Raw genomic sequence first — 57,671 nt, 5'->3', positions numbered from 1 at the left:
GCACCGCCACGAAGGCCAGGATCTTGGCCACCTGCTCGGCGGCGATGCCGAAGCCCTCGCCCACCAGCGTATCGCGCACGTAATCGGCGCCGCGCTTGTCGATCTTGTCGACCTCGCGCAGCACCGCCAGCTGCAGCTCGCCCTCGGCCACGCCCAGGCTTTCGAAAAAGCCGCGCAGCAGCTTGCGGTTGTTCAACTGCACCTTGAACTCGCCAATGCCCAGCTCGGCGAACACCGCGTGGATCACCGCCAGCACTTCGGCGTCGTAGCGGATGCTCAACGCATCCTTGCCGATCACGTCGATATCGCACTGGTAGAACTCGCGGAAGCGCCCGCGCTGGGCACGCTCACCGCGGTACACGCGCTGCATCTGATAGCGGCGGAACGGGAAGCTCAACTCGTGCTCGTGCTCGGCCACATAGCGCGCCAGCGGCACGGTGAGGTCGAAGCGCAGCGCCAGCTCCGGCAGGCCGCCGCTCTCGGCGCCCTCGTCGGCGGCGGCAGCCGCATTGGCCAGCGCGCCGGTGGACTGCACGAAGTACACCTGGCGCTCGGTCTCGCCGCCGGATTTGGTCAACAACACATCGGACAGTTCGAACACCGGGGTTTCGACCGGCAGGAACCCGAACCGCTCGTAATTGCGGCGGATGACGTCCAGCATGCGCTGGAACGCGATCTGCTCGCGCGGCAGCAATTCCATGATGCCGGGCGGCGTACGGGGCTTGATCACGAGCGAAACTCCTGCAGGGCAATGTGGCGAACGCGCAATTCTACCGGCTGGCGGCCGCGCTGACCGCATGGCGTATCATTGCAGCGCCTCTTGGCAATGCGTGGCCCATGTACCGGCAGCTTTCAGATCCCAGCACGAACTGTGCGGTGCCAAGCGCCGTATCAGGCAGCGACGCGCGCCATTCCGAATGCGCGCAGTGTGCGGTGCGCGGCCGGGCCATCTGCGCGGCGCTGTCGCCACAGGAAATGGAAGCACTGGATCAGGCCACCCACGCCCAGACCTATGCGCCCGGCAGCACCCTGGTGCGCGCGGGCGAGAGCCGCCATCACGTCTACACCGTCACCTCCGGCGCGCTGCGGCTGGTACGCACGTTGGCCGACGGGCGCCGCCAGATCACCGGGTTCGTGTTGCCCGGCGACTACGTCGGGCTGACCGAAACGCCGCAGCACCGCCACGATATCGAAGCCATCATCGACAGCCGGGTCTGCCGCACGCCGATCACACAGATGCGCCAGTTGCGCGATCGCTACCCGCAGCTGGAACGCAAGCTGCTGCAGCGCGCCAGCATGGAACTGGCGACCGCGCAGGACACCGGCCTGCTGCTGGCGCGCCTGCAACCCAGCGAACGGCTGGCGCATTTCCTGCTGCGGCTGGCGGCGCGCTCCACCCAGCCCGGCGCCAGCGGCGACACCGTGGCGCTGCCGATGAGCCGCAGCGATATCGCCGACCATCTCGGGCTGACCGTGGAGACGGTGAGCCGCACCTTTACCAAGCTCAGGCAACAGCAACTGATTGCGCTGCCGCAACTGCATCTGGTGCAGATCCTGGATTACGCGGCGCTGCGCAGCCTGGCCGGCGATACGGTTTGAGGTGTGGCGGTTCTGGTTAGACCGGTTCGTTTAGCTAATGCGCGCGCACCCAACAGGCGCGGCCGGCAGCACCAAACACATAACTTCTGCACGCCTGCCCGCACCGGATCACTGAAGACCGCTGCCGACGCGTTGCAGGTTGCTCCGGTAACCCCATCGCCGAGTGACCGACGCGCCAGTTTGAAAGCACTGTCAGCGTTGCGGGCCGATCGCGCTGGTGACAGCCCCGCGACGCAGACGCTAAGGAATCAGCGCCCGCCCACGTTCGCACTCGCCACCGATGCGCCACATCCGCCACTCAGCAACCGCGATTGGCGCAGCCAGGCACGGTCCGGGTAGTAGGCGAACACGAAGGCGCCTTCACGCAAGGTGTCGATCAACTGTTTGGCCACCGCCGGTCGCACGGCCGGGCAGCCCAGGCTGCGCCCGAGCCGGCCCTGGGAGCGGATCACCGCCTCGCTGACGTAGGGCGCGCCGTGGATCACGATCGCCCGGTCGCGCGCATGGTCGTTGAACCCGGGCTCCAGGCCTTTCAGCCGTAACGAATAGCCGTTGTGGCCGGTATACGACTCCTGCGCTGTGAAAGCGCCCAGGCTGGACTGGAAACTGCCGTCGTCGTTGGAAAACTTCGCCGCCAGGTTGTTGCCGGTGTTGCGCCCGTGCGCCACCCATTCCTGAAACAGCAGCCGCTGCCGCTGCAGATCGAACACCCACAGCCGGCGCTCGGTCGATGGCCGGCTGTAGTCGATAACGCTGAGCACGCGCTCGGCACCCACCTGCTGGCGCTGCCGCGCGCATTGCAGCGCCTCGGCAGCCAAGGCCAGCACCTGGCGGTCCAGCGACGGCGCCTGCCGTGCCAGGGCATCCACCAACCCCATGCTGGGTGTCCCCAACGATGCCAATGGGGCGGCAGAAATGGCATCGGCCGCACTGGCTGTTCCAGCCGCTGCCCAACCGCATAAGGCGATGGCAGCGGCGATCACTCGATAAGACATGCAACAACCCACAGCGGACGCGGCGCCACGCCGGGCCCGCACCCGATAGAGATAGCCTCATGTGCGGAACTTTCCAACCCCTGGCGCCTGAACGCGTTGGGTCAGGCCGCATCCGCAAGCAGACGCTGCCGGAAGGCGGCGTAGTCCGGCGCAAGTGCTTCGGCGTGTGCGGGACGCTGCAACAGCGCGGCCAGCGCCGGTGGAATCTCGACTTCACGGCCGATCAGCGGCTCCACCACACCCTCGAACTTGGCCGGGTGCGCGGTGGCCGCCACCGCCCAGTCCCCCGTTCCGCCTTCGGCCCCTTCTGCGCGCAGTTGTTCGAGCACGTGCACGGCGGTGGCGGTGTGCGGGCAGTGCACTTCGCCGTAGCGCGCAAAGCGCTGCTGCACGGTGTGGCGGATCGCCGCATCGTCCACCGACAACGCACGGAATGCCTCGCGCAACGCGGCATCGTCGCCCTGGTAGAGCCAACGCAGGCGTTCGAAATTGCTCGGCGCACCCACGTCCATCGCATTGGCCAGTGTCGCCACGCTGGGCTGCGGCGCGTAATCGTCGCCGGCAAAATAATCCGGCAACACGTGATTGGCATTGGACGCCAGCGCGATGCGGCCCAGCGGCACACCGAGCGCACGCGCCAGGATCGCCGCCAGCCCGTTGCCCAGATTGCCGGTGGGCACCACCAGATTCAGCGCTGCGCCCGCGCCTGCATAGTGTTGCAGAGCGGCATGCGCGTAGTAGCTCATCTGCGGCAGCAAGCGCCCCAGGCTGATGCTGTTGGCCGAACTCAGCGGCACCTGTGCCTGCAGCGCGGCATCGCTCAAGGCCTGCTTGACCATCGCCTGGCAGTCGTCGAACGAGCCGGCCACGCGCAAGGCCTGGATGTTGTCGCCCAAGCAGCCCAGCTGATGCGCCTGGCGCGGCGACACGCGGCCATCCGGATACAGCACCACCACGCGCAAGCCCGGCTGGCGATGGAATGCCGCAGCCACCGCAGCCCCGGTATCGCCGGAAGTGGCGACCAGAATGGTGAGCGGGCGGTCTTCGGCGCGGCGCAGGCGGGTCAGGCAGGCGGCAAGAAAGCGCGCGCCGAAATCCTTGAATGCGGCGGTCGGCCCATGGAACAGCTCCAGCGCGTAATCGCCGGGCGTAGCCAGCGCCACCAACGGCGCCGGGAAGTCGAACGCTTCGGCGCAGATGGCCGGCAGCTCTTTTGCCAGCGCATCGCCTTCGAAGAAAGGCTGCAGCAACGTAGCGGCGGTGTCGGCCAGATCGGCGCCGGCAGCGAGCGTGCGTGCCGGCGGCAGGATCTGCGGCACGTACAGGCCGCCATCGGGCGCCAGGCCGGCGGCGATCGCCTGACTCAGGCTTGCGGCAGGCGCGCCGCCACGGGTGGAGATGAAGTTCATGGTGACTCCAGACAAAGCGAGAACGAGGTGGGCAACGCGGCATTGACCGAGAACGCGGAGACCGGGATGGGCGGTTGGGCCGATGTCGGTGCACTGGCCGCACCGAGCCAGATGGGCATCCACCGCTGGCGCCGCGGCGCTATGCTGCGGGCACCTTTCCGTGGAGCAGGCAGATGATCAAGGTCAGCGTGATGTACCCGTACCGCGACGGCGCCCGCTTCGACCACGCTTACTACCGCGACACCCACATGCCGCTGGTGAGCGCACGGATGGGCGCGGCCTGCCTCAGCTACACGGTGGATAAAGGCATCAGTAGTGGCGAGCCGGGCAGCACCCCGCCATACATCGGCATGTGCCACATCTTCTGCGAATCGGTGGAGGCCTTCGGCGCCAGTTTCGGGCCGCATGCCGAGGAAATCCTGGGCGACATTCCCAACTACACCGATCTTGCGCCGGTGATGCAGATCAGCGAGGTGGTGGTCGGTTGAATGCTGCGTCGCAGGTTGCACGGCATGCGTGCACTGCAAGCGTGGTTGGTCGAGTACTGCATGCGCGCGCCGACTCATGCCAGCAACCGCGCTGCCGGGCCGGCGATCGGAGACACCCAGTGCTGGCTGTCCAGGCCGGCGCCTGCGAATGCGGCCTTCACCGATGCGGCCGCAGCGTCGGCGGCCGCGCGCGATTCGAACCAGGCGAACACACTGGGGCCGGCGCCGGAAATACTGGCACCCAGTGCATCGTGATCCAGCGCAGCTTGCTTGGCAGCCGCGAACCCGGCGATCAACGGCGCGCGGCGTGGCTCGATCAGCACATCGCGCAAGCCCGCACGGACCAGGCCCGCATCGCCGGCATGGCAGCCAGCCAGCACCAATGCCAGGTTGGTGCTCTGCGCGACGAACTCGCGCAATTGATAGTCGCCGGCCAGGGCTTCGCGCGCGCGGCGGGTTTCCAACACCGCGTCCGGATGCACCAGCAGGCTATGCCACGCGGCCGGCACGCTGATCGGCACCAGCCGCTCCAACGTGCACAACACCAGGCCGCCTAAAAACAGTGGCCCCAGGTTGTCGCCATGGCGGCTACCACTGGCCACCGCCTCGCCATCGAGTGCGTACTGGTAGAGCTGCTCGTTGCCCAGCGGCGCGTCCAGCAGCGCATTGGCAGCAACCAATGCCGCCACGCACGAGGCCGCCGAGCCGCCCATGCCCGAACTCAAGGCGATGCCTTTGTCGATCTCGATTTCAAAACCGAATGGCAGCGCCAATGCCGCACGCAACGAGATCAACGCCGCGCCCGCCGTGTTGCGTTCGGCATCCAGCGGCAAGGCCACGGTGGTGCCGCGGATGGCAGCGATACGCACCAGTGGCGCATCGATGCGTCGCACCGTCACCGTATCGCCGACGCCATCGATCGGATAACCGAGCAGATCGAATCCTACTGCCACATTCGCCACCGAAGCCGGTGCGAAGGCGCGTGCTTCGTGCAGGCCCTGCGTCGCGGTCGCCACGTGATCCGCTTCGGTTGTCTGATTTAGCGCCGTTTGATTTACAGCCGCCTGGTTTGCAACCGCCTGATTCACAACCGCGCCCCCTCGCCTGCCGCCACCCGCAGCAGATCGGCAAACACACCTGCCGCAGTGACTTCCGGCCCCGCGCCAGGCCCCTGCACCACCAGCGGGTTCTCGCAATAACGGCGCGTGGTGAATTGCACCACGTTGTCGGTCAGACGCAGATTGGCGAACGCGTGATCGGCCGGCAGCTCGACCAGACCAACGCTGGGCGCACGATCCGGCGGCAGCTGCGCGACGTAACGCAGCACATTGCCGCGTGCACGCGCATCGGCCAGGCGCTGCGCGAACGTCGCATCCACTTCATGCAGCCGCGCCATGAAATCGTCGACGCTGGCCTGGCGCAACGCTTCGGGCACCAGGCTCTCGACCTGCACGTCCTCCAGGCTGATCTCGCGCCCGGCTTCGCGCGCCAGGATCACCAGCTTGCGCGCCACATCCACGCCGGACAGATCGTCGCGCGGATCCGGTTCGGTATAGCCCATGCCGCGCGCCTGCGTCACCAATTCGGCGAACGGCACGCTGCCATCGTATTTGTTGAACAACCAGGCCAGCGTGCCCGAAAAGATGCCTTCGATCGAGGTCACCGCATCGCCGGTATCGACCAGATCGCGCAGCGTGGTGATCACCGGCAGCCCCGCGCCCACGGTGGCTTCGTAACGGAAGCGCGCACCGCTGGCATCGGCCGCCGCACGGATGGCCTGATAGCGCTGCAATGGGCCGGAGCCTGCCTGCTTGTTCGGCGTCACCACGTGGATGCCGGCAGCCAGCCACTGCGCGTAACGATCGGCCACTTCGGCGCTGCCGCTGCAATCGATGATCACCGTATGCGGCAGATGTGCAGACAGCAGATGCGTGGTGAACTGCTCCAGATCGGTGGCAGTAGCTGCGGAGGCAAACGCATCACGCCAATTGCCGACCAGGCCGCGCTCGTCGAGCAACATGCGGCCGCGGGAGACCACTGCGCGCAGGCGCAGATCGATGTTGGCCTTGCCCAGCAATTGCGGCTGCGCAATGCGCAGTTGATCCAGCAACGCCGCGCCCACATTGCCCGGCCCGATCACGCCCACCGAGAAGGTTTGCGGCGACAACCAGAAGCCCGCATGCGCCGCACGCAAGGCCTTGGTCGCATGCGCCGCATCGATGGCCACCGAGATATTGCGCTCGGACGAGCCCTGCGCGATCGCCAGGATATTGACCTGCGCACGCCCCAACGACTCGAACAACCGCGCCGCCACACCCGGTTGCCCAGCCATGCCATCGCCTACCGCGGCCAGCACACTGATGCCGGTGGTCAGCTGCACGCGCTGCACCTGACCGACCGTGAGTTCGTGCGCAAACGCTTGCAGCAAGGCATTACGCGCGCGCTCGGATTCGTGCTGTTTGACCACGCAACAGATCGAATGCTCCGACGAGCCCTGCGAGATCATCACCACCGACACCTGCGCCACACGCAGCGCCGCAAACACCCGCTCGGCCGTGCCCGGCACACCGATCAGGCCGGTGCCCTCCAGATTGAGTACCGCCAGATCCGGGCTCAAGGTCAGCCCCTTGATCGGCCCGCTGACCTTGCTGCTGGCGGTGATGCGCGTGCCTGGATGTTCGGGCTGAAAGGTATTGCGGATGATGATCGGCAGCCCGCGCTCGATCGCCGGCGACATCGTCTGCGGATGCACCACCTTGGCGCCGAAATACGCCAGCTCGCAGGCCTCGTCGTAGCTCAGTGTTTCCAGCTGTACCGCTTCCGGCACCACGCGTGGATCAGCCGAGAGCACGCCATCAACATCGGTCCAGATATGCAGCTCATCGGCATCGAACAAGGCCGCGAAGATCGCACCGGAATAATCGCTGCCGTTGCGCCCCAAGGTGGTGATGCGATCGGCGCGGTCGCGTGCCACAAAGCCGGTGACCACCACGCGCTTCTGCGGATGCACCTGGCGCCAGGTCTGCAAGCGCTGCGCGCTGACGTCCCAATCCACATCCACGCCGAGTTCGCCGCGATTGACCACCAGCACATCGCGTGCATCCAGCACCGCGCAATCCTCACCAAGCGCGCGGAAATGATCGCCGAGCAATTGTGCCGAATACACCTCGCCCAGGCCTTGCACGCGGTCGAGCACCTCGCGTGGCAGCTCGCCGATCACCGCCAGCGCGCCGAGGATTTGCGATAGATGCTCGAAGCGCTCGTCCAGCCACTCTACCGTTGGCCCGGAATGTTCGCCCAGCAACGCCACTGCGGCACCGCGATGGCGCGCCCGCGTTTCATGCCAGCGATCGCGCCACTCGGGGCGGTCTTGCGCCGCCAGTTCGGCCAATTCGATCAACGCGTCGGTCACGCCCTTCATCGCCGACACCACGGTGACCTGCACCGTCTCCTCGCGTGCAAGCAACAGCTGCGCCACATGCCGGTAGCGCTCGGCATCGGCCACCGAGGTGCCGCCAAATTTGTGCACAACGGTGCGCGCAGCGGGCGCGGGAACAGCAGCGGGTTCGAACGAAACGACAGGCGATGACATCGACAGACCTCGTTGGGGAGGCCCCGTCCGCTTCAGGTGAGAGAGGGAGACCCCCGCATCCTGATCCGGGTGCGGGGCCGTTGTTTTCGGAAATTACGCGAAGACGACGGACCGCACCGGGCGAATGGTGGCGGTGGTAATGGTGGTGCTAATGCCGGCCACGCCCGCACCCTGCCGCAGCTGCGGCTGACAGGTAAGCGAAGCGGTGGCGAAAGCATTAGGCATGTGTGCAAAAGACATCACCGGGCCGAAGGCTGTCAAGCACCGCGTATTACGTTAGCCATGCGCGACCGCGCACCTATACAGAAAGCCTTGCAGGACAAAGATTTAAGCGACGCAGCCCCAAACGATTGATTGCTATGGAAACTTTTAATGCGCCAGGCCAAGCGGTGCTTGCGCAGCATCCTGTAGCGGAGACCTGGTGCCAGACGAGGTCGGATTCGGCTGATTCCGCCTAGCGGCCGCGCTCCCATCTTGCGCCGAACGCAAAGTGCATCAGCCACTTTTGATCCATACAGCCCTTAGCCAAGCACCTGCGGATTGAGCTGCCACACCGAATAGTTCAACGCCGCCGCAAAACTCACCCACAGCAGATACGGAACCAACAACCACGCAGCAACCCGCTGCCACTTGGCGAACGCCACGATCGTCAGCACCAACGCCACCCACAGCGCCACGATATCGACAAACGCCCAGGCGCCCATGTGCCAGGCAAAGAACAACCAGCTCCACAACCCGTTCAACCCCAACTGCAGCACGAACAGACTCAGCGCACCACGCGCACTGCTCCACCCACCGCGCCGCCAGACCAACCACGCCGACACCGCCATCATTCCGTACAACGTGGTCCACACCGGCCCGAACAACCACCCGGGCGGCGCCCACGCCGGCCGCTGCAACTCAGCGTAGAAGCTCGCCGCTTTGATCGATGCCGCCGCTCCCAGGGCGGCTACTGCGTAGCAAAGTACCAGCCAGCACATCAAACCAAGTCGCTGCATTTTTTTGATCATTTTACTCACTCGATTGGGCGCCAATTCGCGGTCAATTCACACTCAGAATGACGAAATTTTCTAGAGAAATTTCCAATAAACGATAAAAATGGCATTCGAAATAACGCTCCTTGCCTAAGCGAAGTCGGCGCTTGGCTGTTAGATAGCTACACGTGATCTCTCAAACCAAACCAGGCTTTTTTGTGACAAAAATCACAAACTATAGCGAACACAACCGATGAAGATCCCGTTAGCTCCGTGACGACATAGGCTTTACATGGGCATACGCAGTATCGCCAGTCGTCATACGCCTGGAACGCTAATGAACACCCTTTCTCTCCTGCCTACGCAACCACGTGCGTCGCGGCTGTCCTGACCGCAAAGGCGCACTCACTCCCCTGCTCAGCCTCGCTTTGATTGCCGCATGTGTGCCTCAGGCGCACAGCGGTGAAGTGCGGCCGACAGAAGTGACTGGCGCCTCCATTGCCCACACTCCCATGCAGCAGGCTGAGCAGTTACGCGGCCAGCGGCGCTATGCAGATGCGCTCGCCATCTACGAACGTGTACTACGCCAAGACCCACGCGACCGCGGTGCCTACACCATGCGTGCGATCACGCTGACCGACCTCGGCAGCGCGCAGCTTGCGGCGGAGGCCGTTTGGCGGCATCCGGACTGGTTCTCGCAGCAAGAGCGCGAGCGCATCGAAAACGATCGCGTCGCCCGCATGATCGGTTGGGCCAGTGCCGAACCGATCGATGCCGCGCATCGCTATGCAGAAACCGATCAGGCCCTGGTCAATGTCGCCCGCATCGAGCGCGAAGCACCGCCGAAGGTGACATGGGAAGCCACGCGGTTGCGCGTCGACTCCTTGGTTGCACTCAACCAGCGTCAGCACCATCGCGATGTGGTGGCCAACTATCAGGCATTAAAAGCCGAAGGCATCGATGTTCCCGCGTATGTGTTGCCAACGGTCGGCGATTCGCTGATGGGCCTGCGTCGCCCGGCCGAAGCCGAAGCCGTGCTTCGGCAAGCCTTGCAGCACAACCCGAACGACTTCAATACCCAGCTCCTGCTCGGCTACGCATTGCTGGAGCAGGAACGCTTCGATCTGGCGATGCCACTGTTCGAAAAACTCTCGACCACACAAGCGCCGTGGCCGCGTCGCAAGGGTGCGGCCAGCGGTTACGAAAACTGGGATCGCTTCAGTGCAGATATCGCACTGGCCACTGCACGCTCTGCAGCGAACGACAACCGCGACGCAGACGCCTTGCTGCGCGAGCGCGTGGCCATCGGTCCCGACAATGCAGAGCTACAGGCCGCACTGGCCTCGATCGAGTTTCGTCGCGGGCAACCCACCAAAGCGTTGCAACGTAATGCGGTTGCGCTGACGCTGGATCCGCATCAGAAACAGGCCCGCAGTGGCGTGGTGGAAGCGCAGCGCGTTCTGGATCGTCTGGATCTGGCCGATGCCACGTTTGCGTCGCTTCGCAACGAATACCCGGACGATGCCGGCCTGCAACGGCTTGGCGCTTCGCTGGAACGGCAACGCGGCTGGCAGGTACATCTCAGCCATGCGCGCGGACGCAGCGACAACGACACCCTGACCAACAGCACCTCGCCGCTCGGCAACGACTTCGGCAGTACGTTGCTGGAAGCCGAATCGCCGTTTCTCGGCGAGGGCTGGCGTGTGGGCTTGCGCGCACGCGACGATTGGGCCGATTTTCAGAACACGCGCGTGCGCTATCGCAGCTTCTGGCTGGGCACGCACTACCACTACGACCGGCTGGATCTCAGCGCTTACGGCGGACGTGCGCTCGATGCATTCGATCGCGACGGCACCGCCTGGGCGCTGGATGCCGGCTGGCGTTTTTCCGATGCCTGGTATGGCAGCGTCGCCTGGCGCACGCGTGATCCAGAAGCTTCATTGCAGGCACGCCGCTTCGGCATCACCGGCGACAGCATCGGTGCCGCCGTGCGCTGGACACCCAACGACGAAAGCCGCTGGGAATTGCAGGCACGCCAGTTGCGCTACAGCGATGGCAATCGGCGCGACCAGCTGGATCTTTCGGGAAGCCAACGCCTGTGGGCCAGCCCGCATGTGCTGCTCGACGGCCTGTTCGCCGCCTCGGCAGGACGCGCCGAAGACGAGCGCGCAGTCAATTACTTCAATCCACGCCGCAGCTCTGCGGTGGCCGCCGGCGTGCGCATCGATCAGATCGGTTGGCGCCGCTACGACTACGCCTTTCGGCAGCGGCTGGAAGTCACTGCCGGTCCGACTTATCAATCCGGCTTCGGCAGCCAGTGGGTGCCCAGCGCGGCCTATCGGCACCTGTGGTCGCTGGGCGACGGCAGTGCGCTGAGCTACGGCGTGAGCTGGTCGCGCCCCGTCTACGACGGCCAGCGCGAACAACAACTTGGATTCGACCTGGATTTCCGATGGGGAGGTACGCCTTGATCCGCCTGCCGCTGTTGCTGGTCGCCTTGCTGCTGATGACGTTCGCGTCGTCGGCGCAGGCGGGCCTGCTGGTGCTCAGCTACCACGATATTCGCGACGATGTCGCCGCCAAGGGCGATCCCGATCGTTATGCGGTGTCCACCAGCAACTTCGCCGCGCATCTGGATTGGCTGCGCTCGCATGCCTATCACCCGGTGAGCGTGCAGCAAGTGCTGGACGCACGTGCCGGCAAGCGTGCCCTGCCCTCCAGGCCGGTGCTACTCACCTTCGACGACGGCTTGCGCAGCGTCTACACGCGTGTGTTCCCGTTATTGCAGGCCTATGGTTATCCCGCGCTGGTCGCCCCCGTCACCAGCTGGGTCGAATTGCCGGTTGGCCAAGTGGTGCCCTACGGCCATCGCGATTTCACTCACGATGATTTCGTCACCTGGGCGCAACTGCGCGAGATGCAGGACAGCGGCCTGATCGAAATCGGCTCGCATAGCGATGACTTGCACAAAGGCATCGCCGGCAATCCGTTCGGCAATCAGACGCCTGCTGCGGTCACCCGTCGCTGGGATGCAGGCAAGGGCTACGAGAGCGAAGCGGATTATCGCCAACGCATCCAGACCGATCTGCGCCATAGCCGCGACGCGATCGTGGCGCATCTGGGCAAGCCGCCGCGCGCCATGGTGTGGCCGTATGCCGCGTACAACCGCGCCAGCAACGCCATTGCCGCGCAACTGGGCATGACGCTCAGCTTCGATCTGGAAGGCCGCTCGCACGAAGCCGATATCGGTCAACAAGGCCGCGATCGCGTGGATGGGCAATCGCTGGCCAGCCTTGGCCGCCTGTTGCTGTTCAACAATCCCGATGTGCGCGATCTGGCCGGCGAACTGCGACGCGATCTATCGCGCGATGGCTTGCGTGCGATCCAGATCGATCTGGATTACGTCTACGACCCGGATCCGGCGCAGCTGGAACGCAACCTCGACATCCTGGTCCAGCGCGTCAAGGACATCGGTCCCAGCCATGTGTTCCTGCAAGCCTTCGCCGACCCGGACGGCGATGGCGCAGCCGATGCGCTGTATTTCCCCAACCGTCATCTGCCGATGCGTGCGGATCTGTTCGGGCGCGTCGCCTGGCAGCTGCGCACCCGTGCAGGCGTGCGCGTGTTCGCCTGGCTGCCGGTGCTGGGCTTCCATCTGCCCGATGCCCAGCAGCAGGCCGCACTGCAGATTCGTGGCAAGGATCCGAAGGATGTGCCGCGCCTGGATCCGGGCAATCCGCGTACGCATCAGCTGGTCGCGGATATCTACGAAGACCTTGCCGCTAATACGTATTTCGAAGGCCTGCTGTTCCATGACGATGCCTATCTGCGCGACGACGAAGTGCGTGCTTACGGCGATGGCGATCCAGCCAAACGCACGCAGCAGCTAATCGGCTTCACCCAGGAACTCAAAGCGGCCGCCGAACGCTGGCGCCCCAAGCTGGTGACCGTGCGCAACCTGTTCGCGCAGCCAGTGCTGGAGCCCCAGAGCGAGGTCTGGTTTGCACAGCGCCTGGACGCGTTTGCATCTGCCTACGACTACACCGCGTTGATGGCGATGCCGTACATGGAGCAGGCCAACGACCCGCAGCGGTGGCTGCAGCAGCTGGCGCAGCGTGTCGGCCAGCAGCCGCGTGGCTTCGAGAACACCATCTTCGAACTGCAGACCGTGGATTGGCGCACCGGCAAGCCTCTACCCGATGGTGTGCTGCTCGAACACACCAAGTTGCTCCTGGCTGCGGGCGTGCGCCATCTGGCGTATTACCCCGACGACTTCATCGGCGGCCACCCGTCTCTTCCCGAAGCGCGCGAGGCCATGTCGGCTCGGCAATTCCCTTATATCGAGCGGTAACCGATGACGACCAGCCTCCTGTTGGGCGCTCTGTTCAACTTCGCGTTTTTCTATCCGATCATCATGGCCTTCTTCTGGATGATCGGAGGCACGTACTACTACCTGCGACGCGAACGCGGCACGCCGGGTCCTTCATCGCCGCCACCGTTGTCCAGCGAGCCGTTCGTGTCGTTGCTGGTGCCTTGCTACAACGAGGCCAAGCATGTCGGCGAAACCATCGCCGCGATGAGCGCGCAGAACTACCCGGATTTCGAGATCATCGCCATCAACGATGGCAGCAGCGACAACACGGCCGAAGCGCTCGAGGACCTCACCCACCAGCATCCGCGCCTGCGCGTGGTGCATCTGGAGCAGAACCACGGCAAGGCCAACGCGCTGCGTGTCGGCACGCTGGCATCGCGCTCGGACTATCTGGTGTGCGTAGATGCCGACGCCATCCTGGACCCGAATGCCACGCGCTGGATGGTCGGCCACCTGATCTCCGGCCCGCGCGTCGGCGGCGTCACCGGCAACCCGCGCGTGCGCAACCGCACCACGCTGATGGGCCGCATGCAGGTGGGCGAATTTTCCGCCATCGTGGGGCTGATCAAGCGTGCGCAGCGGGTCTACGGACGGTTGTTCACCGTGTCGGGTGTGATCTGCGCGTTTCGCCGCTCGGCGCTGCATCACGTCGGCTTCTGGTCCGACAACATGGTCACCGAAGACATCGACATCTCCTGGCGTCTGCAGCTCGACGACTGGGATATCCGCTACGAGCCCAACGCGCTGTGCTGGATCCTGATGCCGGAGACCTTCCGCGGCCTGTGGATGCAGCGCCTGCGCTGGGCACGCGGCGGCGTGGAAGTGTTGCTGAGTCATGGCCGCCGCGTGTTGTCCTGGCGCAGCCGACGCATGTGGGGCGTGCTGCTGGAATACGCGCTCAGCCTGGCCTGGGCCTACACGATGCTCTTCATCATCGTGCTGTGGCTGCTCGGCAAGTTCATCGCCATGCCGCCTGCGTTGTACATCGACACCATCCTGCCGCGCTGGCATGGCCTGGTATTGGCAGTGGTATGCCTGATGCAGTTCGCCACCAGCCTGGTAATCGAACGCCGCTACGAAAAAGGCCTGGCGCGCCAGTTCTTCTGGGTGATCTGGTATCCGGTCGCCTTCTGGATGATCGGCATGCTCACTGCCGTCATCGCCTTCCCCCGTGCCCTGCTCGCGCGTCGCAGCAAACGCGCCCGCTGGAAAAGCCCCGACCGAGGAATCCAATGACACCGCCCATCATCAACCTGCCGCAACGCCTCGGCCGCTCGCGCCGCCTCGCATACGGCGCCGCCACTGCCGGCGCCTGGATGGTCTACTTCTATCTGTGGGCACCACTGGCAACGCTGATCGCCTGGTTCTTCGGCCTGCGCAGCGCCTACACGGAGCTGTATCTCAAGCACAACGCACTGGACCCGTTCGCGCTCGGCGCCCTGCCGGTGATCGCACTGATGAGCGCCATCACCACCGTCGGCTGGGCCGAGTACAACCGCCTGCGCTTCGCCAAAGCCGACCGGCGCAAACGCCGCCGCACCGTGCTGGAACCGGAAGTCGATCAACGTCTGGGCGTTCCCGAGCAGCTTGGTAGCCTGCTGCGTCATAGCCGTATCTCATCGGTGGCGATGGATAAGTTTGCAAGGCCGGTGGGGGTGCGGGTGGTGCGGCATGGGTGACGATCCAACGAAGCGCTGTGGACGCTGGCACGCTATGCGAGTGTTTGTCCCGCGACATGACTGCAGCGGTCGGTGCCCAGGTTCTCGATAGATTTGACCAGTACCGTTGTCGAAGACGGTACCGCGACGCCGCCACCTTGACCGCGATGCGCTCGAATCCTCGTGGTCCTTCACGTCTTCAAAGCGCGATATCGCACTGGCAAACACGCTCAAACCCCGCACTTAGTGCAGGCGTTTGAGGTTGGCAATGCAGTGCATAACCTCGGCGCTCACGCGCTTGGTCTAAGTGGTCCACCCCAGCGGGTCACCTGCGTGCTGCTTGTAGACGTGGTAGGCCACGGGGCGGCCCCACGCGTTGCGCTCAACACCCTGCAGGATGTTGCGGGCCGGGTCGTTGAAGTCCAGCGGCACCAGATCGGCCTCCAACATCTCGATGCTGTAAGGCACACCGCCGCCATGCTCCAGATACGGCACAACGCCGCTCAGGTCTTGGTAGAACGCCTCGCCATCACGCAGCCAGCTGCGTGCCAGCAACTGCTGGCACGCGCCATAGTCATGCGCGCGCGTCACTTCGGGCGCGTCCCACCACACGTCCCACAGCTCATCCAGCTGCAGGGCCAGGTCGCGGTTGATCGGCTGGCCTGGCAAGCGCGGTGCAGACAGCACGTCGATGCCCGAGCCCACGGTGTTTTGCACCAGCACGTTGAGTGCGTTGTCGGCCAGATCCAGGTCGCGCTCAAGGTGGCGCGCCTGGTCACGCAGCTGTCGGGCGTCCATGCCGGCAATCGCATTGCCGCTGCCCCAGTCGCGCGCGAGCTTGCGGCTGCGCGATGGGCGGGTCACCTCATGGGCGCGTGCTAGTACGCGCAACTGCTCGTTGCGCTGAGCGAGCTCGGTTTCCTTAGCAGTGACGACATCGGCCGCGCGGGCCTCAATGGCACGCACGCTCCGGTCGTGGGAAATGGCGACGCTCAGCCGGTCGCGGGCAACAGCAGCGGTGGCCATCAAGTCCGGCCACCGAAATCAACCGTCGCCCAGCGAGCGCGACGGCCAGTACAGGCCTGCCGGTCAACGGCGGCCTGCCACTCCTGACGGCCCTTGCGGATCTCGGCCAGATCCGCGCGGGTAAGCATGCGCTCACCGAACCGAACGCTCTGCCCTTGCAGCACGGCAATCTCTGCCTGCTGATAGGTGATGAGCATTTCCTGAGCCGTCTTCATAAGAAGTCAGGCTAGGAGTGCACGTGGCCCCAATCTACGCAGAACCATAGATATGCGCGGACCCAAATGATTGATTAGTAAAGACTTCCGAAGTACTTTGTCCTTAAATCTGCCAGCATCTCGGACAAGATGCTTTTTCTTAGGCTAAGGAAATAGGGGAGCCACGATGGAACGCAAGTTTTTCACTGAAATCGCCTTTAACCTCCACACCAAAAATACCCTCTTAATACACGCAAAAGACATTGGACATATCGAAAAACAGAGCCAAGAGATTCTCGATATAGCCAATGACTGCCACATCTACCTGATCGTTAAAAGGCCAAGACTTTCGTTTGTGCCTGATTCACTGACTTGGGAAAATGGCGTCACCAAGGGCTCCTTGTCATGCCGAGTTGCCGGTAGGGATCAGCCAATATTATTCAGCATGGTGGGTGAGCCTTTATACAAAATTTCGTACGCTCCTTATCCCCACCGGACGATCGACCTAATTGACGAGCAGGGCTTGCGCGTCCTTACGCTCCCCGCCCACTTTATTCCGCGAGTAGCAGATTGGACGGACTCGCCTTGGATCCATGAATGCGAAGTAGTCTATGTTGGAATGGCCTATGGGGACGGCAATCGCTCCGCTAAAGACCGGCTGGAAGGCCACTCCACGCTGCAGCAGGTATTAGCAGACATAAACTCCGACGAGCCGGACTCGGAGGCGCTTATTGTAATGGTTCAATACCAGCCTCCAATGGCAATGATTCACTTCAATGGAGCGGATAAGTCCTTAGATCCTGATAATGATCGGGACGCGATGGAAGATATCCGTCAGATCGAAGAAAAAATATCGCCAAAGATGGAGATTGCGCTAGCGGAAGCCGCCCTTATTAGATATTTTCAGCCTCATTACAACGAAAAATACAAAAATAATTTCCCAGATAAGAAGCACGTTGTAACTGAATCGCTGTACGAAATAGACTTGCTCGGGCTTTCTGTTGAGATAAATACCGAGGATCTCAGAATTAGGCTTTTTAGCAAGACGCGAGGAGCAGGAGCTCATCATATCGCCAGCTTTGATCTACATGACCCCAAGCTTCGACTAAGCTTCTTTTCTCCATACTCGACATCACTCCAAACGGCCGAGCATTTCTCGGGACCGGTTTTTTAACTAATTTATCCAGACCCAAGTTTGTTCGGAGAATAATAACAATGCTAACCAGTAGGCTTTACCAACCAAGCAAAGGGGAAACCCTCTATCACTACTGCTCCGCCGAGACCCTACTGGCAATTTGCACAAACCGAACTTTACGTTTCAGTGATATATTTTCAATGAATGACTTTCTTGAAATGCATTGGGGATATGGTATATGGGAAAGAGTTCGTGAAAAGTTGAATGGAGAAATAGACCAGGATCTATTGGCGAAAATTGATGCAATCCTTAAACATATAAATATTCTTGCCGCACCCCTTGCCACTTGCCTTTCTACCGACGGCGACGTACTAAGCCAATGGCGCGCCTACTCACAGGATGGAACAGGCTATGCCGTTGGATTCCGTGCCGAGGACCTTGCACAACTTCAGGCTCGACCGCTGCGAGTTCTTTACAGCGAGGTTGAGCAACTGAGTGAACTTGAGAGATGGGTTAGAGCTATAGCTAGCGTTGAATCTGACGCCGAGGAAAAGTTCAGCGCCGATTTCCTCGAGGCCTGCTACACGCTTGCCATAGACTTAGCTTCGTTCAAGAACCCTGCATTCAGAGAAGAACAAGAGGTAAGACTCTTACATACACTTAATTACCTCGACAGCAACAATGCTCGCAAGCTGGTGAGCGTCGGCGGCTCGGCCTTTGGCGAACCATGCGGGCCATCCAAACTGAATTTCCTGATGAAGCAGGGAACTCCATGTGCTTATGTGGACATCAACTTCTCACGCGATGGAAATATCAACCCAATCGTCGAGGTAATTGTTGGGCCTAAGAATAGCGCGCTGCTGACAGGGGTATCGGTTTTCTTGGAGACACTGGACCACCCCAATGTGGCTGTCAGAAAATCCCAAGCCTCTTATCGATGAGCACTTTTTCCGCCAACCGGGCATCGGGCATCTTTTCCCGGAAGCCCTCCTGGAAACAAGGCGTGTAACTTTGATCTCGAAAGATTAAATCTGCTTAGAACGCTTTTGACGGGGACACCCGCTGACAACATCGCGGCAATGTCCTCCGTAGGATATGAGCGTGGAATGGCAGGAAAATATGTGCGCTCGCCAGCGAAGCATCGCATGATTGATTCAACAAACGGTAAAGCCATCTGAGTGCTGATCCCGATATCCTCCTGCATAGCACTGATCATACGAACTCGAAGCTGATCATTTGATTCGGCACGTTTTGACATCACAGCCCCCAGCCGTCGCGGCCAAAGCCCACATTGCGCACCTGGGTGACGGCGATGGTTCCACGGGAATCGGTTCTATCTGGTGTTGCATCTATCAGATCATCAGAGTCGGGCACGCGTGATCCTGCGAGGCAAGGGAGCGACCTTTCCTCCGCTAGATCCCAGTCGGCTTTTGTATACCTATGCAGACGCACTTCTGGCTGGTGTGTTGCCGCGTACGCATAGACCCATGTGTCCAGGGGTTCATTACGCAGGACCCTCTTCTCGAACCTATTCTTCACGGGGTTGTAGACCTCCGACACCAGCCCCGGGAAAAACTCCGGCGGCAGCTGATCGCTGAAGTGCACCAGGCGCGCATCGGCCTGCCGCTCAGCATCTACTGACAGCCGGCTGTACAAATAGTGCTTCGCCGCCACACTGCCTACGTGGTAGATCGTGATGCCGCGCTTGTCGGTTCGCCCTCGCCAGGTGACGTCGACCAGCTTTCCCTTCGAAAGGATCGGGGCGTTGTTCGGCACGGCGCCAAAGATGCACATCGGCCGAGAGATCAGCCGCTGGCGCACGTAGTGCTTCACCGCCTCTGTCCGATGGCCACCGGCATCGATCGCAGTGGCCATCGGCCGCAGCTGCGCGCCGTCCTCGCGCTCAATCGGCCGGTTGAGCAAATCGGTCAGCGCAATCCACACAGCCTCCTCGGCTGGGTCACCTGGCAGCTCCACGTAGTCCAGCGTCCACGCGGCCATGCCCCTGCCCCATCCCACGATGTGTACCGCAAGTCGGTTGTCCTGCGTATCGACGCCCACCGTAATGGCCAGAACGCCGCGCGGTGCGTGCCGCAGGCGGTACGGTTCTGCGCGGTCGGCAATGACGTTGTGCTTTCACCGCCCGCATCGACGGGTCTTCCCACGTCTCTCCCACCCAGTCGTTGATAAAGGTCGTGAGAGGCGCCTGATTGTTCTGCGCGTCCAGCTATTCGCACACCGGATCCCCTCAACGTGTCGCTTGACGAGACTGGCACTACCGGTACAGGCAGGACACTTATCCACTGAACTGCCACGGGCTGGCGAACTCGCAGCCCAGGTGTCTGATTCCTGGTGACCCCGGCCCGATTCGAACGGGCGACCTTCCCCTTAGGAGGGGGACGCTCTATCCAGCTGAGCTACGGGGCCAAGGGCGGCATTGTCGCACGATCGTTGCGATTGCCAAGCCGGTGGGTGGTCGGCGGAGCCTGCTAAAATCGGTGGCTACCCGTGTCGCGGGGGCCCTGGCCGCCACGCGACCGTCCCGACATTTGGAGATCCCATGTCCGCTGACCTGCTCAAGGCGCTCGACCTCGCCGCGTCCAATTCCGGTACCTATCTTGGCGAGGCGACCTGGTCGCAGGCCACCGGCGCCGGGGTGCTGCAGCCGCTCAATCCGACTACCAACGCGGTGATCGCCGATGTGCAGGCCACCACGCCGGAAGACTACGAGCTGATCGTGCAACGTGCGCAGGCCGCCTTCAAGGTGTGGCGGACCACGCCGGCGCCGCGTCGTGGCGAAGCCGTTCGCCTGTGTGGCGAGGCGCTGCGCGCGCACAAGGATGCGCTGGGCTCGCTGGTGGCGCTGGAAATGGGCAAGAGCAAGCCCGAGGGCGATGGCGAAGTGCAGGAGATGATCGACATCGCCGACTTCGCGGTCGGCCAGAGCCGCATGCTCTACGGCTACACCATGCATTCGGAGCGGCCGGGCCACCGCATGTATGAGCAGTACCAGCCGCTGGGCCTGGTCGGCATCATCAGCGCGTTCAACTTCCCGGTGGCGGTGTGGGCGTGGAATGCGTTTCTGGCGGCGATCTGCGGCGATATCTGCATCTGGAAGCCGTCCAACAAGACGCCGCTGACCGCGATCGCGACGATGAAGATCTGCAATGCGGCATTGAAGGACGCCGGCTTCCCGGACATCTTCTTCCTGATCAACGATGCCGGCACCACGCTGTCGGAGAAGCTGGTCGAAGACGGCCGCGTGCCGCTGATCAGCTTCACCGGTTCGACCCAGATCGGCCGCGTGGTCGCCGAGAAGGTCGCGCATCGTCTTGGCCGTTGCCTGCTGGAATTGGGTGGCAACAACGCCATCATCCTGGACGAAACCGCCGACCTGAAGCTGGCCATCCCGGGCATCGTGTTCGGTGCGGTGGGCACCGCCGGGCAGCGCTGCACCACCACGCGCCGCCTGATCGTGCACGAATCCATCCACGACAACGTGCTGGCCACGCTGGTCAAGGCGTACAAGCAGCTCGACAGCAAGATCGGTGACCCCACCGACCCGGCCAACCTGATGGGCCCGCTCAACAGCCAGGGTGCGGTGGAGCAGTTCCTGGCCTCGATCGCCAAGGCCAAGGCAGCCGGCGGTACGGTCGAAGTGGGCGGCACCGCGATCGATCGCCCCGGCAACTTCGTGTTGCCGGCCATTGTCACCGGGCTGCAGAACAGCGACGCGGTGGTGCAGCACGAGACCTTCGCACCGATCCTGTACGTGATGAAGTACAGCACGCTGGACGAGGCGATCGACCTGCAGAACGGCGTGCCGCAGGGCCTGTCGTCGTCGATCTTCACCCAGAACCTCAAGGCGGCCGAGAAGTTCCTGTCCGCTGCGGGCAGCGATTGCGGCATCGCCAACGTCAACATCGGCACCTCGGGTGCGGAAATCGGTGGCGCGTTCGGTGGCGAGAAGGAAACCGGCGGTGGCCGCGAATCCGGCTCGGATGCGTGGAAGGTCTATATGCGTCGCCAGACCAATACGATCAACTACTCCGACTCGCTGCCGCTTGCCCAGGGCATCAAGTTCGATCTTGATTGAAGGCCGCACGGCGCGCCGGGGAATGCCCGGCGCGCTGCCGTATCTGCGGATGGGCAACGCCGCTGCACTGCACTCGGCGGCTTGCTGGCAGGACAGCCTGACAGTGACGGCGTTGGTCGCCGACGTCCCGCGACCGGCAGCCGATAACTGCCTGCACCAAGGCCACTGGACCAGCAATCTGCGGAGCGTCCGCCCCTCCCTTGTTGCCGTAAGTAGCGGCGCCCAACGCCGCACACTCAGCCGATTCGAGCGCTCAAACGCGCCAAACGCGCCCACGCGATCGCCGTTTGGCCGCAAACGGCACGCCTTTCGGGCGGCCGCTCTGGGATAATCGCGGTACGTCAGCCGTCGGCTGCCGGCCCTTCTACAGGAGTTGCTGATGAACGTCGTCGTTCGACAGACCAGTGCCATGGCCATTGTCAGCCTGGTCGCAGGCATTCTCGGCTGGACGCTGATCCCGTTCCTGGGCAGCCTCTGCGCCATCATCACCGGCCACCTGGCGCGGGCGGAAATCCGCCGCAATCCGCAGGGCCTGGACGGCGACGGGCTGGCCATCGGCGGGCTGATTCTTGGCTGGCTGGCGGTGGCGCTCTGGGTGGCAGGACTCGCGATCTTCATCCTGTTTTTCGGCGGTATGGCCTGGCTTGCGGCCGCAAACAGTTGAGCATGGCCGCGCCCTCCTCTGCCCAGCGCTTCAACGACCGCGTCGCGGCCTACGTGCGCTACCGGCCCGGTTATCCGCCGCAGTTGCTGCGCTGGTTGCACGAAGAATTGGGTGTGACCCCGGCAACCGCTGTGGCCGATATTGGCGCCGGCACCGGCATCTCCAGCCGCCTGTTTCTGGAGGCCGGTTATCCAGTCACGGCAGTGGAACCCAACCCGGCCATGCGTGAAGCCGCGCAGCAGTGGCTGGCGGGGTTTCCCAAGTTTCAGGCGATCGATGGCACCGCCGAGGCCACCGGGCTGGCCGATGCCAGCGTTGGCCTGGTGTCCGCCGCGCAGGCGTTCCACTGGTTCGACACGCAGGCCATTCGCGCCGAATGGGCGCGCATCCTGCAGCCCGACGGGCTGGCGATGATCTACTGGAACACCCGCGAGCTGGACACCACCGACTTCTTGCGCGGCTATGAGCAAATCCTGCTGGACTACGGCACCGACTATTCGGCCGTGGCCGAGCGTTACCAGGACGATGCCACGATGCAGGCCTGGTTCGGCGCAGGCTTCCGCGCGATGGCACGCTTTCCCAATGCGCAACAGCTGGATTTCGACGCCTTGCGCGGCCGGCTATTGTCGTCTTCGTATGCGCCGCTCGCGCACGACCCGCGCCATGCACCAATGCTCGCCGCGCTACGCACGCTGTTCGATGCGCATGCGCATGACGGACACATCGACTTCCAATACCAGACCCGCGTTTTCGCCGGGAGATTGAACTGACCCGCATGTATTCGCTTGCCCGCCCCTTCCTGTTTTCCCTCGACGCCGAGCGCGCCCACGCGCTGGCCCTGCGTTCCATCGACACCGCCTACCGCACCGGCACCACGCCGCTGCTGGCCAAGCGCCCGGTGCCGCTGCCGACACCTGCGTTTGGTTTGATGTTTCCCAATCCGGTCGGGCTCGGTGCCGGGCTGGACAAGAACGGCGAACATATCGATGCGCTGCTGGCGCTGGGTTTCGGCTTCGTCGAAATCGGAACGGTGACGCCGCGTGCGCAGGAAGGCAATCCCAAGCCGCGCATGTTCCGGCTGCCGGAGTATCAGGCGGTGATCAACCGCATGGGCTTCAACAATCTGGGCGTGGATGCGCTGGTGGCCAACGTGCAGCGCGCGCGCCGTCGCGGCGGGCTGCTTGGCATCAACATCGGCAAGAACAAGGACACGCCCAACGAGGAAGCAACCAGCGACTACCGCTATTGCATGGAGCGCGTGTACCCGCTGGCCGACTACATCACCGTCAATATTTCCTCACCAAATACCGCCGGCTTGCGCGAGTTGCAGGAAGAACAGGCGCTGCGTCGTTTGATTTCCGAGTTGCGCGAAACCCAGGAAGCCCTCGCTGCGCAACACGGCAAACGCGTGCCGATGCTGGTGAAAGTGGCACCGGACCTCAACGACCGCGACATCGATGCTGCGGCGCGCGTACTGGCCGACCTGGCGGTGGATGGCGTGATCGCCACCAACACCACGGTGACGCGCACCTTGATCGCCAACCATCCATTGGCTGGCGAGGCCGGCGGACTGTCCGGCGCACCGCTGCTGGGGCAATCCACTCTGGTGCTGCGCCGCTTGCGCGCGCGCCTGCCCGAATCGATTCCGTTGATCGGCGTGGGCGGTATCAACTCCGGTGCCGATGCGCTGGCGAAGATGGCCGCCGGCGCAACCCTGGTGCAGTGCTATAGCGGCCTGGTGTATCGCGGGCCGCAGTTGATCGGCGAATGCGTGGATGCAATTCGTCGCCGCCGCGAAGCGCCGAGCGGCGGTGCGGTGTCGCCGTTATGAGCCAGGCCATGCAGCCGGGCTGGCAGTTGCGCGAGCACGCGCCGCTGCGTGCGCTCAACACCTTTCATGTAGAGGCCACGGCGCGCTGGTTGCTCAGCATCCATGCGCCCGACGCATTGCCCGGGGCACTGGCCGCTCCCGAGATCGCCGGGCAACCGCTAATGGTCCTGGGCAGCGGCAGCAATGTGTTGCTGGCTGGCGACCCGCCGGGCTGCGTGCTGTGTTTCGAAAACCGCGATCTGAGCATCATCGCGCACCACGCCGACCACGCCATTGTGCGCGCCGGTGCCGGCGTCAACTGGCATGCGCTGGTGCTGTATTCGCTGCAGCAAGGTTTGTCGGGGCTGGAAAATCTGGCATTGATTCCTGGCACGGTGGGCGCTTGTCCGATTCAGAACATCGGCGCCTACGGCGCGCAGGTGGGCGACTTCATCCATGTGGTGGACGCCTTCGATCGGCACACGCAGCAGTTTGTGCGGCTGGCTGCGGCGGAGTGCGCCTTCGGCTATCGAGATAGCGTGTTCAAGCAACTGCCGGAGCGCTATCTGATCGTCGCAGTGGAATTCAATCTGCCACTGCTGCATGAGTTGCGGCTGGACTATGCCGGTATCCGCGAGGAACTCGCCAGCATGGGCGCCGAACTGGCTGGCGCGGCCGATGTGGCACAGGCAGTGATCAACATCCGTCGGCGCAAATTGCCGGACCCGGATGTGCTGGGCAATGCGGGCAGCTTCTTCAAGAATCCGTTGTTGCCGAGCGAACAAATCGCCGCACTGCAGGCCACGTTTGCCGATATGCCGGTGTATCCCGGCGAACAGCCTGGGCAGGGCAAATTGTCGGCGGCCTGGTTGATCGAGCAGTGCGGCTGGAAAGGCCGGCGCGAGGGCGATGCCGGTGTGTCGCCGGACCACGCACTGGTGCTGGTCAACTACGGCACGGCCAGCGGCGCGCAATTGCTGGAATTTGCGCGACGCATCGCCGAATCGGTACGCGAGCGTTACTCGGTGATTCTTGAACCGGAACCGCGCGTCATCGGAGCGCATTGGTGACAGCGCAACAGGCATCACGACGTGCTGCGCTGTGGATGCTCACCAGTACCTTCGCCTTCGGCCTGATGGCCATCGCCATCCGGCTGGCTTCAAGCAATATCTCCACCACCGAGATTGCGTTTTTTCGTAACGCGTTCGGATTATTGGCGTTGTTGCCGCTGATCGTGCGGCCGGGCAAACCGCTGCCGCGTACGCGGCAATTGCCGCAGTATCTGGCGCGCACATCGATCGGTCTGGCCTCGATGCTGTGCGGGTTCTGGGCGATCGGCCATCTGCCGCTGTCGCAAGCGATTTCGTTGTCGTATTCCACGCCGTTGTTCGTCACCGTCTTGGCGGTGGTATGGCTGCACGAACAAGTGCGCATGCGCCGCTGGCTGGCAGTGGCGGCAGGATTCATCGGTGTGTTGGTGATCCTGCGGCCAGGTTCGTCCACCTTTACGCCCGGCCTGTTGGTTGCGCTGTTGGCTGCGGTCATCAGCGCCATTGTCGCGATCCAGATCAAACAGCTCTCGCGCAACGATGACTCCGACACTGTGGTGTTCTACACCTATGTGTTCTGGGTGCCGATGTCGCTGACTCCGGCGCTATTTCAATGGACCTGGCCGCAGGGCATCGACTGGCTGTGGCTGGTGGCAACCGGCATCTTCGGCACCGCCGGGCAGTTGTTCTGGACGCGCGCGCTCAAGCTGGGCGAAGTCTCGGCGCTGCAGCCGATCAGCTTCATGCAGCTGCCGCTGGTGGCATTGCTGGGCTGGTGGTTGTTTGGTGAGGCGATCGAACGCCATACCTTGATCGGTGCGGCCATCATCATCGCTGCCAACGTCTATATCGCCCATCGCGAAAGCGTGCTGGCACGGCGCGCTGCCACGCACGCGCCGATAGAGGGCGTAAAACCAGGCGAGTGATCAATCGTCTGTGCGGCGCCGCGCAGGCCCGCGCGGTGGCGTGGCAACGATGCCAACGTACACTGCGTGTCGGCGCAACCCGCACATTGACGGGACCACGCCGCCAGGCGCACTTTCACTGAATGCTCCGCGATGAGGTCGGCATGCCGGTTCCAAGCAAAACCATTGGCCTGATCGGGGGCATGCGTCGGCCAGCAAGCTGCGCAGGGGATCATCCTGGGCTGCACCGAGATTTCGCTGCTGGTAGATGCCACCGATGCGCAGCTACCACTGTTCGACACCACCGCACTGCACGCTGAGGCAGCGGCGCTGGCAAGCGTGCACGATTGATCGGTATCGAAGGCGCAGCCACCGCGCCTTTACCGAAGTGCATCTGCGTCTTGCTCGCGTACAAACGTGCAAGCTGTGCCTTGCTGGCGCGGCAGCACAGCTGCGTCAAACGTCACCGTTCCAGCACGCGCATGCACGCCATCACCTGCCACAGGAGGTCACGCCTTGAAGACCGACCCATCACCAGGCACTGCACCAGCAACTCAGCTCACACGCGGCGATTACAAGACGCTGGCCCTGTCTGCGCTGGGCGGCGCGCTGGAACTCTACGACTTCATCATCTTCATTTTTTTCGCGACGGTGCTGGGAGAGCTGTTCTTTCCGCCAGGCATCCCGGACTGGATGCGCCAGTTGCAGACCTTCGGCATCTTTGCGGCCGGCTACCTGATCCGCCCGCTGGGCGGGATCGTGATGGCGCACTTCGGCGATCTGCTTGGTCGCAAGCGCATGTTCGCGCTGAGCATCGGGCTGATGGCATTGCCCACGCTGGCCATCGGCGTGCTGCCAACCTATGCGCAGATCGGCCTGGCCGCACCGCTCCTGCTGCTGACGATGCGGCTGCTGCAGGGCGCGGCCATTGGCGGCGAAGTTCCCAGTGCATGGGTGTTCGTCGCAGAACACGTGCCGGCGCAGCGCAGAGGACTCGCTTGCGGAACATTGACCGCCGGCCTGGCTGCCGGCGTCCTGCTCGGTTCGCTGAGCGCCGGGGCGATCAATCGCGCCTTCACCCCGCAGGAGATCGCCGACTATGCCTGGCGCCTGCCGTTCCTGGCAGGCGGCGTCTTCGGGCTGCTTTCGGTCTATCTGCGGCGCTGGCTGCACGAAACCCCGGTGTTCGCCGAACTGATGGCCATGCGTGCGATCGCGCGCGAAACGCCACTCAAGGTGGTGCTGCGCGATCATCCGCGCAGTGTGGCGCTGTCGTTGTGGCTGACCTGGATGGTCGCGGCCGGGGTGCTGGTGGTATCGCTGATGACGCCCACGCTGCTGCAGAGCGTGTATCGCTACCCGGCAGCGGTTGCATTGCAGGCCAATCTGCTCGCGGTTCTGCTGCAGGCCATCGGCTCGATCGTGGCCGGTGCATTGTCCGACCGCTGGGGCAACGGACGCGTGCTGCTTGTCGGCAGTGTGTTTCTGGGCATTAGCGCATGGCTGTTCTATCGGCTGGCGGGCGACCCGCAGCTGTTGTTTCCGCTGTATGCCCTGCTGGGCGCTGCGCTCGGCGTCCTGGGGGCGATCCCGCGCATCATGGTCGAAGCATTTCCGCCGTTGGTGCGCCTGTCTGGCGTGTCGTTCGCCTACAACCTGGGCTATGCCGTCTTTGGTGGTCTGACACCGTTGGTGGTGGTGATGTTACTCAAGCAGCACCCGATGGGACCGGCGTACTACATGAGTCTGCTGGCAGTGATTGGCAGCGTGATCGGGCTGCAGTTATGGCGCCGGGAGCGAGCAAATCATTGCTGAGTCAAAGGCCGTGCCTGTCTGCACCACGCTAGGTGCCCGCGCCTGCGCCCACCACGTTCAACGTCGGCGCGGCCGTGTCATCAGCCTGACATGCGATGGCGACGCCAATGTGGACGTCGCGCGCCGCGAAACATCACCAGATACAGCCCGACCACCCACACCAGTGCGGCCGACCAGCCGCCCAGGATGTCTGAGGGGTAATGCACGCCCAGGTAAATCCGCGACACGCCCACCAGCACTGCGAACAGACTGGCGGCAATAGTCACCGGCCAGCGCCAGCGCGTGTTCCAGGCCAGCGCAACGACCACCGCAGCCAGCGTCATCGAGCCCATCGCGTGACCACTCGGGAAGCTGAAAGTGCTTTCCGGCGCGATCGATTCCCACAGGCTCGGGCGATTGCGCTGAAAGAACTGTTTGGCGCCCATGTTCAACAACGCCGAGCCACCGAACCCCAGCGCGGCGAAGGTGCTTTCGCGCCAGCGCCGCAACGCCAGCAGTACCAGCACGATCGCAATATCGATCGGAATCACGCCGTACTGGTAGCCGACTCTGGAGATCAGGCCGAAAAACGCATCCAGCCCCGGCGTGGCGATGCTGCGCATGCTCCACAGCAAGGGCTCGTCGAAGTAGAAATTCTCCAGCTCGTGGACTTCATCGGCCAGGTCAACAAACAGCCCAAGCGGCAACAACACGCCGGCGAACAACAACGCCATGCGCCATGCATTGTTGCGCAGCCAATATCTGAAACCGGCCGGCGATTCAGCCGGCGCGGCGGACATAGGTGCGTTCGACATACTGGTCGATCAGATCGATGAACTCGTAGGCGATGTTCTCGCCACGCAGGGTGACGCTTTTTTCGCCATCGATAAATACCGGCGCCGACGGCGCCTCGCCGGTGCCCGGCAACGAGATGCCGATATTGGCGTGGCGCGATTCGCCCGGCCCGTTAACCACGCAGCCCATCACCGCCAGGGTCATGTTTTCCGCGCCGGGATTGCTGATCTTCCATTCCGGCATCTTGGCGCGCACATGGTTCTGCACCACGCCAGCCAGTTCCTGGAAAAACTCCGAAGTGGTGCGGCCGCAGCCCGGGCACGCAGTGACCATCGGGGTGAAGGCGCGTTGGCCGGTGGTCTGCAGCAGTTCCTGCGCAACGATCACTTCCTGGGTGCGCGACTGGCCCGGCTCCGGCGTCAGCGAGATACGGATGGTGTCGCCGATGCCTTCCTGCAGCAGTACGCTCAGCGCGGCAGCCGAGGCCACGATGCCCTTGCTGCCGATGCCGGCTTCAGTCAGGCCCAGGTGCAGCGCAAAGTCGCAGCGGCTCGCCATGTCGCGATACACCGCGATCAGCTCCTGCACGCCGGACACCTTGGCCGACAGAATGATGCGCTCGCGCGCCAGGCCCAGCTCCACCGCACGCTCGGCCGAATCCACTGCCGAGCGAATCAATGCCTCGCGCAGCACACGGCCGGCATCCCACGGAGTATCGCGCTGCGAATTCTCGTCCATCAGCTGCGCCGCCAGCGACTGATCCAGCGAGCCCCAGTTGGCACCGATGCGCACCGGCTTGTCGTACTTGATGGCGAATTCGATCAGCTGCGCGAACTGCAGATCCTTCTTCTTACCGAAACCGACATTGCCGGGGTTGATGCGGTACTTGGCCAGCGCTTCGGCGCAGGCCGGCTCGGCGGCGAGCAGTTGGTGACCGTTGTAATGGAAGTCGCCGATCAACGGGACCTCGATCCCCATCATCCGCAACTTGTCGACGATGCGCGGGATGGCGGCGGCAGACTCGGCGTTGTTGACGGTCAGGCGCACCATTTCCGAGCCGGCGCGCCAGAGCTCGGACACCTGCTTGACGCTGCCGGCGATGTCGGCGGTGTCGGTATTGGTCATCGACTGGACGACCACCGGGTGGCCGCCGCCCACGACCACGCTACCGATCTTGACGCTGCGGGTGATGCGACGCGGCCAGGCGGTGGCGTCGGCGGGAGGGGTTGGGCGGGTCACGGCGTCGTACATCGCGGTATTTTAGCCTGTCATCGGTCCGCTCACAGCTGAAGCGCCGCGCGGGCCGTCTTCCACACCGATGCGACGGTTTGTCGCATACCGCCACCTTCCCGAGCGCATAGCATTGCCGTGATGAACAGCTCCGACGCTTCCTTCCTGCGAACCCTGTGCAGCCTGCGTTGGCTGGCCACTGCCGGCCAGGCCGCCACCATCCTGGTCGCCACCGGGGTGATGGGCCTGAACCTGCCGCAGCAACCGCTGTGGGCCGGCGTGGCCGCGCTGGCAGTGTTCAACCTGTACGCGCAGCTGCGTGTGGCCCACCGCGGTGCGGTCAGCCAGGCCACCGAATTTGGCCACATCCTAGTCGATGTGACCGTGCTGACCTGGATGGTGGGCTGGAGCGGCGGCATCGCCAATCCGTTCGGCTCGCTGTTCCTGGTGTTGATCGCGCTGGCCGCACTGGCCCTGCCGTTGGGCTGGGCGATGGCGGTGGCGGCCTCCTGTGTGGCCGGCTACGTGATCAGCGCCGCCTTCGGCCTGCCGCTGCCCTACGGCAGCTTCGACCCGCTGAGCCTGCACATGTGGGGCATGGCAGCCAACTTCCTGCTCTCCACGGTGGTAGTACTGGCGTTCGCAACGCGGCTGGCCTTGTCGATGCGCGAACGCGAGCGCGAGATCTCCATGCTGCGCGAGCGCTTTGCACGCAACGAGGGCATCGTGGCGCTGGCCACACATGCGGCCTCGGTCGCGCATGAGTTGAACACCCCGCTGGCGACGATGACCCTGCTGGTCGACGACATCGCCGACCAGTGCGACCAGAACGAGCTGCGCGAAGATCTGGACACCTTGCGCGAGCTGCTGGTGCAATGCCATGAGCGCGTGCTGGCGCTGGCAGCGCCGGCCGACAATGGGCACCTGAGCCGCGAAGTGGCGGTCAAGGACGTGCTGGAACAGTGGCGACTGGTGCGCCCGACCATCGAGCTGCGCCGCAACGACGACGCGCCGATGCGCCTGCTGCTGCAGCCCGGCGTCAGCCATCTGCTGATGGTGCTGCTCAATAATGCCGCTGACGCCGGCGAACGTGCCGGGCGCCCGCAAATCGATCTGACCCTGCGCATAGAGCAAGACCACCTCAGCGGCGAAGTGCGCGACTACGGGCCGGGCTTCGACACCTCGCAGGCCATGCTGCCGGGCACCTTGTTCAACAGCGGCAAGCACGACGGCATGGGTGTGGGTCTTGCCCTGTCGCATGCCACCGTCGAGCGGCTGCAGGGCGAATTGTGGATGCTGCCCGCCGAAGGCAGCGGCGCCCGCGTCGGTTTCCGTCTGCCGCTCTCCGAACACGAGGCACTCGCATGACAAGCACTCCCCTGCGCACCGGCCTGCTGGTCGACGACGACACCTTGTACCTGCGCACCCTGCAACGCAGCCTCGCCCGTCGCGGCGTGGAAACGCTGACCGCCACCGACGCGGCCAGTGCATTGTCGATCGCGCGCAGCGCGTTGCCGGATTTCGCGCTGATCGATCTCAAGCTCGGCAACGATTCGGGTCTGAACCTGATCCAGCCGCTACGCGAGATTCGCACCGACATGCGCATCCTGCTGGTCACCGGTTACGCGAGCATCGCCACCGCAGTGGAGGCGATCAAACTCGGCGCCGACGATTATCTGCCCAAGCCGGCCAATATCCCCACCATAATGCGCGCGCTGGGCGAAGAAGACGACGAGCTACCCGAGCCGGACGAAGAAGAAACCGCGCAGGAAATGATGACACCGCTCAGCCGTCTGCAATGGGAGCACATCCAGCAGGCGCTGCACGAAACCGGCGGCAATGTCTCCGCCGCCGCACGCCTGCTCGGCATGCATCGCCGCTCGCTGCAGCGCAAATTGACCAAGCGTCCAAGCCCGGGCCCATTACGCGAGCCCGGGCGTTGAGAGCTGGCTAGGTTGTCGTGAGGACGAGCTGGTCGGGGGCGAGCTGGCCGAGGGCACGGTGCCCTCGCCGCTCAGGACGACCTGTCTGTACCGTCCAAGCACTTAGCAAGACAACCAAGATTTCGAGTCTTGGCGTCTAAAATGGAGCCGACTAGTCAGTCGAGGGCGCGGCGCCCTCACCGCTCGCGGGACACGCCGCAAGTACGTCCCTGTAGGCTCGGTGGCGGCATCCATGCCGCCACACGGTCCCGCAATCGGCAAGGACGCCGCACCAGAAAGTTGGTCGGTAGTTGGATGAAAGCCTGCCTGTTGCTCGGCTTGCTTTGGGAAGCTAATCGGACGCTGCGACAGCCAAACAACGCACCTCATGCATTGCTTGCAACCATGCACACCGACCATCTCCACTGGTCCTTGCCCGCCCACCGTCGCAGGACCTTACGAGGCATGGATGCCGCGTAAGAGCCTACATGGACGTACTTGCGGCGTGTCCTGCGATGGTGGGCGGGCAAGGGCCCTGCAGCAAAACCAAACACCAGCCGCTCTACACCTAACCTAAGACGCAACGCCGAATCAAAAGACCGCCGACGCTCGCTGACGGGTGTTCCCGCCTCAACGCGGGCCGAACACGCTAGCCCTACGCGAAGTCGCCGCAATCCCATCGGCGCCCAGGAGCAATCTGGTTCCCCAGGTGCTGAGGCGTGCGCCATTCCAGCCCACTGCAATGTCCAGCGATTTGGTGCTGCTGTCGTTGCCCGACCACGACCAGCCCATGTAGCCGACGCTGTACTCGCGTGCGCGCCGCATGATCGCCGCTTCGTCCACGTGTGCGCCGCGATGGTCTCCACCGAACTCGCCGATCACCAGCGTCAGCTTTTTATCGCGGAAGGCACGCAGATAATTGTTGACCGTCGCATCGCTGCCGAACACCTCGTACATGTGCACGCTGAAGATCACATTGCGCTTGCTGTCGCGCGCCAGCAGTGCAGCAGCGTTGTCGCGCATGTAGAACTGCCAGTCCTGCCCCCAGTTCGGCGCATCCACCATCAGCGCGTGGGTCAGACCGCTCTTGCGTAACGCAGCGATCGCGGTGGCATGGCCGTTGACCCATTCGCTCGCGCTCAAGCGATTGCCGAACGGCTCGTTGCCGATATTGATGATCACGTGGTCTTCGTTACCGATCAGCGCCTTGCGGATGCTGGTCCAGTAAGCGGTGGCATGGGCCAGACCGGCCGCCGCGCCGTCTTCGCCATAACCGGTGGTGTCGTGCACTTCCAGCACCGCGATCAGGCCCAGGCTCTTGCAACGCGTAATGATGCGCGCCACCTCGGCCTCCGGTGTGCGGTTCCAGCGGTAGCCGGAGCTGAGCACCACCCGCACGCTGTTGGCGCCGGTCGCAGCGATGGCCACCAAGGCTGCATCGGTACGGCTTGCGTACCAGGCATGCGGCAGATTGACCCCGCGCAACACCAGCGCGTTGCCGTTGGACTCACGCAACTGCGTGCCCGAGACCGACAATCCCGCATGCGCGGCAGACGAGAACGCCAGACCGGCGGTGATCAGGAGCATGCGTTGAGCGAAAAACTGCAATGATTTCACGATCGGTTTCCAGGCAGGGACGTCGTAACCGCGACGGCGGAATCCACAGATCGCATGAACACTGTGTCAACTCCCGACAGCGGTGAAGGCAACCCAGATCACAGAAGCAGCGACGCGCTGAAATAAATCGGGCTTGTCGCTGGCTCTACAAATCTGCGTACAGCCAGTGATCGGCCGTAAGCCGGCAATGTTTAGCGGTCTGGAGGCATTCCGTCGCCGCTTGTGCGACAGGCTTTGCAGATCAGGAATGTCGTCCGAGTCAGACCAATCAGCGACGCTGCGAGTCGCGGTAAACACCGCGCGATTGCATCGATCCGGGCAGCGACAGCGCATGGCACGCCGCCTGCCGGCAGTACAGCCCGCAATCAACTGAACAAAGCCAGTCCCCCCTGATCAAGGGATCACGCTTCAGGCCGATACGAACACATGCAATCCATGCTCAACTCTGCCGAATCCCTGCTTTCGCCGATGGCCGATGAGTCCACCCGGCTGGCCGTCCTGCGTGGCTTGTGCCTGCTGGACTCGCCGCCGGATCCGATGTTCGAGACCATCGCCGCGATGGCCGCACGCAGTCTGGGTGCGGAAATCGCGCTGGTCTCGCTGGTGGACGAGCACCGCCAGTGGTTCAAGGCACGTATTGGCCTGGAGGCGCAGGAAACCCCGCGCGACCAGGCGTTCTGCGCCCATGCGATCCGCGCCGACGAGGTGATGGTGGTACCCGACGCGCAGCTGGATCCGCGCTTCTGCGACAACCCGCTGGTGCTGGGCCCGCCGTTCATCCGCTTCTACGCAGGCGCACCGCTGAAACTGCTCGACGGCCACAGCATCGGCACCTTGTGCGTGATCGGCACCAGCCCGCGCCCAGGTCTGGACGCAGCGACCATCGCCCAGTTGGAAGGCCTGCGCGACCTGGCCGTACTGCGGGTGGAAAACCTGCGCAGTACCACCTATCGCGATGGCCCGACCGGTCTGCCCAATCGATCGCGCTTTGGCGAGGACCTGGATGCCTGGCTCTCGCAACGCGAAGGCGCACCTGCGACCACCGCGGTGGCGGTGGATATCTGCGGCAGCGATTACTTCCGCGACATGGTCAAGGCGCTGGGCTGGGATTACGCCGACGGCTATGTGGCCCTGGCGCAACGTCGTCTGGCGGCCTATCTGCCGGCCAGTACCGCGTTGTATCGCCTGGACCCGACCACCTTCGGCTTTCTGGCGCAGGCCGAGACGCAACGCTTGTCCACGCTGTGCATCAAGGTCTCCAAGGCCTTCGCCGAGCCGCTGGAACATCAGGGTATTCCGCACACGGCGGTGGCCTCGATCGGCGCGGTTGCGCTGCAGACCAGCTATGGCGCCGCCGATACCATCCGCTCGCTCACCACCGCGGTGGATGTCTCACGCGAGCGCGCCTTGCCGTGGAGCATGTACGAGCGCAAGCACGATGTGGCCCAGCGCAATACCTTCCGCCTGCTGGCTGCCCTGCCCGCCGCGCTGGACAGCGCCAGTCAGTTGCGCCTGCACTATCAACCACGCGTGGATCTGCACGATCACCGCTGCGTGGCGGTGGAAGCGCTGCTGCGTTGGCAGCACCCGATGATCGGCCCGGTGATGCCGTCCGACTTCGTGCCGATGGCCGAGAAGACTGCGCTGATCAACCGTATCACCGCCTGGGTCATCGACAACGGCATCGCCCAGGCTGCGCGCTGGCAACAACAGGGTCTGGACTTCAACCTGGCCTTGAACGTATCGGCCGCCGATCTGGACCGGCCCGGCTTTGCCGGCCTGCTCAAGCGCGGATTGGAGCGCCACAAGCTGGATCCGCGCCGGCTGGAAATCGAATTCACCGAAAGCGCGATGATCCGCCACCCGGAGCATCTGGCCGAGCAATTGGCGGCAATCGCGGCGCTGGGCGTGCATATCGCCATCGACGACTTCGGCACCGGCTACAGCAATTTCAGCTATCTCAAGCAGCTGCCGGCCAGCTCGTTGAAGATCGATCAATCCTTCGTCCGCTCGCTGCCGGACAGCCGCACCGACCGCACCCTGGTGCCGGCAATGATCCAGCTCGGCCACAGCCTGGGCCAGCGCGTGGTCGCCGAAGGCATCGAGTCGGCCGAGGCGTATGCGCAGTTGCGCGCCTGGGGCTGTGACGAAGGCCAGGGTTACTGGATCGCCAAGCCAATGCCGGCCGCCGCGTTGGAAACCTGGCTGCAGACGCCGTGGCATGCGCAATTTGAAGCCCCGGTCAATCTGCTCGCCGCTAGCCTGGCGGCGGCGCGGGTGTAAGACGCTGCGTGGCGTGTAAACCACAACGTCCAAACGCACTGCGGCGCGACACCTGCGTGCCGCGCCGCGTGCAACAACCGATGTCAGCCGGTTGCGTTGGCGATTACCAGAACACCGCGTACAGCGCGATCAGAATCACCACCACCCCGATCGCACCGATCTTGAAGCCCAGCGTGGTGCCGTAGGCCACATCGTCGGTACGGATCAGGTCGCGCGCCTGGGTGGGCGCGGTCATCAGCGACACCAGCACCGCCAGCACCAGCGCCGCCACGAACACCACGCCGATGCGGTCCATGAACGGCAGTTCCGGCCAGGCGAACTTGAGCGCGAACGAGAGCACCACCGAGCCGATCGCCGCGGTCAGTGCGCCGGCTTCGTTGGCGCGCTTCCAGAACAGGCCGAGCATGAAGATCACCACCACGCCCGGGGTAAAGAAGCCGGTGAATTCCTGGATGAACTGGAAGCCCTGATCGAAGTTGCCCAGCAACGGCCGCGCGGTGAGGATGCCGATGACCACCGCCACGATGGCCACGATGCGGCCCACGCGCACCAGCTGCTTCTGCTCGGTCTGCGGGCGGAACTTGGCGTAGAAATCCAGGGTGAAGATCGTCGCCACCGAATTGATCTTGGAAGCCAGCGAGGCCACGATCGCCGCCACCAGGGCTGCGAACACCAGCCCCAGGATGCCGGTCGGCAACAGCTGCATCATGGTCGGATAGGCCTGGTCGGGCTTGGCCAGGTCCGGCGCCAGCACCACCGCGGCAATGCCCGGCACCACGATCACCAACGGCATCAGCAGCTTCAGGAACGCGGCGAACACCATGCCCTTTTGCGCCTCGCCGATGTTCTTGGCCGCCAGCGCGCGCTGGATGATGTACTGGTTGAAACCCCAGTAACTGATGTTCATCACCCACAGACCGCCCAGCAGCACGCTCAGGCCGGGCAGGTCCTTGTAGAACGGGTTGTCCTTGCTCAGGATCATGTGGAAGTGCTCGGGGTGCGCACTCCACAGCTGCTTGAAGCCAGCCAGCACGCCGGCACCATCGCCGATGCGCGCCAGGGTCAGGCCCGCCACCAGCAGGCCGCCCAGCACCAGCAGCGTGACCTGCACGATGTCGGTCAAGGCGACTGCTTTCAGACCGCCGTACAACTGATACACCAGCGCGAACACGCCGATCAAGGTCAGCGCCAGGGTCTGGTCCATGCCGGTGACCTGGCTGACCGCGATCGACCCCAGCCACAGGATCGAGGTGAGATTGACGAACACGTACAGCAGCAGCCAGAACACCGCCATCAGCGTGCGGATCCATTTGCCGTACCGCTGTTCCAGGAACTGCGGCATGGTGTAGATGCCGTTGCGCAGGAAGATCGGCAGGAAGAACTTGCCGACGATCAGCAACGTCAGCGCCGCCATCCATTCGTAGGACGCGATCGCCAGACCGATCGCATAGCCGGAACCGGCCATGCCGATGATCTGCTCGGCCGAGATGTTTGCGGCAATCAGCGAGGCGCCGATCGCCCACCACGGCAACGACTTGCTCGCCAGAAAGTAATCCTCGGCGCTCTTGGTGTGGCCTGCCTTCTCGCGCGAGACCCACTGCGCGAGCACGAAGATGCCGGTCAGATAGACCAGCACAATCACGATATCCAACGTCGCCAAACCCACTGCACTCTCCTGTCTGGCTCTGGGGTGTGCGTCGTGGACCGGACAAGCCTGCACACTGCCGCCGCCCGCACTGCGTGCATGGCGGCAGCGCGGCGAACCGCAGCTGCAGGCCTTCCCGGCCGATCGACGCGCGCGTCCCGCGGCGGCTGATGACACCACCGCTGAGGGTGGCCGCTGTAACACGTCGCCGGGGCCGGCGACGCGTGTGTTGCTTGATTACCTGGGCACCCCCGCAAGCGCGCCTGCGGGAGTGCTGCTTACTTGACCGGGCAGTCGAGCGTGACTTCGGCTTCGTTGAGTGCGCCCAGCGCGATCTTGGAGATCGACAGGTCCAGCGCTGCGCCGCTTTCGATGCTGGCGACCTGGCTCAGCTTGGTCACGTCGGCACCGGCCACTGCGAAGCACTTCAACGGCACCCCGACCACCTTCCACTGGCCTTGCGGCAGCGCGGCCAGGGTCTTCTGCGCATCGACACGCCCGCCGCACTTGTCGCCGCAGCCCACGCCCAGCCACACCGGCGCGGTCACCGCGCTGTCGCGGCGCACGGTCAGCTGCAACTGCACATCGCCGTTGCTCTCGCGCGAGACGTCGACCGGCTTGCCGGACACCAGCAACACGCTGGAGGCCTTGGCACCGGACCAGACCAGACGCCGTGCATCTTCCTGCGCCTTGTGGTCGACCGCGATCATCTTCAGGCTGCCATCGGACAGACCCACCGGCAGCGTGGTCGCCGGCATGTTGGCCTGGCCGGCATTGGACAGCTGCATCGCAATGCCGAGCGCCGGCTTGCCGCGCACGAAGTACACCCCGCCCACCGACTGTTCGCCGGACACGCCCGATTCCTCCGGCAGTGCGGCCAGGTCGCCCTTGTCGGCGTAGGTCAGGCCAAAGCCGAACTTGAACTGCGGGTCGTAATCCTTCTGGCCGACGTTGTTGGCGAACTGCACCGCCGTCTTGGGCCAGGAGAAGCTCAGCTTGCCCTTGAAGTCGTTCTGCACCGTGCCATCGGCCTTGCGCAGCAGCACGTCGGCAATGCCCTCGCCTTCCGAACCCGGCAACCAGGCGGCAACGAACGCATCGGCCGCGTTGATGTACTGGTTCATCCACAACGGACGCCCGCTCAGGAACACCGCCACCACCGGGATGCCCTCGGCCTTGAGCTTCTTGATCAGTGCGAGTTCGCTCTCATCGCCCGGCTTGTACAGCAGGGTGGCGATGTCGCCCTGGAACTCGGCGTACGGGTTCTCGCCGAACACCACCACCGCCACGTCGGGCTTGGTCTTGTAAGCGCCGTCGACTGCCAGCTCGGCCTTGCCGCCGGCCGCCTTGATCTGCTTGTCCAGACCCTCCCAGATGGTGTTGCCATTGGGGTAGTCGCTGCGCTTGGTGCCGGTGCCCTGCCAGTTCAGCGTCCAACCGCCGGACTGCTTGCCCATGTCGTTGGCGCCATCGCCCAGCACCAGCACGCGCTTTTTCGGGTCCAGCGGCAGGATGCCGGTCTGGTTCTTCAACAGCACCAGCGACTCGCGCACTGCCTGGCGGGCGATCGCACGATGTTCCGGCGCGCCCAGCAATTCGTACTTGCCGCCGAGCGGGCGCTTGGACGGCTTGCCGGCTTCGAACAGGCCCAGACGCAGCTTGACGCGCAGGATGCGGCGCACCGCATCGTCCAGGCGCTCGGCCGAAATCTGGCCCGACTTCACCGCCGCCAGTTCTGTGTCGTAGATGCCCTTCCAGCTGTCGGAGGCCATCGCCATGTCGACGCCGGCAATGAACGAGGCCGGGCAGTTTTCGTTGGTGCAGCCCTTGACCTGGCCGTGGCCATTCCAGTCGCCGACCACGAAGCCACCGAAGTTCATGCGGCCCTTGAGCACGTCGGTCAGCATGACTTTGTTGCCGTGCATCTTTTCGCCGTTGAAGCTGTTGAACGAGGCCATCACCGTCTGCGCACCGGCCGCGATCGCCGGCGGATAACCGGCGGCGTGGATGTCGCGCATGGTGGCTTCGGACACCTTGGTGTCGCCCTGGTCCTTGCCGTCGGTGGTGCCGCCGTCGCCGACGAAATGCTTCACCGAGGAAATCACGTGGCTGCCGTCGAGGAACTGCGGCGTACCCGGCACGCCCTGCACGCCTTCGACCATCTTGCCGGCGAAGCTGGCCACCACGTCCGGCGACTCGGAATAGCCTTCGTAGCTGCGGCCCCAGCGGTCGTCCTGCGGCACCGCCACGGTGGGCGCGAAGGTCCACTCCATGCCGGTGACGCGGGTTTCGGCGGCGGTGACTTCGCCGATCTGCTTGATCAGCTCCGGGTTGCGCGTGGCGCCCAGGCCGATGTTGTGCGGGAACAGCGTGGCGCCGACGATATTGCTCTGGCCGTGCACCGCATCGATGCCGAAGATGATCGGGATCGCGTTGCCGCCCTTTGAAGTGTCCATCGACGCTTCATAGAACGCGTCAGCCAGCTTCAGCCACTCGGCCGGGCTGGCGTTGTACTTGCCGCCGGGATCGGAGTTGCCGCCGGCCAGCACCGAGCCGATGCGGTACTTGCGCACATCGTCCGGGGTCATGCTGGCGATGTCGCCCTGGATGGTCTGCGCGACCTTCTCTTCGACACTCATCTTGGCCATCACATCGGTGATGCGCTGCTCCAGGGCCTGGTCCTGCGCGAACGGCCACTTCGGCGACGGCCACTGGTCGGGATGGATCGCAGTGGACACCTCGGTAGGCGCGGCAGCCGGTGTGGTCTTGCTCGCCTCGGCAGCGGTGTCCTTGCCTTGGCAGGCGGCCAGCATCAGCACTGCAGCGGCGGTGGCCAGAGAAAGGGCGCGACGCGCGACGGGCGCGGCGGTACGACGAAGCAGCTTGTCCAAGATCCAGGTCTCCAGGTGGTTCTCCCCACGGCAATGCGTGACGCCGCAGGCCATTAGGCGGCGTACGCTTGCGTGATTCCCCTACCCTGTCAACCGCGCCAGCCCGTATGCCAAATGGCCGGCAACTTATTGGCCGCGGCTATAGCCTTGGAATACCGGCAGCACCTGTCAAACCACGGAAAACCGCCGAATCCGGCGCGCTGCTTGGCATTCGACAAACGTGCACTTTGTTGCATCGCACCACTTGGTGCTGTCAGGGATGCGCAGCCGGCCCGTGTCGATACAGCGTGGTCGGGTCCGCTGCGATGCGCACATCCAAACCCCAGCCAACGGGTGAGCCCGTCGTCAAACAACTGTCATACGGCCGGCCTAGCGTGACCGGCTTGCCGATGCGCCGCAGGCCATCGTTGATCGTTGTCTTTGCCTGGAGTTTCGATGTCTGCCTCCCCCGATCCCGCCCGCCGCCGCCTCATGCAACTGCTGGCGTCCGTCCCGATGCTGCCGCTTGGCAGCGCCAGCGCCGCCGCCCTGCAGCAACTCGGTGGCGCCGCCTTGGCTGCACGCCCGTTACGGCCGTCGGAAAATCCGACCCAGTTTGTGTCGGCCACGTTCCATGGCATGCCCGCGCCCAGTCTGGCCAACCCGGCTGCCATGGCCACCACCACGGTCGGCTCGGCACTGACCATCGCCCGTAGCGACGGCAGCACGCAGCGCTATGACTTGGCCTACCACCCGTTCTTCGTCACCGGCGACCAGGTGCCCGACGGCAAGGGCGGCACTGTGCTGGCTGGCGGCTATTACGACATCCAGCACCGGCCGATCATCGACCGCTCCAAACCCGGTGCCGAACGCCCGTTCTTTTCCGATTGCCCGGACGGCTCTTCGCTGCTGACCCTGCCAAATGCCAAGGTGACCGGAGTCAAAGGCAATCACGTATTTGCGGTGGTGCAGTTCGAATACACCACCCGCGACCAGGCCGGCAACGACACCAACCGCCATCTGCCTGCACCGATCGCGGTGCTGACGCTGGATCAGGATCCAGCCACCGGCAAGCTGTCGCTGGTGAAGTACCACAACGTGGACACCGCGCCGGTGCACGGGCTGTGGACCACCTGCGGCGCAAGCCTGTCGCCATGGAATACCCATCTATCCAGCGAAGAGTACGAGCCCGACGCCACCGCGCTGGCCGGTAACACCCAGTTCCGCAGCTACAGCACGCATCTGTACGGCGACCCGGAGAAAGCCAATCCGTATCACTACGGCCATCTGCCCGAAATCACCGTGCACCCGGACGGCACGGGGAGCGTACGCAAGCACTATTGCCTGGGCCGCATCTCGCATGAGCTGGTGCAGGTGATGCCCGACCAACGCACCGTGCTGATGGGCGACGACGCCACCAATGGCGGGTTGTTCATGTTCATCGCAGACCGCAAGGCAGATCTGTCGGCCGGCACCTTGTATGTCGGCAAGTGGCACCAGACCTCCGGCGTCGGCCCGGGCGCGGCCACGCTGAGCTGGATCAAGCTGGGTCATGCCACCAGCGCAGAGATCCAGGCCCTGGCCGACCGCCTCACCGCCGCCGACATCCTCGACGTGCATCTGAGCGACCCAGGCGATGCCTCCTTCACCAAGATCCCGTTCAACGGCACCTTCAACTGGATCCGCATCAAGCCCGGCATGGAGAAGGCGGCCACCTATCTGGAAACCCATCGCTACGCGGCGCTGGCCGGCGGCAGCCTGGGCTTCACCAAGCTCGAAGGCACCACCGTCAATGCCCGCGACAAGATCGCCTACATGGCGATGTCCTACATCGTCACCAGCATGCGCGACGGCTCGGGCGATGTGAAAGTACAAGGTCCGGACTCCGGTGCGGTATATGCGCTCAATCTGCGTGGCGGCCGCCGCGACAGCAGCGGCGCACCGATTCATAGCGAGTGGGTGCCGATCGACATGGCTGCGCCGGCCGCGCTCACCGGCCACGATCTGGCCAAAGCCGACGCGCTGGGAAATCTGGCCGACCCGGAACGCCTGGCCAACCCGGACAACCTCAAGTTCTCCGAAGCGCTGCGCACCTTGTTCATAGGCGAAGACAGCAGCCTGCACGTCAACAATTTCCTGTGGGCCTACAACGTCGACAGCGGCACGCTGACACGGGTGCTGTCGGTGCCCGCCGGGGCCGAATCGACCGGCCTGCATGCAGTCGACGAGATCCACGGCTGGACCTACGTGATGAGTAATTTCCAGCACCCCGGCGACTGGGAAAGCCCGCTGCACGACACCGTCAAGGCGACCCTGGATCCGCTGATCCGCGCCAACTACAAGAACCGCTTCGGCGCGGCGGTGGGCTATCTCACCGGTGACCCCGTGGCGGTGAAGTTGGGCAAGGCCTAAGCGCATGGTCTCGTCGCTCGCAGTGCTGTCAAAGCGCTGCGAGCGGCATGGTCTTTCGTCCGTTATATCAACTGCGCGACGGGCGCTCGTGTGAGGGCGCGTGAGTCGGTCGAGCGTGCGATGCCCTCACCGCACCAGACAGTTTGCTGATCGCTTTGAGAAGAGCTAAGCATACCGACCATCTCGACTGGTCCTTGCCCGCCCACCGTCGCGGGACCTTACGCGGCATGGATGCCGCGTAAGAGCCTACACGGACGTACTTGCGGCGTGTCCCGCGATGGTGGGCGGGCAAGCGCCCTGCAGCAAACGCGAAGAAGTCGAGTGCGTCGAGGGCACTGTGCCCTCACCGCTCGCGGGACACGCCGTGAATCCGTCCATGGAGGCTCGGTGGCGGTATCCATGCCGCCACACGGTCCCGCAATCGGTGAGGACACCGCACCAGAGAGTTGATCGGTTGCTTTGTTTAAAACCATGCACACCGACAATCTCGACGGGTCCTTGCCCGCCCACCGTCGCGGGACCTTACGCGGCATGGATGCCGCGTAAGAGCTTACAAGGACGTACTTGCAGCGTGTCCCGCGATGGTGGGCGGGCAAGGGCCCTGCAGCAAAGCTGAAGATCACCTGCTCTACAAGTGATCTATCTACATTGTTCAACCAGTCCGTACTTGCAGCGTGTCCCCCGATGGCGGGCGGGCAAGGGCCCTGCAGCCAAGCTAAAGATCATCTGCTCTACAAGTGATCTATCTACATTGTTCAACCAGTCCGTACTTGCGACGTGTCCCGCGATGGTGGGCGGGCAAGGCCCTGCAGCCAGGCCGCAGATCAGCCGGCCCGCAGTAGACCGGCGTGAAGCAGTTTTACTAGCCACTCCTATCTTCAATCAGGCAGGCGACTCGCGCATGTCCGTCCGGATACTCTGCTCAAAACGCGCGGCGCATCTCCAATGCCGCCATCACGATGGGCTTTGCCCAGTCGGGCACCTGCGCCAATTCCTCCAACGTTGTCGGGTAATGCAAGCCGGCACGATCCAGTTCCAGCACCAGCAGCGGCTCGGTCTGCCCCGCCGCATCGGCGGGCGCGCTGTTGTCGTAGACGTGCAGCACCGCCAGATGCGGCAACAGAGCGATCAGATTCGCACGCGAAGCATCGAAGCGTTCGCGGATCTTGTGCTCGGCAATGGCATGCCCGCCAGCGGCAACCCGCGCTGCGACGCGTTCGAGGTGCAGCTCCACCGTCGACAAACCGCAGAACCAGACCGCCACCGTGTGTTGCGCGCAGGCCTCGCGCAGCAGGCGCGGGATGGTCGTTGCGCCAAGCGTGGTTTCGAACGCGTAATCGCGGCCATCGGCCATCGCCTGGCGTAGCCGCCGCACGCCTTCCTGCCAGGCTTGCGCGTTGGCGTCTTCGGGTGACCAGCCCTGCTCCACCAGGTCTCGGGTGAACGCGTCCGGGTTGAACCAGGTGGCGCCGTCTTCCCGCAACAAGCTGCCCAGCAGCGAACTCTTGCCGGCGCCGTTGACGCCGGCAAGCACCAGGATATTTCCCACGACCTAGAGCGACGGACCCAGGGTGATCTTCCTGCCCCGGCGTGCGGGCTTGCTGATCACCGCAGCCAGGCCCGCGCCTTCGGTCACCGCCGCAAGATGCGCATCGAACTTCAGCTGCAATGCCTGCAGCGATTGCGCCCGCGTCGAGGCATCGGCGGCCGCGCTTGCCTGACGCACCAGGCGCCGGTATTCCTCCGCATCCACCACCACCGCTTCGGGGTGATTGTGGTTGGTGATGACCACTGCGCCATGCGTGCGCACCTTGCGCATCAGGCTTGGCCAGCCCTTCACCTTGATGTCGGCAGCAGGAGATTTTTCCAGGTCGGGCAGATCCTGCGGATGTGGCATCGAACGGTCCTGCAAGGAGTGACGGGTATCAGCCTACTCCCAAATTTACCATTTCTAGTAATTTGGCCATTTTAGCCAGACCAGCCTATGCCGGCGCAGAGAGCGGGCCTGCAGGCTGCGGGGCGTATGCACCCGCGTACCGTACCGCTTCCCCAAACGACAACGAGGCCCGAAGGCCTCGTTGTCCAGCACGCTACCGCTGCGCGACTACTCAGCCGCGCAGCTTGGCCAGCAGCTCGCGCGTCACCGGGTCTGCCACGTCGGCCGACTCGCCCTTCAGCGCCGGCAGCAACTGGCTGGCCAGCTGCTTGCCCAGCTCCACACCGAACTGGTCGAACGCGTTGATGCCCCACATCACTGATTGCACGTACACGCTGTGCTCGTACATCGAGATCAGCGCGCCCAGCGATTGCGGGGTAAGCGCATCGAGCAGGATCACCGTGCTCGGGCGGCCGCCCGGATAGCTGCGATGCGGATCGCTGCTGTCCTGGCCGTTGGCTAGCGCCTCGGTCTGCGCCAGCACGTTGGCCATCAGCGCGACATGGTTTTCCGCATACGGATCGTCGTTATGCACGGTACCGATGAAATCGGCCGGCACCACGCTGGTGCCCTGGTGCAGCGCCTGGAAAAAGCTGTGCTGCACATCGGTGCCCGCACCGCCCCACCACACCGACACGGTGTCGCTATCCACCGCAGAACCATCGAGCTTGACCCGCTTGCCCAGGCTCTCCATCACCAGCTGCTGAAGATACGCCGGCAGCAGTGCCAGACGCTGGTCGTAGGTCATCACCGCATGCGTGGTGCTGCCGAGCAGGTTGCGATTCCACACGGCAGTGAGCCCGTGCAGCACCGCGATGTTCTCTTCCAGCGGCGTGTTGAGCGCATGCGCATCGAACTGCGCTGCGCCTTCGAGCAACTGCTCGAAACGTTCGAAGCCGATCGCCAGGGCGATCGGGAAACCCACCGCCGACCACAGCGAATAACGCCCGCCAACCCAGTCCCACATCGGCAGCACGCGGCTTGGCGCGATATCGAAGGCCTTTGCTGCACGCTCCGGGTTCGCACTGACCGCATACAGCCGCTCGCTGCCGCCCAACCAGGCATGCAGGATGCTGCCGTTGAGCAAGGTTTCCTGGGTGCCGAAGGTCTTGGAAATCAGGATGCCGGCGGTGTGCGCCGGGTCCAGCGTCGCCAGGGTGCGCTGCATCGCCGCGCCATCGACATTGGAGACGAAATGCACGCGAAAACGCGCACCCGACGGCGCACGCAAGGCATCGGCCACCAGGCGCGGACCCAGGTCGGAGCCACCGATGCCGACACTGACGATATCGGTGACGTCGGTGGCTTCCAGCTGCGCGATCAATGCGCCCATGCGTTGACGCACTTCGGCAGCCGTTGCATACGCTTCGGAGGCCACCGGAGCGTCGGTCAGATCGCCACGCAACGCGGTATGCAAGGCAGCGCGTTGTTCGGTGACATTGACCTGCTCGCCGCGGAACAGGCGCTGGAACGCGCCGGCCAGATCACGCTCGCGCGCAATGGCGAACAAGGCATCGAGCGCGGCGCGGTCGTACTTCTGCCGCGCGAAGTTGAAATACAACGGACCGACTTGCCTGGCGTACTGCGTCGGCCGTTGCGGCTCGGCGGCAAGCAATGCGGGGATGGCAGCGCCGCGCAGGCGCTGGGCGTGGGCGTGAAGCGCGTCGAATCCGTTGGTGTGTGTCATGCGGCCTGCGTGGGGATGCTGTGGTTGGTGTGGGAGATCGCGTTGTGCGCGTTCACATATACCAGATTGGGCTTGAAGGTCTTGGCTTCGTCTTCGCTCATGCTGGCGAAGGCGGCAACGATGATCAGATCGCCGACCTGCACGTGACGCGCGGCGCCGCCGTTGAGCGAGATGATGCCGCTGCCGTCTTCGGCACGAATGGCATAGGTGCTGAAACGCGCACCGTTGGTGACGTCCCAGATGTGCACCTGTTCGAACTCGCGGATGCCGGTGGCTTCCAGCAGCAGGCCGTCGATGGCGATCGAGCCTTCGTAATTGAGCTCGGAGTGGGTGACGGTGGCGCGGTGGATCTTGGCTTTCAGCAGGGACAGGTGCATGACGGGCAACGGCTAAAGGAAAGCAGGCATTTTAGCGGAAAGCGCCCGCGCCGACCGGCCGGCAGCGCGGTCGGTGGTGAGGGCTTCAGCCCGGCCACAGCGGCGGCCCTCAGAATTCCAGATTGTCGATCAACCGGGTGTTGCCCAGGCGTGCAGCGATCAAGGCCACGCGTGCGCCGGCGTTGCTGTCGCCCGGCTCGCTGAGGTCGGGCAGACGCACCACCGCGTAATCGACGCGGAAACCGGCCTGTTCCAGCGCCTGGGTGGCGGTGTCTTCGACCTGCGCACGCAGCGTGCCGGCGGCATAGCGCTCGCGCATCTGCAACAGCACTTTGCGGATCTGCGCCGAGCGCGGGCGCTCGTCGGCCGTCAGGTACTGGTTGCGCGAGCTCATCGCCAGGCCGTCGGCCTCGCGCACGATGCTGCCGCCCAGAATCTCGATCGGAAACGCCAGGTCGGCCACCATCTGACGGATCACCGCCAGCTGCTGATAGTCCTTCTTGCCGAAGGCGGCCACGTCCGGCTGCACCTGATTGAACAGGCGCGCCACCACGGTGCACACGCCGTCGAAATGCCCCGGCCGGCACACACCTTCCAGCACATCGCTGACGCCCGGCGCATGGATCGGCGTGGCCAATGCGGTGCCCAGCGGATACATGGTGTCCACGTCCGGCAGCCACAGCGCATCGCAGCCGGCGTCTTCCAGCCCGCGCAGATCGGACTCGGGCGTGCGCGGGTACCGCGCGAAGTCTTCGTTCGGGCCGAACTGGGTCGGGTTGACGAACACGCTCGAGACCACACGGTCGGCGTACTGGCGCGCCAGCATCACCAGCGAATAATGCCCGGCGTGCAGGTTGCCCATGGTCGGCACCAGCGCCACGCGCAAGCCCTCACGCTTCCAGCCGGTGACCAGTGCGCGCAGGGTGGAAAGATCGGTAATGGTCTGAATCATGCGGCGTACGCGTGCTCTGCATCGGGAAAGCTGCCGTCGCGCACGGCTTGCGCATACGCGCGTACCGCGCCGGCAACCGAGCCGCCTTCGGCGAGGAAATCCTTCACAAACTTGGGACGGCGATGGCCGCTGTCCAGGCCCAGCATGTCGTGCATCACCAGCACCTGGCCGTCGCAGCCAGGGCCGGCGCCAATGCCGATGGTAGGCACGCTGAGTTCGGCGCTGATCTGCGCGGCGATCGGGGTCGGCACGCATTCCAATACGACCAGACTGGCACCGGCATCGACCACTGCCTGCGCATCGCGACGCAACTGCTCGCCGGCTTCACCACGTCCCTGCACCTTGTAGCCGCCGAAGCGCAGCACCGATTGCGGGGTCAACCCCAGGTGCGAGCAGACCGGGATCTCGCGCTCGACCAGGTAGCGGATGACCTCGAGCTTGTGCCCGGCGCCTTCGAGCTTGACCATCTCCGCGCCGGCCTGCAGCAGCTGGGTGGCCGCGTCCAGCGCACGCTCGGGCGTGGCATCGGCCTGGAACGACAGATCGGCCACCAGCAACGCACGCTCCAGCGCACGTGCGACCGAGGCGGTGTGATAGACCATATCGGCGGTGGTCACCGGCAGCGTAGAGGTATGCCCCTGCACCACCATGCCCAGCGAATCGCCGACCAGAATCAGGTCCACGCCATTGGCATCGAAAGTGCGCGCAAAGCCGGCGTCGTACGCGGTCAACATGACCAGTTTTCGACCGTCGCGCTTGGCCTGCGCCAAGGCGGGCACGGTCCAGGGCTTGCTGTCGGTATGGCTGCTCATGAAGTCATTACGTGGGGTGATAAGCCGGCCATTATCTACCCAATCGGCTCCAGCCCGCTGACCTGGATCGATTGCAGGGCGTGCCGCACTGTTCCATGCCCAGGAATGATCACCTCCGGAGCCAGCTCGGACAGCGGCAACAGCGCGAAGGCGCGCACCTGCAGATGCGGATGCGGCACCTGCAGGCGCGGCAGGTCGATCACCTGATCGGCATACAGCAGCAGATCCAGGTCCAGCGTGCGCGGGCCCCAGCGCTCGCCGGCTTGGCGCTGCCGGCCGAAGGCCTGCTCGATGCCGAGTAAAGCGTCCAGCAACTGCAGCGGCGCCAGCGTGGTGTGCAACTGCGCCACGGCGTTGATGAAATCGGGCTGGTCCTCGCGGCCCCAGGCCGGCGTGCGATACAGGCGCGAGGCCGCAATCAACGTGGACTGCGGCACCTCGCCGAGCGCGGCGATGGCGGCGCGCACGCTGGCCTCGGCCGGGCCCAGGTTGGCACCCAGGCCGACAAAGGCGGTGTGCATGCCCTACTCGCTTGCAGGGGCGCCGGTGCGACGACGGCGGCGACGGCGCTTGCGCGGTGAGCCTTCGTCGCCTTCCTGATCGACCTGCGCGGTTTCGATCGCATCGACCAGCTCCTGGCCGGAGGATTTCTGCGCCTCGCGCCAGAACTCCACGTCGGCGGCGTGATCGGGCGAAGCAAACTGGCGCAGCACCAGAAAATCGAACGCGGCGCGAAAACGCGGATGCGACAAGGTGCGGAACACGCGCTTGCGCTGACGCGAGGAAAAGCGCGTCTGCAGCAGCCAGATTTCCTGCATCGGCAGCGAAAAACGGCGCGGCAATGCCACACGCTCCAGCTGATGCAGAGTGACCCTGTCGGCGGCGCGTCGCTGCGCGTCTTCCGGCTGCACGCCCTGCGCCTGCAGGCCCATCAAGGTGCGGCAAAACGCCGGCCACAGCAGCAAGGCGAACAGGAATGCGGGCGACACCGGCTCGTCGTTGGCAACGCGCGCATCGGTATTGCGCAGGCCTTCCAGCACCATGGCGCGCAATGCGCCGCTGCGGTTGGATTTCAGGGCCGCGGCACTTTCGGGAAACAGCGCGCCGAGCAGCCCATACCGCTCCAGGCCTTCGAAACTGGCAACGCCGTGCCCGGACAGGAACAGCTTGAGAATTTCTTCGAACAAGCGCGCTGGCGCGGCTTCGGACAACAGCCCGGCCAGGCGCGGAATGGGTTCTGCGGTGCCTGCTTCGATATCGAAGTTCAACTTGGCGGCCAGGCGCACCGCGCGCAGCATGCGCACCGGGTCTTCCTGGTAACGCAGCTCCGGGTCGCCGATCAACTTCATCAGCCGTGCCTGCACGTCTTCGAAGCCGCCGCAGTAGTCGCGCACCGAGAAATCTTCGATCGCGTAGTACAAGGCATTGCAGGTGAAGTCGCGGCGGATCGCGTCGTCTTCGATGCTGCCGTAGACGTTGTCGCGCACCAGCCGGCCGTTATCCAGTTCGCGGTCGCCGCTGCCGTCATCGACATTGGCGCGGAACGTGGCCACTTCGATGATCTCGCGGCCGAACACCACATGCGCCAGGCGGAAGCGGCGGCCGATCAGACGGCAGTTGCGGAACAGCGCTTTGACTTCTTCCGGCGTGGCGCTGGTGGCGACGTCGAAATCCTTGGGATGCCCGCCGACCAGCAGATCGCGGACTGCGCCGCCGACCAGGTAGGCGCCAAAGCCCGATTCGCGCAGGCGGTACAGCACGCGCAGCGCGTTTGGGCTGATGTCCTTGCGCGAGATGGTGTGCTGGTCGCGTGGAATGACGCGCAGCGTGAACGGAGATGTAACTGAGGGTTCGATGATGGCGTTTCCGTTTCGTGTTGCAGGATTGCCCAACGGCTGTTGCCACACTATACTAGCCCGCTGCACAGGACGCGACAAAACGCTCCCTTCGTCTAATGGTTAGGACGTGGCCCTCTCAAGGCTAAAACAGGGGTTCGAGCCCCCTAGGGAGCACCACTCCCGTCTCGCTGCAGAAAAACGCCAGGGCCCCGCATTGCGGGGCTTTTGCGTTGTGGCGCAGGCGGTACGGCGCAGTTGGTCTGCGGTGCATCGCGGGGGCGTTGCAGATCAACGCCGAGCTGCGCCTGAGCCACCCCTTCAGATGGCGCCTCAGTTGCAGCAGCCCATGTGTCAATCTGTCGCGCTCGCTTGTGGGTGTCGGCTGACTTGCTGCGAAACCTGCAGCAAAACTCAAGCGACATTGCTGCCGATCAGCAGCGATGCACTCTCGTAATCGCACCGATCGCGTTGGCGCGAATGACCACATACGGCCCGGCAACGACGCACGCTTGCGCGGTGGGCTGCGCACTGCGCATCGCAGCCAGATAGACACCGCGTTTGCGTGGACGTGGCGCACAACGCAACGAATTCTTGCACGGCATGGCAAGCCCTCAATCGGCAAATGGATGAAAGCCCTCGGCATCGCTGTCGGTCTCGGCAACCGCGTCGTGGGCATGCAGACTTTCGAAATGGCGAACCGCCACATGGAAGTTGGCATAGCGCTCGGCCAGCATCTTGCGCAGACGCCGCGCAGCGTCTTCGACATACATCAGGTTGGCGCCGTTCAAGCGCGCAAACGCCTGCTCGTCGATGCGCCGCACTGCGGCCTGCACCGGCGTGGCCAGCGCTTGTTCGCACAGACCGACCAACTCGCGGATATCGAACCGCTGCGTGCAGGCGATCAGGTCCACGCGCACCTGCGCCACGCTGCGCTGGCTATGCGGCGTGGCGTACGAGCCGTTGTATTGCAGCCAGTGCGCAACGTCCTCCGGCGCCAGCGCGTCACGCCCGGCGTGTTGCTGCAAGAACGCCTCGCTCAGCAACTGGCGCGATAACGCCGCAGAACATGGGCATGTAGAGGCGTAGAGCACATCGATCTGCAGACGCACATGGCTGCGCCCTGCCCTGCATTGCGCGTCGATCCGCACCGGATAAGCGCGCCAACCGGCCAACCCCTCGCTCAGCAATGCCGGCATCCGCAGCATCAACTCGAAAGCCAGCGACACGCGCGCCGCGCGGCTTCCGCAATCGGCGTGGCTGTCGATCATGGCCTGCAGCAAATGCGACAGCATCGCCGGCGACAACGGTTGCTCCAGGTGCTGATCGAGCAATCGATACAACCGCGACATATGGATGCCCTTGCGCTCGGGCTGTGGCAGATCCACCTGCACAGTGGCGCGCGCGGCCACAGTTCCGCTTGGCTCGGCTTCGTCCAGGCGCACCGGCATGGCGATGTCCTGCATGCCCACCCAACGCAGCGGCGCGCTCAACGTGGAAAGTTCGGTAACGGCAACATCGGGAAGCGTGGCGGACATCGAAAGCTCGTTGAATGAGGAGGGAGTGATCGCGCCTCAGGCGCGACCGGGAACTGCCTGAAAGTAATCGTCGATGCCGGCGTGCAAGGTCTGCGCAAGTTCGTCCTGATGCGCATCGCCACACAGCCGCCGGCAATCGTCGCGATTGCTCATGAAGCCGGTTTCCACCAGCAGCGACGGGATATCCGGCGACTTCAACACCGCAAAGCCCGCCTGCCCGACTTGGTTCTGATGCAGCCGTGTCACCTGCTGCAACCGGCCGAGCATCAAGCTGCCGAACTGCAGGCTGCAGGCGATGGTGCCGCTCAGCGACAGATCGGCCAGCACCTGCGACAACACCGGATTGCTCGGCACCCGCAAACGGCGCGCACTATCTCCCATGTCGTCGGCGGCGTTCTCGCTATCGGCGATCCAGCGCGCCAATGCGGAGCTGGCGCCGTTCTGCGACAGCGCGAACACCGAGGCACCGCGTGCTTCGCTGTTGGGCGCAGCATCGGCGTGGATGGAGACGAACAGATCGGCGTTGTGGCGATGGGCGATCAACACCCGCTCATGCAGCGGCACGAAGCGATCGTCGCTGCGGATCATCGTCGGCCGGTAACGCGGATCGGCCGCCAGACGCTGGTGCAGACGCCCCGCGACCGCCATGGCCACATGCTTCTCGTAGCGCGCATCGGCACTGACCGCGCCGGGATCCTTGCCGCCGTGGCCGGCGTCGATGGCGACCACGTAGGGGTGCAGACGTGAACGCGTGGACGCAACCGCCGGATCGGTGGTATCGGCGGCGGACAACGACCCAGTGCCGGAAGCAACAGCAAGATCCAGCACCAGCGCACTGCCCTCCCACCGCGCAGTCGTTGCCAGCGGCTGCGCCAGATCGAGCACCACACGCAATCCGTCCATCTGCGGACCGCTGCGAATCGCGACGACGGCAAGGCCGCCAGGTAACGGATCGATCCGCGGTGGCTGGCTCGACACGCCGCTCAGGTCGATGACCAAGCGCTCGGGATTGGACAGACGAAAACTGCGGTAGGCGACCTGCGCGTTCAATTCGAGTCGAAGCCGCAGGCCGTCATCGTGCTGCTGTACGCCGCAGCTGCGCAGTTCCGGAACCTCTTGCGCATAGCCCAGACCCGGCGACAGCACCAGCGCCGCGCCGGCGGTCTGCAGCAGCTGTCGCCGCTTCATGCGGCGCACCCGGGACGACAGAGACAGCAGCCTCGCCATCTCCGATCTGGCGACCGACTCGACTTGGAGCACACGAACAACGGCAGTGAACACGACACGGGAGCTTGGCCCAGCGAGGGAGATGAAGTGTTATAAAGTAACAATAGCTGCGCAAAAGCAAGCCCATGCTTGCTTGCCTGCGCCTTCAGGTTCATTTCCTTGCCACCGGAGCCCGCCCAATGTCTGCCGCCCTTCCCGACAGCTACACCGCCTGGCGCCATTGCATCGAAGTCGACTGCGCACAGCCATTGACCGCCCTCTTCATCGCCGAGCGCCTGACCAGCCTGCGCAACTCCAACGACCACCACACCCAGCAATTTCTGCGTCGCTGGGGCCAGGCGCATCACCAGCAGGTGATTGGGTGGTTTGAGCGTGCTCGGATGGATCTGGATCTGGAGCCGGAGCATTAATTCGATAACCCCAAGGCCTTCAGAACACCTTTGCACAGTCGCACTTCTACCGAACTGAGCAATATCTCCGTATGACGAGACAAGACGAGAGTTACACCTTGCGGTGACTCACTACTGCCCGATAAAACCGCCATGCAGCCGTGCACCCGGGTCAGCGCTCCCCGTTTTGTACACATGTCCAAATAAATGACTCTGCATACTCTCTTAGCGCGCAATTGGGCGAATTAGCAATTTGAAGTAGCCTAGAAGAGCGCAAAAGCTTGTGCCAACTCACACGCGAGAACGCATCGAGACAGCATCACCTTAGCCCAATAAATTTTTGCGACAAACACCAACACCGGATAGCCGTATGGACGTACCGTAGGTGAGCCTGAATCGCAGGCAGAATCGTCCCTAGCAGGGGAAGGCGAAAAATTATGGACATGAAAGCGAACGTACTGAGAGCCGTGTGCGTACTGGCGGGCCTTTTGATCTTTGGCGAAGCGTCAGCCCAGGTTTGCTGCCCTAGTGGTGGTGTAGGAGTGCGAGCAACGGGCCTGGGCGACAGTCATCCAAGTGCAACCAACTTGGCATTGGATGCTGCGTGGTCAATTTACGAATTCCAACGCGATGGCGTGACCTACGTGCAGATCAACGATACCGCAGGCGCAGTGCGAGCGGTGGTGGCCCGTGTCGACAATGCACTTTGGGTAGTACCAATGGGCAAGGATGTGGACCGCGTGTCAGTACCAGCATCCAATTCCATTGGGACCAGCAGCAATAACGCTACCGCGAGCAAAACAACAAGTAACAGGGTCCGCATGGTCTACAGGACTGGAAATTTCACTGTGCACGTCGAGCAGCAAGCCAACGGGGAACACTGGAGGGTCTCTCCTTCGAACTAGCAGCTGACATCTCTGCGACAAGGAAGGTGAGCACTAACGCATGGCGGCGACGGAATGTGCCGCTATGCGACTTCAATCGGGCACGAAATTCGGCATCAGCCTCTGGTGAATCGCGCCGCACGGCATCTATCAGGGACGTGTCCGCGAACACGCGCACGGCGACGCCTTGCCCCCCTCGGCCTCGCCATACGCGGGCCTGGATAAAATATTTACTTGCGTGCGGCAGCAGCTCAATTGCACCAAGCGTGCAACGATAGGCAGCTAACTGGAGACCAAGTGAGAGTTGACGGCAATCTCCTTGTAAAAGATGTTCAAATTTTGTGGACTTGAATCGCGCGAGTGCCGGCGAGCGGAGCGACTGAAACAGGCCATGCGTTTCGATCTCCAGCGGATACAGATTTGCGACATATTCCTGAAGAAGTTGGGACTCAATCACTGCGACACGCGTAATCTCCATTGCAGCCGCGTGGTGTCCACGCGCGCGCAGGTCTGCCACGATATCTTTACGCATTCGATTGATCTGAACACTAACATCAGAATAGTCAACGACTTGACTGCGCAATGTTCGCTCTGCGGCCAAATAACTATCTCTTACAGCTTTTTCCGCCTCCGCCCTGATATTGCGAATGGTATCGAAGCGCCTGAAAGGCTTCGTAATCCGCGCCCCAAAAATAAACAGGGCTGTGCTAACAACCAAATGCACCGCTTGAATTATGAATAAATCTTTATCATAAAATCCTACCTTATAGGCAGCAGGGATGCTGATAGCAAGCGCAACACTTGCAAGCAAGGTCCCTAGTACTGTCCCCATTCCGCCATGACGACGAGTCAAGACGATTGCGGGCCCCATTAAAGCGATCATAATAATATTACGGTAATAAACAGGATACACGTAATAAAGCATATAAAACAGTGAAACGATGAAGATAATGGAAAAGCCGAGGTCACGCGGCAAGTCTATCCGAATCGGCTTCAGCTTTTTGGGCGACCAAAGCATCGTAGGAAGCAAGAACATCAAGATGCCAAAATAGCCTCCGAGAGTGTAACGCAGCAGGAAACCCATTGTCTGCGCTGTAGTCGGACCATCTAGGACAGCATTTATCAAAATGCTCCACAACGCGTTGCAGAATGCAACAAAAATGGCAAACGGAATTAACCAACGCGACTGATAAATAATTCCACGTGAATAATGCCGGGCTAGCCAAATGATATAAGCGAGCATCGGCGCGTGCAGGAATGGACTGACGTAAGCCCATGTCAAATCGTAACCCTGCCGTTGCGAGAGGGGAACACGAAGCCAAAGCATCGCTGCCGCATCGCCCGCCAGCAAGAATGGCCACTCGCGATATGGGCGAAACAACAATGTAACGACTCTTAATCCGACTGGCAGATACCATTGATCAATGGAGAAGAACCAAAGCATTACAAACGTTAGCCCGTAGCACACGCTGATCAGCGTGCCTCTCAAGACTTCTTTAGCTACTGCCATTCCACCACTCCTTGGTTCCACGATTCGCCCTAGTCTGGAGGGAACTGTCTGTTCGAGTATAGCGTTGGCGCACAATTTGCACGAAGCGCAATGGACAGACTCCGAGCTTCTAGGCGGTTATCCCCTAGAGCGACCCACTTTGCACTTTACTGGTGCATTGGCTCATACAGCGATGCAGACACATCAGCGCGTAGCGATGAGCTGTGCTGATCGCTTGCAGCACTGAGCGCAAGCGCATAATTGCTTCAAGCGATCACCACCGCCTTGATGGGACAGCTTATGCAGTTGCGCTTCTATGCTCGGCATAAGCAAGACCATCAACGAAGAAGGCCGCGCAATGCGCGGCCTTCTTCGTTTTACATGCCGATATCGGCATAACAGACAGGATCAGCCTTCCATCTGCTCCAGTTCCTTGCCCTTGGTCTCGTAGACGTACTTGAGCACGAAGAACACCGAGATGAAGGCGGCCACGGTGTAGATGCCGTAGGCACCGGCCAGACCGATGCTGCCAAGCAGGATCGGGAAGCTGACGGTGATGGCGAAGTTGGAGGTCCACTGCGCCGCACCGGCGATGGCCAGGCCCGAGCCGCGGATCTGGTTGGGGAACATCTCGCCCAGCATCACCCACATCACCGGGCCCCATGAGGCATTGAAGAACACCACATAGACATTGGCGGCCACCAGCGCGAGCATGCCCATGGCATCGGACATGGCCAGCTTGCCAGCGGCATCCAGCGAGGCGGTGGCGAAGGCATAGGTGACCAGGGCCAGCGACACGGTCATGCCGACCGAGCCGATCCACAGCAACGGCTTGCGACCGATCTTGTCGACCAGCATCACCGTGACCAGGCAGGCGCCAATGCTGAGGCCGCCGGAGAGCACGTTGATCAGCAGCGCGTCCTGCTCGGAGAAGCCCACTGCTTGCCACAACACCGCGCCGTAATAGAACACCACGTTGATGCCGACCAGCTGCTGGAACACCGCCAGGCCCACGCCGATCCAGACGATCGGGCGAACCTTGCCGGTGGCTGTGCTGATCAGGTCGGAGAACTTGGGCTTGTGCTGGTCGGCCGACATGGACGCCGAGATTTCGGTCAACTTGGTCTGCGCCGCAGCGTTGCCGTACAAGCGCTTCAACACCGCCAGCGCCTGCTCGCGACGCCCCTTGACCACCAGGTAGCGCGGGCTTTCGGGAATGACCAGCAGCAACAACAGAAATGCCAGCGAGGGAATCGCCTGCATCCAGAACATCCAGCGCCACGCGGCCTGCCCGCCCCATAACGGCTCGGTGGAGGCACCAGCGGCTTTTGCCAACAAATAGTTGCTCAGGAAGGCGCAGAACAGCCCGCTGATGATGGCGATCTGCTGCACGGTGGCCAGGCGGCCGCGATAGCGCGCGGAGGCGACCTCGGCGATGTAGGCCGGCGAGATGACGCTTGCCGCGCCCACTGCAAAGCCGCCCATCACGCGAGCGAAAATGAAAAACAAGGAGTTGTGCGCGGCGCCAGCGGCGATCGCCGAGACCAGAAACAGTGCCGCAGAAATGATCAGGACCGCGCGGCGGCCCCAACGGTCGGCCAAATAGCCGGCAAAGAAGGCGCCAATAGCGCAGCCCACCAACATTGAGGCGACTTCTAAGCCAGTCAAGAAGGCGCTGGAATTGAAGGTCTGCTTCAGGCCATCGACAGTGCCGTTGATCACGCCGCTATCGAAACCGAACAAAAATCCGCCGATCGTGGCTACACAACTGATCAGGACGATAAAACGGGTGTTCTCACCGGCATCGGGGGCGCCGTTTACGGAGACACTGGACATGGGGTCACCTGGAAGCATGCAAAGGAGCGGCCATGGGGGTGGCCGGCATCGGCCGGCGACGCGCAATGCGCCGCCGGCCACGGGACATCAACGCGTCAGATACTGATTGATCAGGTTCTCGTAGGCTTCCTGGCGGCCGCTGATCTGCTTTGGTTCATTGCCGGCCGCATGATTT

General features: G+C 63.5%; 46 protein-coding genes, 2 tRNA genes and 1 pseudogene (1 of these 49 running past the window's edge). 22 read left to right on the top strand and 27 right to left on the bottom strand.

Features of this window, described 5'->3' with window-relative positions:
- A protein-coding gene (hisS, locus tag AC1KVG_RS19455; protein WP_481095472.1) for a histidine--tRNA ligase crosses the window boundary here: on the bottom strand, positions 1–730 show its 5' portion. It extends 707 nt beyond the left edge of the window; the window shows 730 of its 1,437 coding nt (coding positions 1–730); its start codon is at positions 728–730; the stop codon falls past the left edge of the window.
- Between the two features lie 203 nt (positions 731–933).
- Between hisS and AC1KVG_RS19450 the strand changes: the two genes are divergently transcribed.
- Positions 934–1,599 carry a Crp/Fnr family transcriptional regulator gene (locus AC1KVG_RS19450; protein WP_481095471.1) on the top strand — a complete coding sequence of 222 codons (666 nt, stop codon included), beginning with the start codon at positions 934–936 and terminating at the stop codon, positions 1,597–1,599.
- Between the two features lie 248 nt (positions 1,600–1,847).
- Here AC1KVG_RS19450 and AC1KVG_RS19445 read toward each other — a convergent pair whose 3' ends face one another.
- On the bottom strand, positions 1,848–2,594 hold the full coding sequence (locus AC1KVG_RS19445; RefSeq protein WP_481095470.1) for a murein L,D-transpeptidase catalytic domain family protein: 747 nt from the start codon (positions 2,592–2,594) through the stop codon (positions 1,848–1,850).
- Between the two features lie 101 nt (positions 2,595–2,695).
- Positions 2,696–4,003 (bottom strand): threonine synthase, encoded by a 1,308-nt coding sequence (gene thrC, locus AC1KVG_RS19440; protein WP_481095469.1) that lies wholly within the window; start codon positions 4,001–4,003, stop codon positions 2,696–2,698.
- 173 nt (positions 4,004–4,176) lie between these two features.
- Here thrC and AC1KVG_RS19435 point away from each other — a divergent pair, with 173 nt between their 5' ends.
- Positions 4,177–4,491 (top strand): EthD family reductase, encoded by a 315-nt coding sequence (locus AC1KVG_RS19435; protein WP_481095468.1) that lies wholly within the window; start codon positions 4,177–4,179, stop codon positions 4,489–4,491.
- 74 nt (positions 4,492–4,565) lie between these two features.
- On the opposite strand, the gene AC1KVG_RS19430 is transcribed toward AC1KVG_RS19435, so the two are convergent.
- From AC1KVG_RS19430 to AC1KVG_RS19420, 3 genes are all read right to left on the bottom strand, one after another.
- A complete protein-coding gene (locus AC1KVG_RS19430; RefSeq protein WP_481095467.1) occupies positions 4,566–5,507 on the bottom strand; it encodes a homoserine kinase in 942 nt (313 codons plus the stop codon).
- Between the two features lie 68 nt (positions 5,508–5,575).
- Positions 5,576–8,083 (bottom strand): bifunctional aspartate kinase/homoserine dehydrogenase I, encoded by a 2,508-nt coding sequence (gene thrA / locus AC1KVG_RS19425; RefSeq protein WP_481095466.1) that lies wholly within the window; start codon positions 8,081–8,083, stop codon positions 5,576–5,578.
- 521 nt (positions 8,084–8,604) lie between these two features.
- Positions 8,605–9,093, bottom strand: a complete 489-nt coding sequence (locus AC1KVG_RS19420; protein WP_481095465.1) for a TspO/MBR family protein — start codon at positions 9,091–9,093, stop codon at positions 8,605–8,607.
- Between the two features lie 476 nt (positions 9,094–9,569).
- Here AC1KVG_RS19420 and AC1KVG_RS19415 point away from each other — a divergent pair, with 476 nt between their 5' ends.
- From AC1KVG_RS19415 to pgaD, 4 genes are read left to right on the top strand one after another with little or no spacing between them, the layout of a single operon-like run.
- Positions 9,570–11,528 carry a tetratricopeptide repeat protein gene (locus tag AC1KVG_RS19415; protein ID WP_481095464.1) on the top strand — a complete coding sequence of 653 codons (1,959 nt, stop codon included), beginning with the start codon at positions 9,570–9,572 and terminating at the stop codon, positions 11,526–11,528.
- Complete coding sequence (gene pgaB / locus AC1KVG_RS19410) at positions 11,510–13,408, top strand: poly-beta-1,6-N-acetyl-D-glucosamine N-deacetylase PgaB (RefSeq protein WP_481095463.1); 1,899 nt, start codon at positions 11,510–11,512, stop codon at positions 13,406–13,408. Before AC1KVG_RS19415 ends, pgaB begins: the two co-directional genes overlap by 19 nt.
- Before the next feature lie 3 nt (positions 13,409–13,411).
- Positions 13,412–14,665 (top strand): poly-beta-1,6-N-acetyl-D-glucosamine synthase, encoded by a 1,254-nt coding sequence (gene pgaC / locus AC1KVG_RS19405; RefSeq protein ID WP_115038802.1) that lies wholly within the window; start codon positions 13,412–13,414, stop codon positions 14,663–14,665.
- Entirely contained in the window at positions 14,662–15,108 is a 447-nt protein-coding gene (gene pgaD / locus AC1KVG_RS19400; RefSeq protein WP_176341808.1) for a poly-beta-1,6-N-acetyl-D-glucosamine biosynthesis protein PgaD, read from the top strand. The genes pgaC and pgaD overlap by 4 nt, the downstream gene beginning before the upstream one ends.
- 282 nt (positions 15,109–15,390) lie before the next feature.
- Here the strand turns inward: pgaD and AC1KVG_RS19395 are convergent, their stop codons facing one another.
- Positions 15,391–16,113, bottom strand: coding sequence for a phage portal protein (locus tag AC1KVG_RS19395; RefSeq protein WP_481095462.1), 723 nt, complete (start codon positions 16,111–16,113; stop codon positions 15,391–15,393).
- Positions 16,113–16,310 (bottom strand): primosomal replication protein PriB/PriC domain protein, encoded by a 198-nt coding sequence (locus AC1KVG_RS19390; RefSeq protein ID WP_481095461.1) that lies wholly within the window; start codon positions 16,308–16,310, stop codon positions 16,113–16,115. The genes AC1KVG_RS19395 and AC1KVG_RS19390 overlap by 1 nt, the downstream gene beginning before the upstream one ends.
- A 184-nt stretch (positions 16,311–16,494) precedes the next feature.
- On the opposite strand from AC1KVG_RS19390, the gene AC1KVG_RS19385 reads away from it, so the two are divergent.
- On the top strand, positions 16,495–17,481 hold the full coding sequence (locus tag AC1KVG_RS19385) for a hypothetical protein (RefSeq protein ID WP_481095460.1): 987 nt from the start codon (positions 16,495–16,497) through the stop codon (positions 17,479–17,481).
- 161 nt (positions 17,482–17,642) lie between these two features.
- Entirely contained in the window at positions 17,643–18,383 is a 741-nt protein-coding gene (locus AC1KVG_RS19380; protein WP_481095459.1) for a DUF2971 domain-containing protein, read from the top strand.
- A 316-nt stretch (positions 18,384–18,699) separates the two neighbouring features.
- Here AC1KVG_RS19380 and AC1KVG_RS19375 read toward each other — a convergent pair whose 3' ends face one another.
- Together AC1KVG_RS19375 and AC1KVG_RS19370 are read right to left on the bottom strand one after the other, a co-directional pair.
- On the bottom strand, positions 18,700–19,515 hold the full coding sequence (locus AC1KVG_RS19375; RefSeq protein WP_481095483.1) for a terminase gpA endonuclease subunit: 816 nt from the start codon (positions 19,513–19,515) through the stop codon (positions 18,700–18,702).
- A gap of 277 nt (positions 19,516–19,792) precedes the next feature.
- Positions 19,793–19,869, bottom strand: a tRNA-Arg gene (locus AC1KVG_RS19370).
- Between the two features lie 133 nt (positions 19,870–20,002).
- Between AC1KVG_RS19370 and amaB the strand changes: the two genes are divergently transcribed.
- The 8 genes and pseudogenes from amaB to AC1KVG_RS19330 all read left to right on the top strand — a co-directional run bounded on the left by amaB (position 20,003) and on the right by AC1KVG_RS19330 (position 27,781).
- The gene (gene amaB, locus AC1KVG_RS19365; protein ID WP_481095458.1) at positions 20,003–21,538 is read left to right on the top strand and encodes an L-piperidine-6-carboxylate dehydrogenase; all 1,536 of its coding nucleotides are present in this window, start codon (positions 20,003–20,005) and stop codon (positions 21,536–21,538) included.
- A gap of 379 nt (positions 21,539–21,917) precedes the next feature.
- Positions 21,918–22,202 (top strand): DUF4190 domain-containing protein, encoded by a 285-nt coding sequence (locus AC1KVG_RS19360; protein ID WP_006449325.1) that lies wholly within the window; start codon positions 21,918–21,920, stop codon positions 22,200–22,202.
- A gap of 2 nt (positions 22,203–22,204) precedes the next feature.
- On the top strand, positions 22,205–22,972 hold the full coding sequence (locus tag AC1KVG_RS19355) for a class I SAM-dependent methyltransferase (protein ID WP_229010144.1): 768 nt from the start codon (positions 22,205–22,207) through the stop codon (positions 22,970–22,972).
- Positions 22,973–22,977: 5 nt separating this feature from the next.
- Positions 22,978–24,033: a quinone-dependent dihydroorotate dehydrogenase gene (locus tag AC1KVG_RS19350; RefSeq protein WP_006449323.1), complete on the top strand. Its 1,056-nt coding sequence runs from the start codon at positions 22,978–22,980 to the stop codon at positions 24,031–24,033.
- Positions 24,030–25,082 (top strand): UDP-N-acetylmuramate dehydrogenase, encoded by a 1,053-nt coding sequence (gene murB, locus AC1KVG_RS19345; protein WP_481095457.1) that lies wholly within the window; start codon positions 24,030–24,032, stop codon positions 25,080–25,082. Before AC1KVG_RS19350 ends, murB begins: the two co-directional genes overlap by 4 nt.
- Positions 25,076–25,987: a DMT family transporter gene (locus AC1KVG_RS19340; protein WP_481095456.1), complete on the top strand. Its 912-nt coding sequence runs from the start codon at positions 25,076–25,078 to the stop codon at positions 25,985–25,987. Before murB ends, AC1KVG_RS19340 begins: the two co-directional genes overlap by 7 nt.
- Positions 25,988–26,173: 186 nt before the next feature.
- A pseudogene (locus tag AC1KVG_RS19335) lies at positions 26,174–26,317 on the top strand (aspartate/glutamate racemase family protein); the annotation flags it as partial.
- Between the two features lie 165 nt (positions 26,318–26,482).
- Positions 26,483–27,781, top strand: a complete 1,299-nt coding sequence (locus tag AC1KVG_RS19330; protein WP_481095455.1) for an MFS transporter — start codon at positions 26,483–26,485, stop codon at positions 27,779–27,781.
- 80 nt (positions 27,782–27,861) lie between these two features.
- On the opposite strand, the gene AC1KVG_RS19325 is transcribed toward AC1KVG_RS19330, so the two are convergent.
- Both AC1KVG_RS19325 and ispG read right to left on the bottom strand, forming a co-directional pair.
- Positions 27,862–28,560, bottom strand: coding sequence for a phosphatase PAP2 family protein (locus tag AC1KVG_RS19325; protein WP_481095482.1), 699 nt, complete (start codon positions 28,558–28,560; stop codon positions 27,862–27,864).
- A complete protein-coding gene (gene ispG / locus AC1KVG_RS19320) occupies positions 28,541–29,806 on the bottom strand; it encodes a flavodoxin-dependent (E)-4-hydroxy-3-methylbut-2-enyl-diphosphate synthase (RefSeq protein WP_481095454.1) in 1,266 nt (421 codons plus the stop codon). Before ispG ends, AC1KVG_RS19325 begins: the two co-directional genes overlap by 20 nt.
- A 120-nt stretch (positions 29,807–29,926) precedes the next feature.
- Here ispG and AC1KVG_RS19315 point away from each other — a divergent pair, with 120 nt between their 5' ends.
- Both AC1KVG_RS19315 and AC1KVG_RS19310 read left to right on the top strand, forming a co-directional pair.
- Positions 29,927–31,153, top strand: coding sequence for an ATP-binding protein (locus AC1KVG_RS19315; RefSeq protein ID WP_074057619.1), 1,227 nt, complete (start codon positions 29,927–29,929; stop codon positions 31,151–31,153).
- Positions 31,150–31,728, top strand: coding sequence for a response regulator transcription factor (locus AC1KVG_RS19310; protein WP_006449316.1), 579 nt, complete (start codon positions 31,150–31,152; stop codon positions 31,726–31,728). The genes AC1KVG_RS19315 and AC1KVG_RS19310 overlap by 4 nt, the downstream gene beginning before the upstream one ends.
- A gap of 609 nt (positions 31,729–32,337) precedes the next feature.
- On the opposite strand, the gene AC1KVG_RS19305 is transcribed toward AC1KVG_RS19310, so the two are convergent.
- Entirely contained in the window at positions 32,338–33,324 is a 987-nt protein-coding gene (locus tag AC1KVG_RS19305; RefSeq protein WP_481095453.1) for a glycoside hydrolase family 5 protein, read from the bottom strand.
- Between the two features lie 435 nt (positions 33,325–33,759).
- Between AC1KVG_RS19305 and AC1KVG_RS19300 the strand changes: the two genes are divergently transcribed.
- Entirely contained in the window at positions 33,760–35,607 is a 1,848-nt protein-coding gene (locus AC1KVG_RS19300) for a putative bifunctional diguanylate cyclase/phosphodiesterase (RefSeq protein ID WP_481095452.1), read from the top strand.
- A 103-nt stretch (positions 35,608–35,710) separates the two neighbouring features.
- On the opposite strand, the gene AC1KVG_RS19295 is transcribed toward AC1KVG_RS19300, so the two are convergent.
- A complete protein-coding gene (locus AC1KVG_RS19295; protein WP_023904700.1) occupies positions 35,711–37,273 on the bottom strand; it encodes a sodium/sugar symporter in 1,563 nt (520 codons plus the stop codon).
- 257 nt (positions 37,274–37,530) lie between these two features.
- Positions 37,531–40,143, bottom strand: a complete 2,613-nt coding sequence (locus tag AC1KVG_RS19290; protein ID WP_481095451.1) for a glycoside hydrolase family 3 protein — start codon at positions 40,141–40,143, stop codon at positions 37,531–37,533.
- Between the two features lie 435 nt (positions 40,144–40,578).
- Between AC1KVG_RS19290 and AC1KVG_RS19285 the strand changes: the two genes are divergently transcribed.
- Positions 40,579–42,534, top strand: coding sequence for a PhoX family protein (locus tag AC1KVG_RS19285; RefSeq protein ID WP_481095450.1), 1,956 nt, complete (start codon positions 40,579–40,581; stop codon positions 42,532–42,534).
- 922 nt (positions 42,535–43,456) lie between these two features.
- On the opposite strand, the gene AC1KVG_RS19280 is transcribed toward AC1KVG_RS19285, so the two are convergent.
- From AC1KVG_RS19280 to pcnB, 8 genes are all read right to left on the bottom strand, one after another.
- Complete coding sequence (locus tag AC1KVG_RS19280) at positions 43,457–44,083, bottom strand: ATPase (RefSeq protein ID WP_481095449.1); 627 nt, start codon at positions 44,081–44,083, stop codon at positions 43,457–43,459.
- A gap of 3 nt (positions 44,084–44,086) precedes the next feature.
- Positions 44,087–44,431: a type II toxin-antitoxin system prevent-host-death family antitoxin gene (locus AC1KVG_RS19275; RefSeq protein WP_481095448.1), complete on the bottom strand. Its 345-nt coding sequence runs from the start codon at positions 44,429–44,431 to the stop codon at positions 44,087–44,089.
- 211 nt (positions 44,432–44,642) lie between these two features.
- Complete coding sequence (gene pgi / locus AC1KVG_RS19270; protein WP_481095447.1) at positions 44,643–46,157, bottom strand: glucose-6-phosphate isomerase; 1,515 nt, start codon at positions 46,155–46,157, stop codon at positions 44,643–44,645.
- Positions 46,154–46,534 carry an aspartate 1-decarboxylase gene (gene panD, locus AC1KVG_RS19265; RefSeq protein ID WP_268211741.1) on the bottom strand — a complete coding sequence of 127 codons (381 nt, stop codon included), beginning with the start codon at positions 46,532–46,534 and terminating at the stop codon, positions 46,154–46,156. Before panD ends, pgi begins: the two co-directional genes overlap by 4 nt.
- Positions 46,535–46,643: 109 nt before the next feature.
- Positions 46,644–47,486 carry a pantoate--beta-alanine ligase gene (panC, locus tag AC1KVG_RS19260; RefSeq protein ID WP_176341791.1) on the bottom strand — a complete coding sequence of 281 codons (843 nt, stop codon included), beginning with the start codon at positions 47,484–47,486 and terminating at the stop codon, positions 46,644–46,646.
- Positions 47,483–48,298 carry a 3-methyl-2-oxobutanoate hydroxymethyltransferase gene (panB, locus tag AC1KVG_RS19255; protein WP_168957831.1) on the bottom strand — a complete coding sequence of 272 codons (816 nt, stop codon included), beginning with the start codon at positions 48,296–48,298 and terminating at the stop codon, positions 47,483–47,485. Before panB ends, panC begins: the two co-directional genes overlap by 4 nt.
- A 35-nt stretch (positions 48,299–48,333) precedes the next feature.
- Positions 48,334–48,819 (bottom strand): 2-amino-4-hydroxy-6-hydroxymethyldihydropteridine diphosphokinase, encoded by a 486-nt coding sequence (gene folK / locus AC1KVG_RS19250; RefSeq protein WP_481095446.1) that lies wholly within the window; start codon positions 48,817–48,819, stop codon positions 48,334–48,336.
- Positions 48,820–48,822: 3 nt separating this feature from the next.
- Positions 48,823–50,190 (bottom strand): polynucleotide adenylyltransferase PcnB, encoded by a 1,368-nt coding sequence (pcnB, locus tag AC1KVG_RS19245; protein WP_481095445.1) that lies wholly within the window; start codon positions 50,188–50,190, stop codon positions 48,823–48,825.
- A gap of 48 nt (positions 50,191–50,238) precedes the next feature.
- On the opposite strand from pcnB, the gene AC1KVG_RS19240 reads away from it, so the two are divergent.
- Positions 50,239–50,313, top strand: a tRNA-Glu gene (locus tag AC1KVG_RS19240).
- A gap of 434 nt (positions 50,314–50,747) precedes the next feature.
- On the opposite strand, the gene folE2 is transcribed toward AC1KVG_RS19240, so the two are convergent.
- A complete protein-coding gene (gene folE2 / locus AC1KVG_RS19235; RefSeq protein ID WP_481095444.1) occupies positions 50,748–51,671 on the bottom strand; it encodes a GTP cyclohydrolase FolE2 in 924 nt (307 codons plus the stop codon).
- A 36-nt stretch (positions 51,672–51,707) separates the two neighbouring features.
- The gene (locus AC1KVG_RS19230) at positions 51,708–52,859 is read right to left on the bottom strand and encodes an N-acetylmuramoyl-L-alanine amidase (RefSeq protein ID WP_481095443.1); all 1,152 of its coding nucleotides are present in this window, start codon (positions 52,857–52,859) and stop codon (positions 51,708–51,710) included.
- Positions 52,860–53,077: 218 nt separating this feature from the next.
- Between AC1KVG_RS19230 and AC1KVG_RS19225 the strand changes: the two genes are divergently transcribed.
- Positions 53,078–53,308, top strand: a complete 231-nt coding sequence (locus AC1KVG_RS19225) for a hypothetical protein (protein WP_481095442.1) — start codon at positions 53,078–53,080, stop codon at positions 53,306–53,308.
- 822 nt (positions 53,309–54,130) lie between these two features.
- Here AC1KVG_RS19225 and AC1KVG_RS19220 read toward each other — a convergent pair.
- On the bottom strand, positions 54,131–55,681 hold the full coding sequence (locus AC1KVG_RS19220) for an MASE1 domain-containing protein (RefSeq protein WP_481095441.1): 1,551 nt from the start codon (positions 55,679–55,681) through the stop codon (positions 54,131–54,133).
- Between the two features lie 387 nt (positions 55,682–56,068).
- Positions 56,069–57,496, bottom strand: a complete 1,428-nt coding sequence (locus tag AC1KVG_RS19215) for a sugar porter family MFS transporter (RefSeq protein WP_481095440.1) — start codon at positions 57,494–57,496, stop codon at positions 56,069–56,071.
- Positions 57,497–57,671: the final 175 nt, after the last annotated feature.

The organism is Xanthomonas sp. NCPPB 3959 (genome assembly GCF_056675575.1).
Note: the sequence above shows the minus strand (reverse complement) of the source record. Positions and strands in the feature narration are given on the sequence as shown.

What these genes read in the sequence shown, in the direction of transcription:
- AC1KVG_RS19445 (WP_481095470.1), bottom strand. Translation starts at nt 2,594, where the DNA reads ATGTCTTATCGAGTGATCGCCGCTGCCATCGCCTTATGCGGTTGGGCA.
- AC1KVG_RS19310 (WP_006449316.1), top strand. Translation starts at nt 31,150, where the DNA reads ATGACAAGCACTCCCCTGCGCACCGGCCTGCTGGTCGACGACGACACC.
- AC1KVG_RS19285 (WP_481095450.1), top strand. Translation starts at nt 40,579, where the DNA reads ATGTCTGCCTCCCCCGATCCCGCCCGCCGCCGCCTCATGCAACTGCTG.
- AC1KVG_RS19390 (WP_481095461.1), bottom strand. Translation starts at nt 16,310, where the DNA reads ATGCTCATCACCTATCAGCAGGCAGAGATTGCCGTGCTGCAAGGGCAG.
- AC1KVG_RS19225 (WP_481095442.1), top strand. Translation starts at nt 53,078, where the DNA reads ATGTCTGCCGCCCTTCCCGACAGCTACACCGCCTGGCGCCATTGCATC.
- murB (WP_481095457.1), top strand. Translation starts at nt 24,030, where the DNA reads ATGAGCCAGGCCATGCAGCCGGGCTGGCAGTTGCGCGAGCACGCGCCG.
- amaB (WP_481095458.1), top strand. Translation starts at nt 20,003, where the DNA reads ATGTCCGCTGACCTGCTCAAGGCGCTCGACCTCGCCGCGTCCAATTCC.
- AC1KVG_RS19230 (WP_481095443.1), bottom strand. Translation starts at nt 52,859, where the DNA reads ATGAAGCGGCGACAGCTGCTGCAGACCGCCGGCGCGGCGCTGGTGCTG.
- panC (WP_176341791.1), bottom strand. Translation starts at nt 47,486, where the DNA reads ATGATTCAGACCATTACCGATCTTTCCACCCTGCGCGCACTGGTCACC.
- thrA (WP_481095466.1), bottom strand. Translation starts at nt 8,083, where the DNA reads ATGTCATCGCCTGTCGTTTCGTTCGAACCCGCTGCTGTTCCCGCGCCC.
- pgaB (WP_481095463.1), top strand. Translation starts at nt 11,510, where the DNA reads ATGGGGAGGTACGCCTTGATCCGCCTGCCGCTGTTGCTGGTCGCCTTG.
- AC1KVG_RS19275 (WP_481095448.1), bottom strand. Translation starts at nt 44,431, where the DNA reads ATGCCACATCCGCAGGATCTGCCCGACCTGGAAAAATCTCCTGCTGCC.
- AC1KVG_RS19380 (WP_481095459.1), top strand. Translation starts at nt 17,643, where the DNA reads ATGAATGACTTTCTTGAAATGCATTGGGGATATGGTATATGGGAAAGA.
- AC1KVG_RS19215 (WP_481095440.1), bottom strand. Translation starts at nt 57,496, where the DNA reads ATGTCCAGTGTCTCCGTAAACGGCGCCCCCGATGCCGGTGAGAACACC.
- panD (WP_268211741.1), bottom strand. Translation starts at nt 46,534, where the DNA reads ATGCACCTGTCCCTGCTGAAAGCCAAGATCCACCGCGCCACCGTCACC.
- AC1KVG_RS19300 (WP_481095452.1), top strand. Translation starts at nt 33,760, where the DNA reads ATGCTCAACTCTGCCGAATCCCTGCTTTCGCCGATGGCCGATGAGTCC.
- ispG (WP_481095454.1), bottom strand. Translation starts at nt 29,806, where the DNA reads ATGTACGACGCCGTGACCCGCCCAACCCCTCCCGCCGACGCCACCGCC.
- pgi (WP_481095447.1), bottom strand. Translation starts at nt 46,157, where the DNA reads ATGACACACACCAACGGATTCGACGCGCTTCACGCCCACGCCCAGCGC.
- AC1KVG_RS19435 (WP_481095468.1), top strand. Translation starts at nt 4,177, where the DNA reads ATGATCAAGGTCAGCGTGATGTACCCGTACCGCGACGGCGCCCGCTTC.
- panB (WP_168957831.1), bottom strand. Translation starts at nt 48,298, where the DNA reads ATGAGCAGCCATACCGACAGCAAGCCCTGGACCGTGCCCGCCTTGGCG.
- AC1KVG_RS19220 (WP_481095441.1), bottom strand. Translation starts at nt 55,681, where the DNA reads ATGGCAGTAGCTAAAGAAGTCTTGAGAGGCACGCTGATCAGCGTGTGC.
- thrC (WP_481095469.1), bottom strand. Translation starts at nt 4,003, where the DNA reads ATGAACTTCATCTCCACCCGTGGCGGCGCGCCTGCCGCAAGCCTGAGT.
- AC1KVG_RS19415 (WP_481095464.1), top strand. Translation starts at nt 9,570, where the DNA reads ATGCAGCAGGCTGAGCAGTTACGCGGCCAGCGGCGCTATGCAGATGCG.
- AC1KVG_RS19355 (WP_229010144.1), top strand. Translation starts at nt 22,205, where the DNA reads ATGGCCGCGCCCTCCTCTGCCCAGCGCTTCAACGACCGCGTCGCGGCC.
- AC1KVG_RS19420 (WP_481095465.1), bottom strand. Translation starts at nt 9,093, where the DNA reads ATGATCAAAAAAATGCAGCGACTTGGTTTGATGTGCTGGCTGGTACTT.
- AC1KVG_RS19315 (WP_074057619.1), top strand. Translation starts at nt 29,927, where the DNA reads ATGAACAGCTCCGACGCTTCCTTCCTGCGAACCCTGTGCAGCCTGCGT.
- folK (WP_481095446.1), bottom strand. Translation starts at nt 48,819, where the DNA reads ATGCACACCGCCTTTGTCGGCCTGGGTGCCAACCTGGGCCCGGCCGAG.
- folE2 (WP_481095444.1), bottom strand. Translation starts at nt 51,671, where the DNA reads ATGTCCGCCACGCTTCCCGATGTTGCCGTTACCGAACTTTCCACGTTG.
- AC1KVG_RS19385 (WP_481095460.1), top strand. Translation starts at nt 16,495, where the DNA reads ATGGAACGCAAGTTTTTCACTGAAATCGCCTTTAACCTCCACACCAAA.
- AC1KVG_RS19325 (WP_481095482.1), bottom strand. Translation starts at nt 28,560, where the DNA reads ATGTCCGCCGCGCCGGCTGAATCGCCGGCCGGTTTCAGATATTGGCTG.
- AC1KVG_RS19360 (WP_006449325.1), top strand. Translation starts at nt 21,918, where the DNA reads ATGAACGTCGTCGTTCGACAGACCAGTGCCATGGCCATTGTCAGCCTG.
- AC1KVG_RS19350 (WP_006449323.1), top strand. Translation starts at nt 22,978, where the DNA reads ATGTATTCGCTTGCCCGCCCCTTCCTGTTTTCCCTCGACGCCGAGCGC.
- AC1KVG_RS19395 (WP_481095462.1), bottom strand. Translation starts at nt 16,113, where the DNA reads ATGGCCACCGCTGCTGTTGCCCGCGACCGGCTGAGCGTCGCCATTTCC.
- pgaC (WP_115038802.1), top strand. Translation starts at nt 13,412, where the DNA reads ATGACGACCAGCCTCCTGTTGGGCGCTCTGTTCAACTTCGCGTTTTTC.
- pgaD (WP_176341808.1), top strand. Translation starts at nt 14,662, where the DNA reads ATGACACCGCCCATCATCAACCTGCCGCAACGCCTCGGCCGCTCGCGC.